51 protein-coding genes, 2 tRNA genes and 2 pseudogenes (1 of these 55 running past the window's edge) are annotated in these 56,973 nt (G+C 67.6%); 34 read left to right on the top strand and 21 right to left on the bottom strand.

Annotated elements, in window-relative coordinates:
* Nucleotides 1–23: 23 nt before the first annotated feature.
* The 9 genes from ON33_RS07380 (at nt 24) to ON33_RS07420 (ending at nt 10,239) form a co-directional block, all read left to right on the top strand.
* The gene (locus tag ON33_RS07380; RefSeq protein WP_083868682.1) at nt 24–1,589 is read left to right on the top strand and encodes an anthranilate synthase component I; all 1,566 of its coding nucleotides are present in this window, start codon (nt 24–26) and stop codon (nt 1,587–1,589) included.
* Nucleotides 1,586–2,482: a TIGR02234 family membrane protein gene (locus ON33_RS07385; RefSeq protein WP_063710954.1), complete on the top strand. Its 897-nt coding sequence runs from the start codon at nt 1,586–1,588 to the stop codon at nt 2,480–2,482. Before ON33_RS07380 ends, ON33_RS07385 begins: the two co-directional genes overlap by 4 nt.
* 149 nt (nt 2,483–2,631) lie before the next feature.
* Entirely contained in the window at nt 2,632–3,450 is an 819-nt protein-coding gene (trpC, locus tag ON33_RS07390) for an indole-3-glycerol phosphate synthase TrpC (RefSeq protein ID WP_040856843.1), read from the top strand.
* Nucleotides 3,451–3,458: 8 nt separating this feature from the next.
* Nucleotides 3,459–4,745, top strand: a complete 1,287-nt coding sequence (gene trpB / locus ON33_RS07395) for a tryptophan synthase subunit beta (RefSeq protein WP_051151750.1) — start codon at nt 3,459–3,461, stop codon at nt 4,743–4,745.
* Nucleotides 4,742–5,542 (top strand): tryptophan synthase subunit alpha, encoded by an 801-nt coding sequence (gene trpA / locus ON33_RS07400; protein ID WP_040856844.1) that lies wholly within the window; start codon nt 4,742–4,744, stop codon nt 5,540–5,542. Before trpB ends, trpA begins: the two co-directional genes overlap by 4 nt.
* Before the next feature lie 188 nt (nt 5,543–5,730).
* Nucleotides 5,731–6,912: a prolipoprotein diacylglyceryl transferase gene (gene lgt / locus ON33_RS07405; RefSeq protein ID WP_051151751.1), complete on the top strand. Its 1,182-nt coding sequence runs from the start codon at nt 5,731–5,733 to the stop codon at nt 6,910–6,912.
* Nucleotides 6,913–6,938: 26 nt separating this feature from the next.
* Complete coding sequence (locus tag ON33_RS07410) at nt 6,939–7,388, top strand: TM2 domain-containing protein (RefSeq protein ID WP_040856845.1); 450 nt, start codon at nt 6,939–6,941, stop codon at nt 7,386–7,388.
* A gap of 501 nt (nt 7,389–7,889) precedes the next feature.
* Nucleotides 7,890–9,314, top strand: coding sequence for a pyruvate kinase (gene pyk / locus ON33_RS07415; RefSeq protein WP_083868685.1), 1,425 nt, complete (start codon nt 7,890–7,892; stop codon nt 9,312–9,314).
* A 61-nt stretch (nt 9,315–9,375) separates the two neighbouring features.
* Nucleotides 9,376–10,239, top strand: a complete 864-nt coding sequence (locus ON33_RS07420; RefSeq protein WP_040857037.1) for an acyl-CoA thioesterase — start codon at nt 9,376–9,378, stop codon at nt 10,237–10,239.
* A 109-nt stretch (nt 10,240–10,348) separates the two neighbouring features.
* Here ON33_RS07420 and ON33_RS07425 read toward each other — a convergent pair whose 3' ends face one another.
* The 6 genes from ON33_RS07425 to ON33_RS07450 form a co-directional block, all read right to left on the bottom strand.
* Nucleotides 10,349–10,711 (bottom strand): hypothetical protein, encoded by a 363-nt coding sequence (locus tag ON33_RS07425; RefSeq protein WP_245550340.1) that lies wholly within the window; start codon nt 10,709–10,711, stop codon nt 10,349–10,351.
* 194 nt (nt 10,712–10,905) lie between these two features.
* Nucleotides 10,906–11,595 (bottom strand): arsenate reductase/protein-tyrosine-phosphatase family protein, encoded by a 690-nt coding sequence (locus tag ON33_RS07430; RefSeq protein WP_083868687.1) that lies wholly within the window; start codon nt 11,593–11,595, stop codon nt 10,906–10,908.
* Between the two features lie 51 nt (nt 11,596–11,646).
* On the bottom strand, nt 11,647–12,312 hold the full coding sequence (locus ON33_RS44250) for a monooxygenase family protein (protein ID WP_306307507.1): 666 nt from the start codon (nt 12,310–12,312) through the stop codon (nt 11,647–11,649).
* 160 nt (nt 12,313–12,472) lie between these two features.
* Nucleotides 12,473–12,952 carry a hypothetical protein gene (locus ON33_RS07440; RefSeq protein ID WP_157184444.1) on the bottom strand — a complete coding sequence of 160 codons (480 nt, stop codon included), beginning with the start codon at nt 12,950–12,952 and terminating at the stop codon, nt 12,473–12,475.
* 227 nt (nt 12,953–13,179) lie between these two features.
* Entirely contained in the window at nt 13,180–14,178 is a 999-nt protein-coding gene (locus tag ON33_RS07445; RefSeq protein WP_040856849.1) for a glycosyltransferase, read from the bottom strand.
* A 234-nt stretch (nt 14,179–14,412) separates the two neighbouring features.
* A tRNA-Leu gene (locus ON33_RS07450) sits at nt 14,413–14,499 on the bottom strand.
* Nucleotides 14,500–14,721: 222 nt separating this feature from the next.
* Here ON33_RS07450 and ON33_RS07455 point away from each other — a divergent pair.
* The 6 genes and pseudogenes from ON33_RS07455 (at nt 14,722) to ON33_RS43140 (ending at nt 20,918) form a co-directional block, all read left to right on the top strand.
* The gene (locus ON33_RS07455) at nt 14,722–15,345 is read left to right on the top strand and encodes an ANTAR domain-containing response regulator (RefSeq protein ID WP_040856851.1); all 624 of its coding nucleotides are present in this window, start codon (nt 14,722–14,724) and stop codon (nt 15,343–15,345) included.
* Between the two features lie 273 nt (nt 15,346–15,618).
* Nucleotides 15,619–16,803: a branched-chain amino acid ABC transporter substrate-binding protein gene (locus ON33_RS07460; protein WP_245550342.1), complete on the top strand. Its 1,185-nt coding sequence runs from the start codon at nt 15,619–15,621 to the stop codon at nt 16,801–16,803.
* Between the two features lie 76 nt (nt 16,804–16,879).
* Complete coding sequence (locus ON33_RS07465; RefSeq protein WP_040856853.1) at nt 16,880–17,920, top strand: branched-chain amino acid ABC transporter permease; 1,041 nt, start codon at nt 16,880–16,882, stop codon at nt 17,918–17,920.
* The gene (locus ON33_RS07470) at nt 17,917–19,146 is read left to right on the top strand and encodes a branched-chain amino acid ABC transporter permease (RefSeq protein WP_040856855.1); all 1,230 of its coding nucleotides are present in this window, start codon (nt 17,917–17,919) and stop codon (nt 19,144–19,146) included. The genes ON33_RS07465 and ON33_RS07470 overlap by 4 nt, the downstream gene beginning before the upstream one ends.
* Before the next feature lie 35 nt (nt 19,147–19,181).
* Nucleotides 19,182–20,084: pseudogene (locus ON33_RS43135) on the top strand (ABC transporter ATP-binding protein); the annotation flags it as partial.
* A gap of 138 nt (nt 20,085–20,222) precedes the next feature.
* Complete coding sequence (locus ON33_RS43140; RefSeq protein ID WP_245550375.1) at nt 20,223–20,918, top strand: ABC transporter ATP-binding protein; 696 nt, start codon at nt 20,223–20,225, stop codon at nt 20,916–20,918.
* Between the two features lie 59 nt (nt 20,919–20,977).
* On the opposite strand, the gene ON33_RS07480 is transcribed toward ON33_RS43140, so the two are convergent.
* Nucleotides 20,978–21,050: transfer RNA gene (locus tag ON33_RS07480), tRNA-Trp, on the bottom strand.
* A gap of 122 nt (nt 21,051–21,172) precedes the next feature.
* On the opposite strand from ON33_RS07480, the gene polA reads away from it, so the two are divergent.
* Together polA and ON33_RS07490 are read left to right on the top strand one after the other, a co-directional pair.
* The gene (polA, locus tag ON33_RS07485; protein ID WP_051151753.1) at nt 21,173–23,908 is read left to right on the top strand and encodes a DNA polymerase I; all 2,736 of its coding nucleotides are present in this window, start codon (nt 21,173–21,175) and stop codon (nt 23,906–23,908) included.
* Nucleotides 23,909–24,445: 537 nt separating this feature from the next.
* Complete coding sequence (locus ON33_RS07490; RefSeq protein WP_040856856.1) at nt 24,446–24,877, top strand: 2-isopropylmalate synthase; 432 nt, start codon at nt 24,446–24,448, stop codon at nt 24,875–24,877.
* Nucleotides 24,878–24,995: 118 nt separating this feature from the next.
* Here ON33_RS07490 and trxA read toward each other — a convergent pair whose 3' ends face one another.
* Nucleotides 24,996–25,361, bottom strand: a complete 366-nt coding sequence (gene trxA / locus ON33_RS07495; protein ID WP_040856857.1) for a thioredoxin — start codon at nt 25,359–25,361, stop codon at nt 24,996–24,998.
* A 73-nt stretch (nt 25,362–25,434) separates the two neighbouring features.
* The gene (locus tag ON33_RS07500) at nt 25,435–25,959 is read right to left on the bottom strand and encodes a 2'-5' RNA ligase family protein (RefSeq protein ID WP_040856858.1); all 525 of its coding nucleotides are present in this window, start codon (nt 25,957–25,959) and stop codon (nt 25,435–25,437) included.
* A 90-nt stretch (nt 25,960–26,049) separates the two neighbouring features.
* Between ON33_RS07500 and ON33_RS07505 the strand changes: the two genes are divergently transcribed.
* From ON33_RS07505 to ON33_RS07520, 4 genes are all read left to right on the top strand, one after another.
* Nucleotides 26,050–27,135, top strand: a complete 1,086-nt coding sequence (locus ON33_RS07505) for an isocitrate/isopropylmalate dehydrogenase family protein (protein WP_040857052.1) — start codon at nt 26,050–26,052, stop codon at nt 27,133–27,135.
* 153 nt (nt 27,136–27,288) lie between these two features.
* Nucleotides 27,289–28,197: an ABC transporter substrate-binding protein gene (locus ON33_RS07510; protein ID WP_051151754.1), complete on the top strand. Its 909-nt coding sequence runs from the start codon at nt 27,289–27,291 to the stop codon at nt 28,195–28,197.
* 6 nt (nt 28,198–28,203) lie between these two features.
* Nucleotides 28,204–29,142: an amino acid ABC transporter permease gene (locus ON33_RS07515; protein ID WP_040856859.1), complete on the top strand. Its 939-nt coding sequence runs from the start codon at nt 28,204–28,206 to the stop codon at nt 29,140–29,142.
* A gap of 86 nt (nt 29,143–29,228) precedes the next feature.
* On the top strand, nt 29,229–29,981 hold the full coding sequence (locus tag ON33_RS07520; RefSeq protein WP_040857056.1) for an amino acid ABC transporter ATP-binding protein: 753 nt from the start codon (nt 29,229–29,231) through the stop codon (nt 29,979–29,981).
* A 73-nt stretch (nt 29,982–30,054) separates the two neighbouring features.
* Here ON33_RS07520 and ON33_RS07525 read toward each other — a convergent pair whose 3' ends face one another.
* From ON33_RS07525 to ON33_RS07535, 3 genes are all read right to left on the bottom strand, one after another.
* A complete protein-coding gene (locus ON33_RS07525; RefSeq protein WP_040856860.1) occupies nt 30,055–30,894 on the bottom strand; it encodes an alpha/beta fold hydrolase in 840 nt (279 codons plus the stop codon).
* A complete protein-coding gene (locus tag ON33_RS07530) occupies nt 30,891–31,322 on the bottom strand; it encodes a helix-turn-helix domain-containing protein (RefSeq protein WP_040856861.1) in 432 nt (143 codons plus the stop codon). Before ON33_RS07530 ends, ON33_RS07525 begins: the two co-directional genes overlap by 4 nt.
* An 84-nt stretch (nt 31,323–31,406) precedes the next feature.
* On the bottom strand, nt 31,407–32,327 hold the full coding sequence (locus ON33_RS07535; RefSeq protein WP_040856863.1) for a LysR family transcriptional regulator: 921 nt from the start codon (nt 32,325–32,327) through the stop codon (nt 31,407–31,409).
* 71 nt (nt 32,328–32,398) lie between these two features.
* Here ON33_RS07535 and ON33_RS07540 point away from each other — a divergent pair, with 71 nt between their 5' ends.
* The 3 genes from ON33_RS07540 (at nt 32,399) to ON33_RS42220 (ending at nt 34,909) form a co-directional block, all read left to right on the top strand.
* On the top strand, nt 32,399–33,763 hold the full coding sequence (locus tag ON33_RS07540; protein WP_040856865.1) for an FAD-binding oxidoreductase: 1,365 nt from the start codon (nt 32,399–32,401) through the stop codon (nt 33,761–33,763).
* Between the two features lie 109 nt (nt 33,764–33,872).
* Nucleotides 33,873–34,751, top strand: coding sequence for an SPFH domain-containing protein (locus tag ON33_RS07545; protein ID WP_040856867.1), 879 nt, complete (start codon nt 33,873–33,875; stop codon nt 34,749–34,751).
* Nucleotides 34,751–34,909 carry a type II toxin-antitoxin system antitoxin gene (locus tag ON33_RS42220; RefSeq protein ID WP_169336786.1) on the top strand — a complete coding sequence of 53 codons (159 nt, stop codon included), beginning with the start codon at nt 34,751–34,753 and terminating at the stop codon, nt 34,907–34,909. Before ON33_RS07545 ends, ON33_RS42220 begins: the two co-directional genes overlap by 1 nt.
* A 489-nt stretch (nt 34,910–35,398) precedes the next feature.
* Here the strand turns inward: ON33_RS42220 and ON33_RS07550 are convergent, their stop codons facing one another.
* The gene (locus ON33_RS07550; RefSeq protein ID WP_040856869.1) at nt 35,399–36,271 is read right to left on the bottom strand and encodes a class I SAM-dependent methyltransferase; all 873 of its coding nucleotides are present in this window, start codon (nt 36,269–36,271) and stop codon (nt 35,399–35,401) included.
* Nucleotides 36,272–36,566: 295 nt separating this feature from the next.
* Here ON33_RS07550 and rpsA point away from each other — a divergent pair, with 295 nt between their 5' ends.
* Nucleotides 36,567–38,030, top strand: a complete 1,464-nt coding sequence (gene rpsA, locus ON33_RS07555) for a 30S ribosomal protein S1 (RefSeq protein ID WP_040856871.1) — start codon at nt 36,567–36,569, stop codon at nt 38,028–38,030.
* 242 nt (nt 38,031–38,272) lie between these two features.
* Entirely contained in the window at nt 38,273–39,796 is a 1,524-nt protein-coding gene (locus ON33_RS07560) for a phospholipase C (protein WP_040856872.1), read from the top strand.
* A 144-nt stretch (nt 39,797–39,940) separates the two neighbouring features.
* Here ON33_RS07560 and ON33_RS07565 read toward each other — a convergent pair whose 3' ends face one another.
* The gene (locus ON33_RS07565) at nt 39,941–40,159 is read right to left on the bottom strand and encodes a hypothetical protein (protein ID WP_040856874.1); all 219 of its coding nucleotides are present in this window, start codon (nt 40,157–40,159) and stop codon (nt 39,941–39,943) included.
* 268 nt (nt 40,160–40,427) lie between these two features.
* Here ON33_RS07565 and coaE point away from each other — a divergent pair.
* Nucleotides 40,428–41,378: pseudogene (coaE, locus tag ON33_RS07570) on the top strand (dephospho-CoA kinase); the annotation flags it as partial.
* Between the two features lie 93 nt (nt 41,379–41,471).
* On the opposite strand, the gene ON33_RS07575 reads toward coaE, so the two are convergent.
* Nucleotides 41,472–41,996 (bottom strand): ribonuclease FAU-1 family protein, encoded by a 525-nt coding sequence (locus tag ON33_RS07575; protein ID WP_040857061.1) that lies wholly within the window; start codon nt 41,994–41,996, stop codon nt 41,472–41,474.
* A gap of 212 nt (nt 41,997–42,208) precedes the next feature.
* On the opposite strand from ON33_RS07575, the gene ON33_RS07580 reads away from it, so the two are divergent.
* Nucleotides 42,209–42,634: an Ig-like domain repeat protein gene (locus tag ON33_RS07580; protein ID WP_040857063.1), complete on the top strand. Its 426-nt coding sequence runs from the start codon at nt 42,209–42,211 to the stop codon at nt 42,632–42,634.
* Between the two features lie 66 nt (nt 42,635–42,700).
* Here the strand turns inward: ON33_RS07580 and ON33_RS44700 are convergent, their stop codons facing one another.
* Nucleotides 42,701–43,285 carry a DUF402 domain-containing protein gene (locus ON33_RS44700; RefSeq protein WP_083868695.1) on the bottom strand — a complete coding sequence of 195 codons (585 nt, stop codon included), beginning with the start codon at nt 43,283–43,285 and terminating at the stop codon, nt 42,701–42,703.
* Between the two features lie 369 nt (nt 43,286–43,654).
* On the opposite strand from ON33_RS44700, the gene uvrB reads away from it, so the two are divergent.
* On the top strand, nt 43,655–45,820 hold the full coding sequence (gene uvrB / locus ON33_RS07590; protein ID WP_040856876.1) for an excinuclease ABC subunit UvrB: 2,166 nt from the start codon (nt 43,655–43,657) through the stop codon (nt 45,818–45,820).
* Between the two features lie 125 nt (nt 45,821–45,945).
* Here uvrB and ON33_RS07595 read toward each other — a convergent pair whose 3' ends face one another.
* Entirely contained in the window at nt 45,946–46,416 is a 471-nt protein-coding gene (locus ON33_RS07595) for a VOC family protein (RefSeq protein ID WP_040856878.1), read from the bottom strand.
* 56 nt (nt 46,417–46,472) lie between these two features.
* On the opposite strand from ON33_RS07595, the gene ON33_RS07600 reads away from it, so the two are divergent.
* From ON33_RS07600 to ON33_RS07610, 3 genes are all read left to right on the top strand, one after another.
* On the top strand, nt 46,473–47,369 hold the full coding sequence (locus ON33_RS07600; protein WP_083868696.1) for a helix-turn-helix domain-containing protein: 897 nt from the start codon (nt 46,473–46,475) through the stop codon (nt 47,367–47,369).
* An 87-nt stretch (nt 47,370–47,456) separates the two neighbouring features.
* Nucleotides 47,457–47,873, top strand: a complete 417-nt coding sequence (locus ON33_RS07605) for a DoxX family protein (RefSeq protein ID WP_040856880.1) — start codon at nt 47,457–47,459, stop codon at nt 47,871–47,873.
* A 354-nt stretch (nt 47,874–48,227) separates the two neighbouring features.
* Nucleotides 48,228–48,680 (top strand): universal stress protein, encoded by a 453-nt coding sequence (locus tag ON33_RS07610; protein WP_040856882.1) that lies wholly within the window; start codon nt 48,228–48,230, stop codon nt 48,678–48,680.
* 109 nt (nt 48,681–48,789) lie between these two features.
* On the opposite strand, the gene ON33_RS07615 is transcribed toward ON33_RS07610, so the two are convergent.
* Nucleotides 48,790–51,111 (bottom strand): HelD family protein, encoded by a 2,322-nt coding sequence (locus ON33_RS07615; protein WP_040857069.1) that lies wholly within the window; start codon nt 51,109–51,111, stop codon nt 48,790–48,792.
* A 161-nt stretch (nt 51,112–51,272) separates the two neighbouring features.
* Complete coding sequence (locus tag ON33_RS07620; RefSeq protein WP_306307508.1) at nt 51,273–52,607, bottom strand: diguanylate cyclase domain-containing protein; 1,335 nt, start codon at nt 52,605–52,607, stop codon at nt 51,273–51,275.
* A gap of 224 nt (nt 52,608–52,831) precedes the next feature.
* On the opposite strand from ON33_RS07620, the gene ON33_RS07625 reads away from it, so the two are divergent.
* Entirely contained in the window at nt 52,832–53,977 is a 1,146-nt protein-coding gene (locus tag ON33_RS07625) for a beta-ketoacyl synthase N-terminal-like domain-containing protein (RefSeq protein ID WP_040856884.1), read from the top strand.
* A 10-nt stretch (nt 53,978–53,987) separates the two neighbouring features.
* Here ON33_RS07625 and ON33_RS07630 read toward each other — a convergent pair whose 3' ends face one another.
* Nucleotides 53,988–55,718 (bottom strand): sensor histidine kinase, encoded by a 1,731-nt coding sequence (locus ON33_RS07630; RefSeq protein ID WP_040856886.1) that lies wholly within the window; start codon nt 55,716–55,718, stop codon nt 53,988–53,990.
* Nucleotides 55,719–55,790: 72 nt separating this feature from the next.
* Nucleotides 55,791–56,438, bottom strand: coding sequence for a response regulator transcription factor (locus tag ON33_RS07635; RefSeq protein WP_040857073.1), 648 nt, complete (start codon nt 56,436–56,438; stop codon nt 55,791–55,793).
* A 244-nt stretch (nt 56,439–56,682) separates the two neighbouring features.
* Here ON33_RS07635 and ON33_RS07640 point away from each other — a divergent pair, with 244 nt between their 5' ends.
* On the top strand, nt 56,683–56,973 hold the start of the coding sequence (locus ON33_RS07640; RefSeq protein ID WP_063710955.1) for a sigma 54 modulation/S30EA ribosomal C-terminal domain-containing protein. 537 nt of this gene lie beyond the right edge of the window; only the first 291 of its 828 coding nucleotides appear in the window; its start codon is at nt 56,683–56,685; its stop codon lies beyond the right edge, outside the window.

Consider the following 56,973-nt stretch of genomic DNA (forward strand, 5'->3'; position numbering starts at 1 on the left):
GACGGGCCTGGAATGATGGGCGAATGCACGGCGCGCATGGTTTGCCTCTGAACGCGGCTATCGATACCACCACCTCCCGGGAGCAGTTCCGGGCGCTCGCGGCCGACCACCGGGTGGTCCCGGTGGTCCGAAAGGTGTTGGCGGACTCCGAGACTCCGCTCTCGGCCTACCGCAAACTGGCCGCGGACCGCCCCGGTACGTTCCTGCTGGAATCGGCGGAGAACGGCCGCTCGTGGTCGCGATGGTCGTTCATCGGCGCGGGCAGCCCCAGCGCGCTGACCGTGATCGACGGCGAGGCGGCCTGGCTCGGCCAGACCCCGGCCGACGCGCCGGTGGGCGGCGACCCGCTCGCCGCGCTGCGCGAGTCCCTGCAGGTGCTGCGCACCGAGCGGCTGCCCGGTCTGCCGCCGCTGACCGGCGGCCTGGTCGGCTACCTCGGCTACGACACCGTCCGCCGCCTCGAACGCCTGCCCAGCCTGGCCATCGACGACCTGCAGGTCCCCGAGCTGGTCCTGATGCTGGCCACCGACCTGGCCGCCTTCGACCACCACGAGGGCGCGATCACCCTCATCGCCAATGCCGTCAACTGGAACGGCACCGACGAGCATGTGGACGCCGCCTACAGCGACGCGGTGGCCCGACTGGACCGCATGACCGAGGCCCTGGCCGCCCCCGCCGACTCCACCGTCTCGGTGTTCGACCGCCCCGAGCCGAACTACCGCCGGCAGCGCACCTCCGACGAGTTCGGCGCGGGCGTACGCCGGCTCGTGAAGGAGATCGAGGCGGGCGAGGCGTTCCAGGTGGTGCTGTCGCAGCGCTTCGAGATGGACTACCAGGGCACCCCGCTGGACCTCTACCGCATGCTGCGGGCCTCCAACCCGAGCCCGTACATGTACCTCATGCACATTCCGGACGGGTCCGGCGGCACCGCGTTCTCCATCGTCGGTTCCAGCCCCGAATCGCTGGTGACGGTGAAGGACGGCGTGGCCACCACCCACCCGATCGCGGGCACCCGGTGGCGCGGCGTCACCGAGGAGGACGACCTCCTGCTCGAGAAGGGCCTGCTGGCGGACGAGAAGGAGAACGCCGAGCACCTCATGCTCGTCGATCTCGGCCGCAACGACCTGGGCCGGGTCTGCGAGCCCGGCACCGTGAAGGTCACCGAATACCGCCATGTCGAGCGCTACTCGCACGTCATGCACCTGGTGTCCACGGTGTCCGGCCGGCTGCGCGCCGGCAAGGTCGCCCTCGACGCGGTCCAGGCCTGCTTCCCCGCAGGCACTCTGTCGGGCGCGCCCAAGGTCCGCGCCATGGAGCTGATCGAAGAGCTCGAGCCCACCCGCCGCGGCGTCTACGCGGGCGTGGTCGGCTACCTGGACTTCGCCGGTGACGCCGACACCGCCATCGCCATCCGCACCGCCCTGCTCAAGGGCGGCACCGCCTACGTCCAGGCCGGCGCCGGCATCGTCGCCGACTCCGACCCGGACTACGAGGACGTCGAGTCCCGCAACAAGGCCATGGCCGTCCTCAAGGCCATCGCCGCCGCCGAGACCGTACGCGCCTACCGCCCGAACGGCGCGGATCAATGAGCGATCCGGATCCGGACGCCACGGAAGCCGCAGGGGCGCAGCCCGACTCGCGCCCGCCGGACGCGGATTCCGTGAGATCCGGTGCGGCGGCGCCCGACTCGGAGCCGGCGACCCCGAGCATCGCCGAGCAGGCGCAGGCGGCGGATCTGGCCGAGGCGGAAGCCGCGGCGAAGACCGCGAGTACCGCGAAGCGGCCGCGGCCGATCGTGGCGGTGGCCCTGCTGGCGGTCGCGGCGGCCCTGCTCTGGGGCTCGTCGCGGATGAACTGGGCCCGGATCGAGATCACCAGCGACTATGGCCTGCCGCGTCACCGGGAGCTCAACGGCGGTGTCTGGTTCGGGGCGTTGACCCCGCTGGCGCTGGTCTTCCTGGCCACCATTGCGGCGGTGTTCGCCACCCACGGCTGGTGGCGGCGCGGGGTCGGCGTGGTGGTCGCGGTGCTGGCGGCGGTGTCCGCGGTGCCCGGGTACGCCCTGCTCATGCACAAGGGGACCACCGATCGCGCGACGCGCCTGGCCGAACTGCACGGGGGTGATCACGCGGGCGCGGTGACGACCTCGACGCTGCCCGCCGTGGTGGCGCTGGCGGGCGCGGTGGCCGCGTTCGTGGCCGGACTGCTCCTCGTCCGGCAGTCGTCCGGGACGACCCGCATGTCCGGCAAGTACGACAGCCCCGCCGCGCGGAAGCTGTCGGCGGCCGAGCAGGTTGCCGCACATCACGCCCGGGTTCGGGACCCGGAATCCGGGTCACATCCGGCCGCCGATACGCAGTTGTCGGGCCGCGTGCTGTGGGACGCCCTCGACGAGGGTGTGGACCCGACCGACGATGAAACCAATCGCCCTGCCGCGCACGATGATCCGGGTAACGGGACAGCGCGCGACAACCGCCCCTGAGCTGGGTGGGGGACCGGCAGCGTCGCCGGTACCCGCCCCGCTGTCAAGCACGGGAACATAGCCATTTACTCTTTATCAGCATCGGTGAGACAGCGCCTGGGGGGATTCTCAGGCAGCAAGTCCGTCTCCCCAGAAAGGATTCGAGCCAGATGACGGTACTCGACTCGATTCTCGACGGGGTCCGCGCGGATGTGGCCGCTCGGGAAGCCCTTCTGGATTTCCAGGCCGTGAAGGCAGCCGCCGCGCAGGCCAAGTCCCCGCGTGACGCCAAGGCCGCGTTGCACGCGGAGGGCATCGGCGTGATCGCCGAGGTGAAGCGCTCCAGCCCGTCCAAGGGCGCGATCGCCGACATCCCGAACCCCGCCGACCTGGCCCGGGCCTACGAGGACGGTGGCGCGCGCATCATCAGCGTGCTGACCGAGCAGCGCCGTTTCGGTGGTTCCCTGGCGGATCTCGACGCGGTCCGCACGGCGGTCGACATCCCGATCCTGCGCAAGGACTTCATCGTCGGGCCGTACCAGATTCACGAGGCCCGCGCCCACGGCGCGGACGTGATCCTGCTGATCGTCGCCGCCCTGGAACAGGACGTGCTGTCCTCCCTCATCGACCGCACCGAATCGCTCGGAATGACCGCGCTGGTCGAGGTGCACACCGAGGAGGAGGCCGACCGCGCCCTCGAGGCCGGCGCCAGCGTGATCGGCGTGAACGCCCGCAACCTCAAGACCCTCGAGGTGGACCGGGATGTGTTCGCGCGCATCGCCCCCGGCCTGCCCAGCGAAGTGATCCGGGTGGCCGAGTCCGGCATCCGCGGCACCGCCGACCTGCTGGCCTACGCGGGCGCGGGCGCGGACGCCGTGCTCGTCGGCGAGGGCCTGGTGACCAGCGGCGACCCGCGCGCCGCGGTGGCCGAACTGGTGACCGCCGGAACCCACCCGTCCTGCCCGAAACCGGTGCGCCGGGGACGGTGAAAGAGCCGATGACACAGACTGAAAAACTCTCGGGCAAGAACACTCTCGGCCTGCCGCAGGCCAGCGACGGCGTCGCGCACAAGAGCCATGAACCCGATCTGGGCGGGCACTTCGGCGTGTACGGCGGACGCCACGTGCCCGAAGCGCTGATGGCCGTGATCGAAGAGGTCACCGCCGAATACGACAAGTGCCGGGTGGATCCGAGCTTCCTCGACGAGCTGGACCGCCTGCAGCGCGACTACACCGGCCGCCCGTCGCCGGTGTTCGAGTGCAAGAACCTGGCCCAGCACGCGGGCGGCGCGCGCATCTTCCTGAAGCGGGAAGACCTGAACCACACCGGTTCTCACAAAATCAACAACGTGCTCGGCCAGGTGCTGCTGGCCAAGCGCATGAACAAGACCCGGGTCATCGCCGAGACCGGCGCGGGCCAGCACGGCGTCGCCACCGCCACCGCGTGCGCGCTGCTCGGCCTGCAGTGCGTCATCTACATGGGCGCGGTCGACACCGTGCGCCAGCAGCTGAACGTGGCCCGCATGCGCCTGCTCGGCGCCGAAGTCATCAGTGTGACAACGGGTTCGCAGACGCTGAAGGACGCCATCAATGAGGCGCTGCGCGACTGGGTCACCAATGCCGACGAGACCTACTACTGCTTCGGCACCGCCGCGGGCCCGCACCCGTTCCCGCTCATGGTGCGCGACTTCCAGCGCATCATCGGACTGGAGGCGCGCAAGCAGATCCAGGACCACACCGGGCGCCTGCCCGACGCGGTGACCGCCTGTGTCGGTGGCGGTTCCAATGCCATCGGCATCTTCCACGCTTTCATCGACGATCCGGACGTGCGCCTGATCGGCTACGAGGCCGCCGGTGACGGCGTCGAAACCGGCCGTCACGCAGCCACTTTCACCGGTGGCACCCCCGGCGCCTTCCAGGGCGCGTACTCGTACCTGCTGCAGGACGAGGATGGGCAGACCGTCGAATCCCATTCCATCTCAGCGGGTCTGGACTACCCGGGCGTCGGCCCGGAGCACGCCTACCTCAAGGACATCGGCCGGGCGGAGTACTACCCGATCACCGACACCGAGGCGATGGACGCGCTGCTGCTGCTGAGCCGCGCCGAGGGCATCATCCCGGCCATCGAGTCCGCGCACGCCGTGGCGGGCGCGGTGCAGCTGGGCCGGGAACTGGGTGCGGGCAAGATCATTCTGGTGAATCTGTCCGGCCGCGGTGACAAGGACATGGACACGGCTGCCCAGTGGTTCGGGCTGTTCGACAAGCCCGAGGGGGAAGCCCAGTGAGCCAGCAGTCCCGTCTCGCCAATACCTTCGCGGCCTGCCGCGAGGAGAACCGCGCCGCGCTCATCGGCTACCTGCCCGCCGGCTACCCGGATGTGCAGGGTTCCATCGACGCGTGCCGCGCCATGGTCGAATCCGGTTGCGACATCATCGAAGTCGGCATCGCCTATTCCGATCCGGTGATGGACGGCCCGACCATCCAGCACGCCACCGAGCAGGCGCTCGCCGGCGGTGTCCGGGTGCGCGACGTGTTCAAGGTCGTGGAGGCCATCTCGCAGGCGGGCGGCAAGGCCGTCGTCATGACCTACTGGAATCCGGTGCTGAAGTACGGCGTGGACACCTTCTCCCGTGACCTCGCGGCGGCCGGCGGCCTGGGCCTGATCACCCCCAACCTGATTCCGGAGGAGGCCGACGACTGGTTCGTGGCGTCCGCCACCCACAACCTGGACCGTATCTTCCTGGTCGCGCCGTCCTCCACCGAGGAGCGGCTGGTCAAGACCCTGGAGGCGACAAAGGGTTTCGTGTACGCGGCCTCGACCATGGGCGTCACCGGCGCCCGCGACGCGGTCTCGTCCATGGCGCCCGCGCTGTGCGCCCGCATCCGCGCCCACTCCGACATTCCGATCGGCGTCGGCCTGGGTGTGCGCAATGGCGCGCAGGCGGCCGAAATCGCCTCCTACGCCGACGGTGTCATCGTGGGCTCGGCCCTGGTGTCGGCGGCCGCGCAGGGCCTGGACGCGGTCCGGGCGCTGACCGAGGAACTGGCGCAGGGCGTCCGCTCGGCGGCGGTCACCTCCTAGACCGCCACAGCTCGAAGGGTGCGTGCCGAATGCGGTACGCACCCTTTCGCATGGGCGGGACCGTGCCGGGCGCGCTCGGATATCCGTTGTGTTGCCGAATGTTCGCTGGGAGGCTCGCGCATGAATTCGACACAGCGCGCCGCCCTGAGGCGGCGCACCAGCTGCCTGTTGGGCTACGGTGGGGACCCGTGACCTTACGAGCCCTTGCCGAGAGCACCGGCGCCGATGTCCTGGCCTACATTCCCAGCCCGCCGCGCGGCGTGTGGAACCTCGGGCCGTTCCCGCTGCGGGCGTACGCCATCTGCATCATCCTCGGCATCATCGCGGCCATCTGGCTGGGTGAGAAGCGCTGGGTGGCGCGCGGCGGCCAGACCGGCATGGTGCTCGACGTGGCCATGTTCGCGGTGCCCTTCGGCCTGATCGGCGGGCGGCTCTACCACGTCGCCACCGACTGGCAGAAGTACTTCGGCGCCGGCGGTCACCCCATCAACGCGCTCAAGATCTGGGAGGGCGGCCTCGGCATCTGGGGCGCGGTGCTGCTCGGCGGCATCGGCGCCTGGATCGGCTGCCGGGTGTACCGGATTCCATTGCCCGCCTTCGGCGACGCCATCGCGCCCGGCATCCTGCTGGCCCAGGCCATCGGCCGGCTCGGCAACTACTTCAACCAGGAGCTCTACGGCCGCGAGACCAAGGTGCCGTGGGGCCTGGAGATCTACCTGCGCTACGACCACAGCGGCCAGCTGGACATGATGAACGGCACCGCCGCGGGCGCGGCCGAGAAGATCGTGCAGCCGACCTTCCTCTACGAGCTGATCTGGAACCTGATCGGCGTGGGGATCCTGCTCTACGCGGACCGCAAGTTCCGCATCGGCCACGGCCGCCTGTTCGCGCTCTATGTGGCGGTCTACTGCTTCGGCCGCTTCTTCGTGGAGCTGCTGCGCGACGACGAGGCCACCCACGTCCTCGGTCTCCGCATCAACACCTTCACCTCGGCGATCGTATTCGTCTGCGCCGTGGCCTATTTCCTCTTCGCCACCAAGGGGCGCGAGACCGCCGAGCAGATCCGCGCCGGAGCGGATCGCCCCTGGCCGTGGCAGTTCGGCGCGCTGCGGGCCTACGGGGCGACCGGTACGCCGGCGGAAACCACTACGGCCGCAGCAGATTCGGCGGCCGAGGCAACCGCCGAGGAAAGCGAGCCCGAGGCGGGGGAGCCCGCCGAGCAGGCCGAGTCCGAATCGCCCGACTCCGGCAACGAATCCGAGACCAAGAACGATAACTCCTCCGAAACCGGTGATTCCGAGCCGGACGATGAGGAATCCGCAGCGGCCGACCAGGCGAAGCCGGTCGAGTCCGGCAAGAATGGCTCCTGACCGCCATTCAGGAGGGGGACACCACAGTGACCGACCCATTCAACCCGCAGCAGCCGCAGGACGGGCCGCAGTACGGCGTCCCCGGCACCGGCCCGCAGTACGGGCAGCCCTACGGCCAGCAGCCGTACCCGGGCCAGCCCTTCGCGCACCCGGATCAGCCGTACGGCCAGCCCTTGGGCCAGCCCGCGCCGTACCCGATCCCGGGTTCGGCCGGGCCGTACGGCGGTGACCCGGAAGCCCCGTTCGGCCGCGATCCGTTCGGAGTTCCGTTCTCGGACAAGAGCAAGCTCACCGCGGGCCTGCTGCAGATCTTCGTCGGCCACTTCGGAGTCGGCCGGTTCTACCTGGGCTACACCACGATCGGCGTGCTGCAGCTGATCACCTGCGGCGGCTGCGGGATCTGGTCGTTGATCGACGGCATCCTCATGCTCACCGGCAAGGTTCCGGACCTGCAGGGGCGTCCGCTGCGCGACTGACGACGACACCTCCGTGTCCACGGCCGCCACTCGATCGAGTGGCGGCCGTTCCCGCTTATCGCCGGGCGCGAGTTCACACCAGATTTCCGCGCAACGTGAGGATTGGCGTCCCAGCCTCCGCCATCCTGGTCGCCGAATTGTTGCGCATCGCCCAGATGGCCGCCGCCCCACCTTCGACTTCTTCGCCCTCTACGGAATTGTGGCCGTCTACTGCTGGGTAATCCGCCCCATCTTCGGCGTCGGCCGGACCCGTCTCGAAACTCGGTTGGCGAGACATGCGGCGCTGAAAGTTCGCGGCCCGCCTCGCCCTGGACCGGCGGAGCGGTGGAGCGCAGCGGCGGAGCGGAGCGGGGAAGACCGAGGTGACAGGGCCGCGAACAGCCGCGGCTGAACTGCGGCCATGGGCCGGGGCCAGCAATTAGCTGAACGGCCGCTTACGAGAACCGTATATGTGTGTGCCGGGCTCGGCATGAGGGTTGTCACAGGTCTAGGGTTTAACCCGTGATGCGACGAACGAAGATTGTGTGCACCCTCGGACCAGCAGTGTCATCCGAGGACCGGATTCGTGAGCTCGTCGAAAGTGGCATGGACGTTGCGCGCCTGAACTTCAGCCACGGCGAGCACTCCGATCATGCCGAGAACTACAAGAAGGTGCGCGCTGCCAGCGATACGGCCGGCCGCGCTGTCGGCATCCTCGCCGACCTGCAAGGCCCGAAGATCCGGCTGGGCCGGTTCGGGGGCGACGGCAAGACCGTCTGGAACACCGGCGAGGAAGTCCGTATCACCGTCGACGACATCGTAGGAACTCACGACCGGGTTTCCACCACCTACAAACACCTCGCCAAGGACGCCAAGCCCGGCGACCGGCTGCTCGTGGACGACGGCAAGGTCGGGCTGACCGTGCTGCGCGTCGAGGACAACGACGTCATCTGCCGGGTCACCGAGGGCGGCCCCGTCTCCAACAACAAGGGCGTCTCGCTGCCCGGCATGGACGTGTCCGTGCCCGCGCTGTCCGAGAAGGACATCGACGACCTGGAATTCGCCCTGAACCTGGGCGTGGACTTCATCGCGCTGTCCTTCGTGCGTTCGCCCTCCGACGTGGAGCTGGTGCACGACATCATGGATCGCGTGGGCCGCCGGGTGCCGGTCATCGGCAAGCTCGAAAAGCCCGAAGCCATCGACAATCTGGAGGCCATCGTGCTGGCCTTCGACGCCATCATGGTCGCCCGCGGCGACCTCGGCGTCGAGCTGCCGCTCGAGCAGGTGCCGCTGGTGCAGAAGCGCGCGGTCCAGATGGCGCGCGAGAACGCCAAGCCGGTCATCGTGGCCACCCAGATGCTGGAGTCCATGATCACCAACTCCCGCCCGACCCGCGCCGAGGCCTCCGACGTGGCCAACGCGGTGCTCGACGGCGCCGACGCGGTCATGCTCTCCGGTGAGACCTCGGTCGGCGACTACCCGATCGAGGCCGTGCGCACCATGGCCCGCATCGTGCACGCCGTGGAATCCGAGTCCTCGACCCGGGTGCCGCCGCTGACCCACGTGCCGCGGACCAAGCGCGGTGTCATCTCCTACGCCGCCCGCGACATCGGCGAGCGGTTGAATGCCAAAGCGCTGGTTGCGTTCACGCAGTCCGGTGACACGGTGCGCCGTCTGGCCCGCCTGCACACCCCGCTGCCGCTGCTGGCCTTCACCCCGCAGGCCGCGATTCGCAGTCAGCTGGCCTTGACGTGGGGCGTGGAAACGTTCATCGTTCCTCCGGTGGGCACGACCGACGAGATGATCCACCAGGTGGACAACGCGTTGCTCTCGATCGGCCGGTACAAGAAGGGTGACCTGGTGGTCATCGTGGCCGGCTCGCCGCCGGGTACTGTCGGGTCCACCAACCTGATCCACGTGCATCGCATCGGCGAGGAGGACCACTAGTTTGAGTGCGTCGCTGGACGAGACGTCTCCGGACGTCGTCGCGGACCCCGAGGGGGCCGGTCTGTCCGATGATCTGCGGGAGCTGCTGCGCCTGCTGGATCTCGAGGAGAACGGACCCGACATCTTCATCGGTCAGCATCCGGAGAAGGTATGGAGCCGCACGTTCGGCGGCCAGCTGGTCTCGCAGGCGATCATCGCCGCGGGGCGCACGGTGGGCCCGGAGCGTCCGATCCACGCGGTCAACGCGCACTTCGTGCGCGGCGGGGACCCGAAGCAGCCGATCGAATATCACGTCGATCGGCATCGGGACGGCCGCTCCATCGCCAACCGCACGGTCACGGCGTACCAGGACGGGCAGGAGCTGTTCGTCATGCTCGCCGCCTTCCAGGACTGGGGCAAGGGGCTCGAGCACGGGGCGCCCCTGCCCGACGTGCCCGGGCCGGATGACCTTCCCCGCGTGGAGGATTCGTTCGCGGGCATGGAGGACAAGCTCCAGATGTTCGTGAACGCACCGCATCCCATCGAGATGCGCTACACGAACGACCCGGCCTGGATCCTCAAGGGCAAGGGCGAGAGCCTCGGTCACAACCGGGTGTGGATGCGCACCGACGGCGCGCTGCCCGACGATCCGCTGATTCACGTTGCGGCGCTGGCGTATTCGTCGGACACCACCGTGCTGGACTCCATCATCACCACGCACGGGCTGTCCTGGGGCTGGGACCGCATCATCGCGGCCACGGTGAACCACTCCATCTGGTTCCACCGGCCCTTCCGCTTCGACGACTGGTCGCTGTACGCGACCGAGTCCCCGGTGGCGGCGGGTTCGCGCGGCCTGGCCCGTGGGCATTTCTACGCGCAGAACGGCGACCTGCTCGCGACGACCGTGCAGGAAGGCGTGATTCGCCACTTCCCGGCGCGGCGCTGAGCCGACACACATGCTGGAACGGGCCGTACCCCTCGGGTGCGGCCCGATGTGTCCTCGGGGTCCGGGGCGGAGCCCCGAAATCTTCCGGGGACCCCTGAGAGCCTGAGAGTCAGATCAGCTCGCGGTTCTCTTCGAGGTCGAAGTTCTCCCGCTGCAGCGCGTGCACGATGTAGGGGATCGGCTCATCGGCGGACAGTTCGAGCACCAGCCGCTGTTCCAGCTTGGCGATGCCCGCCTTGGTCAGTTGACGGGCCTCGCCCACGAGACTCAGCGCGATCTCGAAGGTGCGGCGGTCGCCCGGTTCGGCACCGGGATGATCCAGCCGCCATTGGGTTTCGAGCACGGTGTGGGTGGGATCGTCGCACTCCACCGGCAGGGTGAAGCGCCACGCGAAGATATCTCGATCGGCGACGTATTCATCGACCACGCGGCACACCGTCTCGGTGACGCGGTGCAGGGTCTGAGGTGTCACGTAAACATGGAGCGAAACATCCGAAATTCGCTTCGGCATGTCCTTGGTCCTGTTCTTGTGTCGAACCACCGACAGTGGTGTTCGGCGGAACGGATAGGTGTTCCGCGCGAGAGTGTAATCCCTTACTGGACCAACCAGGCAGCAAGGTGTATTGACACGCGGGGGTTCGACGCCAAGAATACCGGATTTGCCTGCTATCCGGCGGATTCCGCCGCGCGCCGGGCCGGTTCGACTGCCGGCCCGGAGTATTCGGCCGGCCGCTGGTATTCGGGCCGCCGGCTCTGCTCGCCGCGTCCGCCGTCGATAACCAGCAACGCCGGCTGCCCGTCCGCGGCGCTGCGCGGGCGCAGGGTGGCCTGCGGATGCTGATGGGCGTGCAGGGCCAGCAGCAGCGGGACCAGGGCCTCGGCGATGCGGTCGCCGACATCGCAGAACTGCTGCGCTGACAGACCGACCGGATCGGCGATGTTCTCCCGGCCGACATACGCCAGATCGTTACGCGCGGCGTGCAGTCCGACCACGGTGCGCGCACCGCTGACCTTGGCGATCCGGTACGCCTCGAGCAGGGTGAAGGTGCGGGGCAGCGCCTCGGGCACGAGATCGCGCACCTGGTCGCGGATCGTCTCGGTCATGGTCAGCACCAGGTCGGCGCGGTGCACCATTTCCGCCTTGAGGCGGCGGGCCTTGAAATTGTCGGCGTTGCCGCCGAGCCCCACAATCGTCTGTGCGGCAAGGGGTTCCACCGGGAATCCGACCAGTGCGCGTACGCCGGCACTCTCGGCGGTCAGTTCCTGTAGTCGGTTGTCAGCGGCCACCGCCAGTGTGAGGCGTTCGGCAATGACGGATCGGCAAACATTTCCGCTGCACACGAACAGCACATGCATGCGGATAACTTATGCCCGCCGTTGTCGCTTCGAAACAGTTCCGTGACCGAATCACACGTTTCGACCGCGATGTTCATCGCGTAGCCGAATGTCGCTCACCTGCTGTTGGTTCTCGTTTACCGGAGTGTCCGACTGGCAACAGGTCAATGCCCCTGGAATGTGAGCATGCCCGTTCGTGTGCGGCAAATCAATAGCCGGACGGCTATTGATATCCGCGGTGTCGTACAACGCGGATTCCGTTATCACGGGCGCGATTTCGGGTGCCTCGTGGGCATTGGCCGTGTCGCCCACCCGCCCTCGCGTGGAGAACAACCGCCCTCGTGCCGGCACGGTCGGGGCGAACCGGGCCAGCCCGGCGGGCGCGGACATGTCGTCGTACACGGAATCGATTCCGCCCCTGGCGAAGTAGGCCTCGTGCCAGAATCCGGTGCCGCCGGAATCCCGCAGGAACTGCTGCCACCACAGCCGATGCGGTTCCGACCGGGTCCACCGCTCGAGGCTCTCCAGATCCCGCCAGTACTGCCGGGCGCCCCAGTGCGGCGGCCACAGCGACCACACCACGTCCTCGTGCGACAGCAGCCCGTCCGGCAGGTCGTGATGGGACCGATACAGCTTGGGGCCGACACCCAGCAGCCGCAGGATTCCGCGTGGCGTGCGCACCCGCATACCCAGCAGGATCACGACCAGATCCGGATAGTCGGAAAGGTCCGCGGTCATTCTCTCCACCCGCATTCGTGACCTCCGCACGTTTCGCTGACCTGTGCGGGACTACGGTGCCGCTGTGTCGGCGGTTCGAAAACGCTGGTTCATCGTGCTGACCGCAGTCTAGTCCGCCGGGCGGGGAATGCCGGGACCCGCGCCCGGCCGGGCGCGCTCGTCAGGTGCTCAGTCGCAGCACGGCCGAGTTGCCGTGAACAGCAACGATCTTCACGGTCAGGCCGTTGAGGAAGATGGTCCCGCCGACCCCGGTCGAGCCGGAAACGGGCAAACCGAACACGGTCGTCGACGCCGTGACCGCCCCCGGGCTGATCTGTCCGATCTTGACACTGCTGATCCGGGAGAATCCCGGAACCGGAATGGTGGTCGGCCCATCGACCCGGACCTCGCAATTGCCGTTCGAACAGGCGCCGAGATCGGTCCCGTTCGCGGCGGCGGGCAGCCCGTCCGACGGCTGCTGCGATTCCTTCGAAGACGTCGTCTTGGCCACGGTGGTCTCTCCTGCCGTCGATCCCGCTCCGGCCGGTACCGCGGACCCGCCCGTTTCCGTCCCGCACCCCGCGCACAACGCCACTACCGCCACCGCGAGGCCGATGCCGGCCGGCCCCGCTTTCATCCACGCGGATTTCAGGATTCGCATGCGACCTCCACCATGCTCATCGGAACAACAGCACCCAGATCATGCGCGACACATCGCGCCACCGGGGCGAAATGCCCGAATCAAAGATTTTCGGCACGGGGATCTGCTCTGCAATAGCGGATTGATATTGTACTGCACCCCGGTATTGATCGGTTAATCGACCTGCTGACCGGATGAACTCGGCTGCGCATCGATTTCGAACGGGGTATTCGAGCCGCGGTCAAGCTCTAACAATCGCGCAGCCGATCGACGACCTCTTCGGGCGCCGGCATGCGGGCGATCTCCGCGGCGAGCGCCTCGGCCGCCGCGCGATGGGGATTGCCGCGCCTGGGCAGCAACTGCGCTGCTCTGTCCATGATCACCGCCGCGTCGAGGTCGTCCGTCCGGACCTGGAGCGCCGCCCCCGCCGCCTCGACCGCGTCCGCATTGGCGAACTGGTCGGCCCCCTGCGGCAGGAGTAGTTGGGGTACTCCGTAATTCAGCGCCCCGAGTGTGGTGCCGCTACCGCCGTGATGCACGACGAGATCGACGTAGGGGAGCAGCCGTGTCTGCGACACCCAGCCGTGCACGGTGACATTGTCGGGCAGTGCGCCGAGTTCGTCCGGGTCCAGCCGTCCCGCGGCGACGACGATCCGGGCGTCGAGCCGCGAGAGCCCGGACACGGCCCGCGTGAGCAGTTCCGGTGTCCCGAACGCGGTTCCCAGCGTGAGGTAGATCAGCGGCCGGTCCGCGGGAATGCCCGGCACCGCGTCGATTTCTCCCGCCCCCGGATACGGCACCGGCCGCAACTCGATCCGATCCGCGCGCAGAAATTCCTTGTCCTGCAGCGCAGGCGGACAGATATCGATATGCGGTACTTCCTCCACCCCGGCGACCCGCGTCGGCATCTCGAGCCCGATCCCCTCCGGAAACATCCGCCCGAACCCGTGCCACAGCCCCGGAATCCCCGCAAGCCGCGCCGCGATCGCCACTCCCGGCACGCCCCACTCGTGAATCACCAGATCCGGCCGCAACCGCTCGAGATCCCCCGCAATATCCTCCGCGTATATCTCGGAGAAACAGTCCCCCGGCCGAAACGGCCGCAACCCGTGCCGCCCGATCGCCCCGTGCATTCCCTCGCCGACCGCGAAATGCACCTCGCACCCGGCTTTCCGAGCCGCCACCGCCAGCGGCACCAGCGGATACGCGTGCCCCACGGTCGCAAGGCTGGCGAACACAAGGCGCATCCCGCCACCCTAGCCCGTCAACCCGAGGTTGACCATGTCCGAACACTCTGCCGGACACCACTTCTCGCTACCCCAACTCGGAACCCCTTGAGCACAAACCGAATTCCCCGGAGCAACCGCGTCTTCGCCGCGGAATTCAACGGACTTCCCCAGGCGTCGCGCAACGGCCGACCATCATCGGGACTGTCCCCGAAGTGGGGATGAGTGACTGTTCTCCGGACCCGGAATCGAGAGTGGTGCCGAGTGTGGGACTCGAACCCACACGTCCTTTCGGACAACGGTTTTTGAGACCGTCGCGTCTGCCAGTTCCGCCAACCCGGCGCACCGGGAAGAAATGATAGCGGGTGAAGGGGGGAAGAGACTAATCGAGGGGGTTCAGGGCGGGTTCGGTTGTGATACTGGTCAGTTTGCGCTGGGTACGTGGGTTATGTGGGCGGGGCGACGGTACTCTTTGGAGTGACTCGATGCGTGCCGGTCCTGCGAGGGTGGCGCAAGACGAGGTGGTATCGGGTATCGGTATTCGGAAGCGACAGGGGTTCATCTATGGGAACGACAGCAGGGGGCGGTTCGAAGAAGGACGCTGCGGCGTCCGCCCCCAAGCGGGTGGTGGTTGCCGAGGACGAGGCGCTCATCCGGATGGACCTGGTGGAGATGCTCTCGGAGGAGGGCTATCACGTGGTGGGTGAGGCGGGAGACGGTCAGCAGGCTGTGGATCTCGCCGAGGAGCTGCGGCCCGATCTGGTGATCATGGACGTGAAGATGCCGCGTCGGGACGGCATCGACGCGGCGGCCGAGATCGCGTCGAAACGCGTTGCGCCGGTGGTCATCCTGACTGCCTTCAGCCAGCGTGACCTGGTGGAGCGGGCGCGGGACGCGGGGGCGATGGCGTACCTGGTGAAGCCGTTCACCAAGTCGGATCTGGTGCCGGCCATCGAATTGGCCGCATCGCGATTCCATGAGATCACGGCGCTCGAGAGCGAGGTCGCGAATCTGACCGACCGGCTCGAGACGCGCAAGCTGGTCGAGCGTGCCAAGGGTGTGCTGATGCAGACCCAGGGGCTATCCGAGCCGCAGGCCTTCAAGTGGATTCAGCGCACGGCCATGGATCGTCGCACCACCATGAAGGCGGTCGCGGAAGTGGTGCTGGAGAACCTCGCGCCGAAGTAACGCGCATTTGCCGCGTCGTCGCCCTGTTGTTGCCTTGAATGCACTGGAGAAATTAACAGTGCGGTAACAGCAGGGCGTTCCGCTTTTGTTGCGATGTCACATGGATGATTCGAATGTGATGCGGAGCTAACGTGGCAGGGCTATGTTCTGGACGGGCCGATCGATGGGGCGGCCCTCCTCGGTCACCCCGGGGTAGCACAGAACATGAGGTGAATCGTGCTTGGTTCATTGACGCGGAGGTCGTCCCTGCGACACAGTCGCACGGCGCGAGCGGTGGTGATCGGTGCGGCAGCGGTACTCGCGCTGTCATCGGCGGCATGCAGCAGCAAATCGACGGACAATTCGGGCGGCGGGTCGAATCTGACCATTCAGCCGCTCGTCCAGGTAGATGGTCAGGGCAAGGAAGTTCCCGCCAAGGACACCAGCTCGGCCGCGGATCCGGCCGGCGACGGCAAGGGGAAATGCGCGCCCCAGACGATCGCTATGGCAGGTCCGCTCACCGGTGACAACGCCAACCTCGGCCTGAACATCATCCGCGGCGTGAAACTGGCGCTGGACCAGCACAACAAGGCCAATCCGGGCTGTCAGGTGACGGTCAAGGAATTCGACACCGAGGGCGACCCGCAGAAGGCCACCCAGGTCATCCCGACCATCGTCAGCGATCCGTCGATCGTGGCCCTGATCGGCCCGACCTTCTCCGGCGAGACCAAGGCGACCGGCGCGATCCTCAACCAGGCCAATCTGCTGTCGCTGACGCCCTCGGCCACCAACGTCACCCTCACCACCAATGGCTGGAGCAACTTCTTCCGCGGCCTGGGCAACGACGGCATCCAGGGTCCGGCCGTGGGCGGATACCTGAAGGGCACCGGCAAGTTCAAGAAGATCTGCGTCATCGCCGACGACTCGGACTACGGCACCGGCCTGGCCAAGACCGTCACCGAGGGCCTGGGCTCGATCGCCGACCCGAGCTGCGCGGCCAACGTGAAGCAGAAGGACAAGGACTTCTCCGCGACGGTCTCCAAGATGGCGTCGGCCAAGCCGGACGGCATCTTCTACGCCGGCTACTACGCCGAGGCGTCCCCACTGGTCAGCCAGCTGCGCAATGGCGGCGTGACCGCGACCTTCATCTCCGACGACGGCACCAAGGACGTGGAGTTCGTCAAGCAGGCGGGCAATGCCTCCAAGGACGCGCTGCTGTCGTGCCCGTGTGGTCCGGCCTCGGACAAGTTCACCACCGCCTACAAGGCGTTCAACAACTACGACCCGGGCACCTATTCGACCGAGGGTTACGACCTGACCACGATCGTGCTCAAGGGCATCGAGGCCGGTAAGGTCACCCGTCCCGACCTGGTGGAATACGTCCGCAACTACGACGGGCAGGGTCTGGCCCGCGAGTACAAGTGGGGCCCCACCGGTGAATTGGCGAACGCGTTGATCTGGATGTACCAGGTCAAGTAGCACCCTCTATTCGGAACAGCGTGTGCCGGATCGTTCTGCGGCACACGCTGTTTTCCTCGGACGGCGAAAGTAACGAATGTCTACACCTGCTCTGGCCGATGTGACACTCCTCGCGAGCAGTTCCATCGAATTCAACGTCTCCGGCGTAGTCGACCAGTTCTGGCGGCTCACCGTCGAAGGTTTGACCTACGGTTCGATCTACGCCCTGGTCGCGGTCGGATACACACTGGTCTACGGTGTGTTGCGCCTGATCAATTTCGCCCATTCGGAAGTTTTCATGCTGGGCATGTTCGGCCAGCTGGTCGGGCTGATGGTTTTCGGATTCGCCGCCAGTGGCGATGTGTATTCTCAGGGCGTCGCCTTGACCGTCATTTATCTCGGTGCGGCCATGGTATTCGGAATGCTCGTGTCCGGCGCCGCCGCGGTGGGTCTGGAACGGGTCGCGTATCGCCCGCTACGCAAACGCGGCGCGAAACCGCTGATCTTCCTCATCACCGCGATCGGCATGTCCTTCGTATTGCAGGAATTCGTGCACTACGTGCTGCCGAAATTGACCGGCAATAAACTCGGTGGCACCAATGCGCAGCAGCCGATCGTATTGGTGAAACCCACCGAGCAGTTCCAGATCTTCGGCGCCTCGGTCACCAATGTCTCGCTGGTGATCGTGCTCGCGGCGATCGCTCTGGCGCTCGTCACGGAATTGCTCATCAACAAGACGAAATTCGGCCGCAGCATTCGCGCGGTCGCCCAGGATCCCGATACCGCCACGCTGATGGGCGTCTCACGGGAACGGGTCATCATGCTGACGTTCCTCATCGGCGGTGTGCTCGCCGGTGCGGCCGCGCTGCTGTACACGCTGAAGATCCCCAACGGCATCATCTACAACGGCGGATTCATCCTGGGCATCAAGGCGTTCAGCGCCGCGGTGCTCGGCGGCATCGGCAACCTGCGCGGGGCGCTGCTGGGCGGCCTGCTGCTGGGCCTGGCCGAGGATTACGGGCAGATCTTGTTCGGCACCCAGTGGCGTGACGTGGTGGCCTTCGTCGTGCTGGTCGGCGTGCTGATGATTCGCCCGACCGGCATTCTGGGCGAGAGCCTGGGGAGGGCGCGGGCATGACGACGACGAAACCGGCCCCCGCGCCGCAGAATTCGCCCGCCGGACGGGGTGTCGGCGACGCCATCCGCAACTGGTGGGGCGGGCTGTCCCGCCCGGCGCAGTGGGGGTTCGGCGTGCCGGCGGTCCTGGTGCTGGCCGTGCTGCCGCTGTTCAAGCTGCCGCTGCTGGACACCCCGGGCACCAGTTTCGGCGGGGTGATGGCGCAGTTCGCCATGTACGCGCTCATCGCCATCGGCCTGAATGTGGTTGTGGGACAGGCGGGTCTGCTCGACCTGGGGTATGTCGGCTTCTACGCGGTCGGCGCGTATTCGGTCGGCCTGCTCACCAGTCCGAACAGTCCGTGGAACCAGACCAATGGCGGCTGGCTCGATCCCAAGTGGGCGTGGCTGGCCTGTGTGCCGATCGCGATCCTGCTGACGGCCATCTCCGGCCTCATCCTCGGCACGCCCACCCTGCGCCTGCGCGGCGACTACCTCGCCATCGTGACCCTCGGCTTCGGTGAGATCGTGCGGCTGCTGGCCGACAATCTGCCCGAGATCACCAACGGCAGCCTGGGCCTGTCGCGGATCCAGTATCCGAAGCTCGGCGAGTCGGACAGTCACCCCGGCGGCTATTTCTCCTCCGGCAACCTCGGTGACACGACCAGCTGGAATCCCTTGGACCGGGCCAACTCCGGCACCTGGTGGTACTGGCTGGGCATCGTGCTGGTGGTCGGCGTGCTGATGCTGGTCGGCAATCTCGAGCGCAGCCGCGTGGGCCGCGCCTGGGTGGCCATTCGCGAGGACGAGGACGCCGCCGAGATCATGGGCGTGCCGACCTTCAAGTTCAAGCTGTGGGCGTTCACCATTGGCGCGGCCATCGGCGGCCTGTCCGGCGCCCTGTACGCGGGCCAGGTGCAGTTCATCAACCCGGCCGGATTCAATGTCATCAACTCGATGCTGTTCCTGTGCGCGGTGGTGCTGGGCGGCCAGGGCAACAAGCTCGGCGTGATCGTGGGCGCGTTCCTGATCGTGTACCTGCCCAACCGGTTCATGTCGGTGAATGTGGGCGGGCAGTCGCTGGGCGACTACAAGTATCTGTTCTTCGGACTCACGCTGGTGGTGGTGATGATCTTCCGGCCGCAGGGTCTGTTCCCGGCTCGGCAGAAACTGCTCGCCTATGGGCGGCAGGTGTATCGGGCGGTGCGACGGCCGGTGGCCGCGCCGGCGACGGGAGCGGGACAGTGACGGGGCCGGGCGACGCGCTCTTCGACAACGAGGACATGGCGGCCGGGTACGCGGCGCCGGAGGCCGAGCCCAGCGCGGGCACGCTGGACGTCACCGAAGTACTTCCGGTACTGGGGGATTCGGAGGCGGTCGCGGAAGTCGTCGCTCCGCACCGGGACATCGAGACCGAGGTCGGCGCGCCGCTGCTGCGCACCGACGGGCTGACGGTGAAGTTCGGCGGTCTCACCGCCCTCGACGCGGTCAGCTTCGAGATCCGCCGCGGCGAGATCCTCGGGCTCATCGGACCCAATGGCGCGGGCAAGACGACCTGCTTCAACGCCATCTCCGGCGTGTACCGGCCCTCGGGCGGCACCGTCTACTTCGACGGCAAGCCGCTCACCAAGACCAAGCGCAACGAGATCACCCGCCTGGGTATCGCGCGCACCTTTCAGAACATCCGGCTCTTCGGCGAGATGACCGCGCTGGAGAACGTGGTGGTGGGAGCGGACGCCCGGCACCGGACCTCGGTCCCCGGCGCCATCTTCCGTACCGCCCGGCACCGCAGCGAGGAACGCGACTCGCTCGAAAGAGGCATGGCGCTACTGGAATTCGTCGGCATCGCCCCGCACGCGGTGGAGAAGGCGCGCAATCTCTCCTACGGCGATCAGCGCCGCCTGGAGATCGCCCGCGCGCTGGCGACGGAACCGAAGCTGCTGTGCCTGGACGAGCCGGCCGCCGGCTTCAACCCGAGCGAGAAGTCGGCGCTCATGGATCTGATCCGCAAGATCCGCGACGACGGCTACACCGTGCTGCTCATCGAGCACGACATGCGGCTGGTCATGGGCGTGACCGACCGCATCGTGGTGCTCGAGTTCGGCCGCAAGATCGCCGACGGGCTGCCGGACCAGATCCGCCAGGACCCGGCGGTGATCAACGCGTATCTGGGTGTGCCCGACGAGGCCGACGCCGAGACCGCCGACGATGTCGCGGAAGCGGAAAGCATCGGGGCCGAACCGGTTCCGGATCTCGCCGAGCGGGCTTCCGTGCCCGACGTCCCCGCCACGGCGGCCGATCAGCCGCTGCTGACGGTCGAGGACATGGTGGTCAACTACGGCAGAATCCAAGCCCTGCACGGCATCTCGCTGTCAGTGGGCCAGGGCGAGCTGGTGACCCTGCTGGGCGCCAATGGCGCGGGCAAGACGACCACCATGCGCGCCCTGTCCGGCCTGCTGCCGCTCACCCGCGGCCGCATCATGTTCCAGGGCCGCGACATCACCCGCATGAAGGCCCACGAACGCGTGGTGGCGGGTCTGATCCAGGCCCCCGAGGGCCGCGGCGTCTTCCCTGGGATGACGGTTCAGGAAAACCTCGACATGGGTTGCCACGCACGACCGTTCAAGGCCAAGGCCGACTACGTCCACACCCTGGACTGGGTCTACGAGCTGTTCCCGCGCCTGCTGGAACGCCGTCGCCAGGTGGGCGGCACCCTGTCCGGCGGTGAGCAACAGATGCTGGCCATCGGCCGCGCTCTCATGGCCCGCCCGCAGCTGCTGCTGCTGGATGAGCCGTCAATGGGCTTGGCCCCCATGGTGATCCAGCAGATCTTCCGCATCATCGCCGACATCAACGCCCAGGGCACCACGGTCCTGCTGGTCGAGCAGAACGCCCAGCAGGCCCTGACCCGCAGCGACCGCGCCTACATCCTGGAAACTGGCGAGGTCACCAAAACCGGCGGCGGCCGGGCGCTGCTGCACGACCCCGCGGTCAAGTCCGCCTACCTCGGCGTCGGCTGACATCCACCCGAAAAGCATTCGGGCCGGTCATCTTCCGATGACCGGCCCGAAGCCTTCAGCAGGGGCGACAGGAATCGAACCTGCAACCTGCCGCTTTGGAGACGGCTGCTCTGCCAATTGAGCTACACCCCTTGGCGGGGCCCTACGCTACCAGGTAGCGCGGCCGCGATGAAATCGGTTTTGCTGACCTGGGCCGACGGGCCGAGTATGCCCGCTGCCCACGGATGTCGGAGGGGATACCTAGACTCTGTCGGGTGACCCCTGCCTCTACTGATCAGCGTCCTGGTGTTGTGCCCGCATCTGCGTCCGGGGAGCAGCCGACCCTGCTGTTGCTGGATGGGCATTCGCTGGCCTACCGCGCGTTCTACGCGCTGCCGGCGGAGAACTTCAAGACGCACAGTGGGCAGACCACCAACGCGGTGTACGGATTCACCGCGATGCTGATCAACCTGCTGCGGGACGAGAAGCCCACGCATGTGGCGGCGGCCTTCGACGTGAGCCGGAAGACGTTCCGGACCGAGGCGTTCCCGGAGTACAAGGCGAACCGGATCAGCACGCCCGACGAGTTCAGGGGGCAGGTGGAGACCACCCAGGAAGTGCTGGGGGCGCTGGGGATTCCGGTGCTGGCCATCGAGGGCTACGAGGCGGACGATCTGATCGCCACCCTCACCACGCAGGCCGTGCCGGAGGGTTTCCGGGTCCTCATCGTCAGCGGTGACCGCGATTCGCTGCAGCTGGTCAACGACAACGTCACCGTGCTCTACCCGAAGAAGGGCGTCTCCGAGCTGACCCGGTTCACCCCGGCGGTGGTGGAGGAGAAGTACGGGCTCACCCCGCAGCAGTATGCGGACTTCGCGGCGCTGCGCGGCGACCCGAGCGACAACCTGCCGGGCATCCCGGGCGTGGGGGAGAAGACCGCCGCCAAGTGGGTGCGCGAATACGGTGACCTGGCCACGCTGGTCGACCAGGTGGACAAGGTCAAGGGCAAGGTCGGAGACGCGTTGCGCGCCAACCTGTCCAGTGTCGTGCTCAACCGGCAGCTCACCGAGATGGTGAAGGACGTGCCGCTGCCCTACACGCCGGAGCAGCTGGCGGTGCAGCCGTGGAATCGGGAGAAGATCCACCAGCTCTTCGACGAGCTGGAGTTCCGCGTCCTGCGCGATCGCCTCTTCGACACCCTGGCCCCGGTGGAGCCGGAGGCCGAGGCCGGTTTCGAGATCAGCGGCAGCACGCTCGCCGCGGGCACGGTCACGGACTGGCTGGCCGAGCATGCCGGAACCGGTGTGCGGCACGGTGTTTCCGTGGTCGGCACCGGCTCGCCGATCCACGGCGACACCCAGGCCATCGCGCTGGCCGCCGCCGACGGCGAGGGCGCCTACATCGATGTGCACACCCTCACCCCGGAGGACGAGAAGGCGCTGGGCGCCTGGCTCGCCGACCCGGAGGTCCCGAAGGCGTTGCACGAGGCCAAGACCGCCATGCACGCTCTGCGCGGCCGCGGCTGGCAGCTGGGCGGGTTGACCAGCGACACCGCGCTCGCCGCCTACCTGATCCTGCCGGGCCAGCGCACCTTCAACCTCGAGGACCTGTCGCTGCGCTACCTGAGTCGGGAACTGCGCGTCGACAATGCCGGCGAGACCCAGCTGTCGCTGCTCGACGACGAGGAGCAGGTCGACGCCGAGGTCGCCAATGCCCAGATGCTGCGCGCCCGTGCGGTTTCCGACCTCGCCGACGCCTTCGACGCCGAACTCGAGCGCATCGAGTCCACCGCCCTGCTGCGGGATATGGAACTGCCGCTGCTGAGCGTGCTGGCCGATCTGGAGGCCGCGGGCATCGCCGTCGACTCCGCTCAGCTGGGGCAACTACAGCGCGAGTTCGCCGACCGCGTCGCCGAGGCGGCCAACAATGCCTACGGCGTGATCGGGGAGCAGATCAACCTCGGCTCGCCCAAGCAGTTGCAGGTGGTGCTGTTCGAGAAGCTCGACATGCCGAAGACCAAGCGCACCAAGACCGGCTACACCACCGACGCCGATGCGCTCGAAGGTCTCTACGAGAAGACCGAGCACCCGTTCCTGCGGTACCTGCTCGAGCACCGCGACGCCACCCGCCTGAAGGTGACGGTGGACGGCCTGCTCAAGTCGGTCGCCGACGACGGCCGGATCCACACCACCTTCAATCAGACGGTGGCGGCGACGGGCCGGCTCTCCTCGACCGAGCCCAACCTGCAGAACATTCCGATCCGCACCGATATGGGCCGCCGCATCCGCGATACCTTCGTCGTCGGTTCCACCTACGAGTCGCTGATGACCGCCGACTACAGCCAGATCGAAATGCGGATCATGGCCCACCTCTCCAAGGACGAGGGCCTGATCGAGGCCTTCAACTCCGGCGAGGACCTGCACAACTTCGTCGCCTCCAAGGCCTTCGACATCCCCATTTCCGAGGTGGATCCGGAACTGCGCCGCCGCATCAAGGCCATGTCCTACGGCCTGGCCTACGGTCTGTCCGCCTACGGCCTGTCCCAGCAGTTGAAGATCAGCGCCGACGAGGCGAAGGTCCAGATGGAGATCTACTTCAACCGTTTCGGCGCCATCCGCGACTATCTGCGCGACGCTGTCGAGCAGGCCCGCAAGATCGGCTACACCGAAACCCTCTTCGGCCGCCGCCGCTATCTGCCGGACCTGGATTCCAGCAACCGGCAGCGCCGCGAGGCCGCCGAGCGAATGGCCCTCAACGCCCCCATCCAGGGCACGGCCGCCGACATCATCAAGGTCGCCATGATCGACACCCAGCAGGCGATCCGGGCGGCCGGGCTGAAGTCCCGGATGCTGCTGCAGATCCACGACGAACTCGTCTTCGAGGTCGCCCCGGGCGAGCGTGAGCAACTGGAATCGCTTGCGCGCGAGCACATGTCCAACGCCATCGAACTCTCGGTGCCGCTCGAGGTGTCGGTGGGCGTGGGCCGCAGCTGGGATTCGGCCGCACACTAGCGACTCGACACGCGCCCGCGACTCGTGCGACACGCTGACTGCCCGCATCGAACTTCGATGCGGGCAGTTCTCGTCTCCGCGCCCGATCCGATCCCAGGATTTCCGCGCGCGCCACCGCGTGTACGCCTTGTCGGAATTGCCGTGAGCTGGGCATGTTCACGAATCGGATGTTTGCGGGTCCCATGGTGTTTGCTCGGACTCGTTCGGGGGCCGGTGTGGCGCCCGTCGCATATCCGGTGACCTGCGACGAAGTTACTCGTGGGTCGAAGACGAATATGGTTGCCATTGCGTGGGTGTCCCCCTATGCTCGACCCCGTGCCGAATCCCGCCTACAGCCGCAGCGCAGCGCTCGAAGTCGCCGACCGCGACCGCGCCGCGCTCATTTCGCTCACCGCGAGTGTGGCTGACGCAGGCGTACTCGTAGTTCTCCGCCGTAGCGGGGTCTGATTCGGACCGGCCCCTCGCTGCGGCCGAACGAACTTTTTTGCTGGTCCCCTCTGTCACTTTCTTCGGAAGAAGTCGGGAAGACCTAGTTCAATGACCATCACCCTTGATTCCGCCACGTTCATCGCCGCTGCCCCCGCGAACCTGCGGACCGAGTGCACCGGCCTGACCCCCGCCGAGTTCCATGACCGGTACTGCGCCCAGACGGGCCCGGTCAAGCTCAGCGACTGGACCCCGATCGGCCACCGGGCCGGCACGGCCACCCTCGAAATCGCCGATCACCTGCGCACCGTCGTGGCGACCGGCAGCCCGGTGGCGGCGTTGACCTCGGCGCTCTACGACGAGGGCTATCCGGTGGAGATCCTCCAGTTCCACCAGCGCCGCACCCAGGACGGCATGGCCACCTTCGTGCAGTGTGAGTTCAACGGCCGCCGCGGCTGGGGCGCCGCCCTCGCCGACGACCCGGCCGAATCCACCATCCGCGCCATGATCGCCGGCATCAACCGCCTCGGTTCGCACTTCTGACAAAGTCCCGGCACCGCCGCGGTTGCGGCGGGGCCGGGAACTGAGCGCTGTCGGCGTCGAAAAGTAAAGCGCCGCAACTCTTCTGGGAGCTGCGGCGCTGAAGCTGCCGGGGGAGTGTTTACTGCGCCTGCTGCTCGGCGATCTGCTTGCGAACCTCGTCCATGTCGAGGGCCTTCACCTGGGTGACCAGATCCTCGAGGGCGGCCGGGGGCAGGGCGCCGGGCTGCGCGAAGACGAGCACGCCCTCGCGGAAGGCCATGATCGTCGGGATGGAGCGGATGTTCGCGGCGGCGGCCAGGCCCTGCTGGTCCTCGGTGTCGACCTTGCCGTGCACCACGTCGGGATGCGTCTCGGACGAGGCCTCGAAGGTCGGGGCGAAGCTGCGGCAGGGGCCGCACCACGATGCCCAGAAGTCGACGAGAACGACGTCGTTGCCGGTGACTACCTCGTCGAAGTTCTGCTCGGTCAGGGTCTGGGTGGCCATGGTTTCCTCTCGTATCGATGTCCCCGGTCCAACACCGGGCCCTACGGTTATCTTCCCTGGGCGATCGGGGGTGCTAGTAATCCGCCGATTCGTGCCGACCGGCCACCGACCATTCGACCCGCCGATCTCCGTCCCAACGCCGGATACCCTCCACGGTAGCCCGGAAATCCTTGTCCCAGGCCACCGCGTCCAGCGCGGCGTCGAACTGGCCGGGCCGCAGCCGCCGGGCCATGGTGACATGCGGCGTCCAGACGTCGGGCCGGACATTGCCGGGAATTCCCGGGCACTCCTCGATCACCCGGAACAGCCTGTGCTGCAACGTGATCAGCGGTTCGGAGGGCACCACGGCCCGCACCAGGATGGGCGCGCGCGCCCCGAACACCAGTAGTCCGCCGAGCCGGACGGGGAAGGGCTGGAAGTCCTGGTGCGCCAGCGCCTTGTTCAGTCGCGGCCAGATCATGGACGCCACCACCAGGGTGATGTGCGGCCGGTGCTCGGGCTCGGGCGTGTGCAGGCCGAGCTCGCGCAGCAGCGCCCACTGGCGGCGCACCTCGGCCTCGGCCGTCGTATCCAGCACCAGTTCCACCGATTGCACCATGGTGTCCCGAACTTACGCCCAGGTCTCGAAACATGCGCGGGAAGTGTGCCGGAGCATCGGCTCCAGCGGGGCTGCGCGAGGATGACCCTCATGAACGACCGCGACACTCGACTACGCCTGGGCCTGCTGGAGGGTGATGGCATCGGCCCGGAAATCGTGCGCGCCACCCGGGACGTGGTCGACGACGCGTTCCAGGCGACGGGGTTGCCGCCGGTGGAATGGGTGACGCTGCCCCTGGGCCACCTGGCGATCGAGCAGTACGGCGACCCGGTGCCCGAGCAGACCCTGAACGGTCTGGCCGAACTCGACGCCTGGATCATGGGCCCGCACGACAGCGCCTCCTACCCGCCCGAGCACCGCACCGGTCTGCCGCCGGCGGGCGCGGTGCGGAAACGGTTCGGGCTCTACGCCAATATCCGTCCGGCCCGCACCCTCGAGGGCGTGCGCTCGGTCGCGCCGGACATGGATCTGCTGATCCTGCGCGAGAACTCCGAGGGCCTCTACGCGGACCGGAATATGGTCGCGGGCTCCGGCGAATTCCAGCCGTCGCCGGATGTGGCGCTGGCCGTCGGCGTGTTCACCCGCGCGGCGATCGAACGCATCGCACACCTCGGTTTCGAGATCGCGGGAGAGCGTGCCAAGAAGGTGACCATCGTGCACAAGGCCAATGTGCTGCCCATGACGATGGGCATGTTCCGCGACGTCTGCTACGAGGTGGCTGCGCAGTATCCCGACATCGAGGCGAACGACGAGCACGTGGACGCGGCGGCCGCGCATCTGGTCCGCGCGCCACAGGATTACGACGTGATCGTCACCGAAAACCTGTTCGGCGACATCCTTTCCGATCTCGCGGGCGAGTTGAGCGGTTCGCTCGGCATGGCGGCGTCGGTGAACTGCTCGGAGACGCAGGTCATGGCGCAGGCCGTGCACGGCGCGGCCCCCACGCTGGCGGGGCGCAATCGCGCGAATCCGGTGGCGTTGTTCACCTCCGCCGCGGGCATGTTGCGGTGGATGAGCCGCACCCAGCACTACAGCGCCCTGCGGCGGGTCGGCGAGCGCATGGAACATGCGGTTGCGGAGACGTTGCGGGCCGGTGTTGCGACGTCCGATTTGGGTGGGCTAGCCTCTACCTCCGAATTCACCGAGCAGGTGCGCGCACGGCTGCACCGCTGGTGAGCGCGCACTTCCGGGACCGGGCGTGTTCGGCCACGCGATGGCGTGCCGCCGATTAATGTTCGATTACCGACCGACGCGGACGGTGTCACTCGCTTACATTTCAAACGGCGGGCGACGCCCGGTTGTCGCGCACCCGAACTGTGGAGGACTGCTGTGTCTGTTCGTAACTCTTTTCGCGGGCGTGCCCTGCGGGCCGCTGTCGTCGTCGCCGGTGGCGCCCTCGCACTGACCGCCTGTACCAGCAATTCGGAGTCCAACGGTCCCGAGGTGGCCAAGGTCGACGTGGCGAAGGTCGACACCATCGCCGCCAAGGTGCCCGCCGACATCAAGTCCTCCGGCAAGCTGGTCGTCGGTGTGAACGTGCCCTACCAGCCCAACGAGTACCGGGATCCGAGCAGCGGCAAGATCGTCGGCTTCGACGTCGACCTGATGGACGCGGTGGCCAAGGTGCTCGGCCTGTCGGCCGACTACAAGGAAGCCGACTTCGAGAAGATCATCCCCTCCATCGAGGCGGGCACCTTCAATCTCGGCATGTCCTCCTTCACCGACAACAAGGAGCGCGAGGCCACCGCCGACTTCGTCGACTACTTCTCCGCGGGCAGCCAGTGGGCCCAGCAGAAGGGCAAGGCGGTCGATCCGAACAATGCCTGCGGCAAGCGAGTCGCGGTGCAGCGCACCACCGTTCAGGACACCGACGAGATCCCGGCCAAGTCCAAGGCGTGCGTCGCCGCGGGCAAGCCGGAGATCCAGAAGGTCGCCTACGACGAGCAGTCCGCCGCCGCCAACGCGCTGGTGCAGGGTCAGGTCGACGCCATGTCCGCCGACTCCCCGGTGACCGCGTACGCCATCAAGCAGGCCAGCGACAAGATCGAATCCGCCGGTCCCATCTTCGATTCCGCGCCTTACGGCTGGCCGGTCAAGAAGAGCTCGCCGCTCGCGCCGGTGCTGCAGGAAGCCGTGCAGTACCTGATGGACAACGGCCAGTACAAGAAGATCGCCGAGAACTGGGGCGTCCAGGAGGGCGCGATCACCAAGTCCGGCATCAACGGGGCGACGAGCTGAGTCGTTATGTCGCAGGACGAAATCAATTCCGCGGCGGCGGTCGCGACCGCCGAACCCGAGCCGATCAAAGCGATTCCGCTGCGTCGGCCGGGCCGGTGGATCGCCGCCGCCATCATTCTGATCGCCCTCGGCCTGTTCGTCTGGGGCGCCAAGACCAACGACGCGTACCACTGGGACACCTACTTCAAGTACCTCGGTGACAAGCGAATCGCCAAGGGCGCGTTGGTCACTCTGGAACTGACCGTGCTGGCCATGCTCATCGGCGTGGTGCTGGGCGTGGTGCTGGCCGTCATGCGGCTGTCGCCGAACCCGGTGCTGCGGTCGGTGGCGTGGGTGTATCTGTGGATCTTCCGCGGCACCCCGGTTTACGTGCAGCTGGTGTTCTGGGGCCTGTTCCCGTCGCTGTACAAGACCATCACGGTGGGGGTGCCGTTCGGTCCGTCGCTGACGCACTTCGATGTGCAGCACTGGTCCGCGCCGTTCTTCTTCGCCATGATCGGCCTGGGTCTCAACGAGGCCGCCTACATGGCCGAAATCGTCCGCGCCGGAATCAATTCCGTGGGCGAGGGACAGCGCGAGGCATCGGTGGCGCTGGGCATGTCGTGGTCGCAGACCATGACCCGCACGGTGCTGCCGCAGGCCATGCGGGTGATCATCCCGCCCACCGGCAACGAGCTCATCTCCATGCTGAAGACCACCTCGCTGGTGACGGCCATCCCGCTCACCACCGACCTCTACGGCCGGGCCCGCGACATCTACAGCGTGAACTTCCAGCCCATCCCGCTGCTCCTGGTGGCCGCCACCTGGTACCTGCTCATCACCAGCGTGCTCATGATCGGCCAGTACTACCTGGAGCGCTACTACTCGCGGGGCAGCTCGCGGCAGTTGACCGCAAAGCAGTTGCGCGCCCTGGCCGCAGCGCAGGGCCCCGGAGGGGTGAGGTGACCGCGGAAATGCCCGAGGACTCTTTGTCGTTCTCGAAGGAACCGAAGCCGCTCTTCGAGGACGCGCTGCCGTCGTCGGCGGTGCCCATGGTGCGGGCCGACCGGGTGTGCAAGAACTTCGGCGCCCTGCAGGTGCTCAAGGGCATCACCCTGGAGGTGAAACGCGGTGAGGTGCTGTGCCTGATCGGGCCGTCCGGCTCCGGCAAGTCCACCTTTCTGCGCTGCATCAACCACCTCGAGCGGGTGAACGCCGGCCGCCTCTACGTAGACGGCGATCTGGTCGGCTATCGGGAGAAGAACGGCAAACTCTACGAGCTGTATCCACGCGAGGCCGCCCGGCAGCGCCGCGATATCGGCATGGTGTTCCAGCACTTCAACCTCTTCCCGCACCGCACCGCGCTGGAGAACATCATCGAAGCGCCGACCCAGGTCAAGAAGCTGCGGCGGGCCGACGCGGTGGCGCGGGCCCGGGAGCTGCTGAACCGAGTCGGGTTGGCGGACAAGGCCGATGCCTATCCGGCTCAGCTGTCGGGCGGTCAGCAGCAGCGGGTGGCGATCGCGCGGGCGCTGGCCATGGATCCCAAGCTCATGCTCTTCGACGAGCCCACCTCGGCGCTCGACCCGGAGCTGGTGGGCGAGGTGCTGGGCGTCATGCGCGAGCTCGCGGCGTCGGGCATGACCATGATCGTGGTGACCCACGAGATGGGCTTCGCCCGTGAGGTGGCCGATCAACTGGTCTTCATGGACGGCGGGGTCGTCGTGGAGGCGGGTAACCCGCGTGAGATGCTGGCCAATCCGCAGCACGACCGGACCAAGGCGTTCCTGTCGCGCATCCTGTAGGCGCACAACGGATCAGGGAGCCGTTCCGGGGGAATTCCGCCGAATTCCCCGCGATGACGGCTCCCTGACCTCGTTACTTCCGGAGGAACTCCTGGATGCGGGCGGTCTGGCCGAGGATGGCGTGGCCGACGCCCGGCAGGATCTCCGTGGTCACGTCCGGGATGGATTGCGTCGCGCGGCGGACGGTGTCGGCGGATTTGAACATGACGTCATCGGCGCCGACGATCACCAGTACCGGCATGGTCAGGCTGCTCAGCTGGGCGTCGGTGAAGAGCGGCAGCTTGCCCCGGCGCGGATTGAAGTGCGTGAACGTGAGGGTCACGTCGTCCAGGATCTCGGCGTGGTCGGTCAGGTTCAGGCCGGTGACGATGGCCGCGGAGCGGCGCAGGTCGTAGTTGCTGAACAGATGGTCGAGCAGATTCTTGAAGATCCAGCCGAAGCGCTGCTTGCCGATGCCGCCGGGGCACAGCAGCGCCAGTTTCGTCACGTGGCCGGGGCGGCGGACGGCGTAGTCCAGCGCCGTCCAGCCGCCCAGCGACATGCCGACGAAGCTCGCGGCCGAAAGCTGAAGGCCCGCAAGGACATCATCGAGCCACAGCGCGAGCGCCCCGGAGTCGAGGGCCGGGCGCGATTCGGTGCTGCCGCCGGGCTCACCGGGCATGTCGACCGCGTACACCCGGAAATCCTGTGTCCAGGCGGCGACATCGCCGCGCCAGGCCGAGTTGTTGGAGCCGGAGCCGTGCAGCAGGATCACCGGCGGCGCGTCCCGCGGGCCGGAGGCGAGCACGAAGGTGTCACCCTCGCGGGTCGGCAGGTGCAGCTGTTCGGCGGGAACCGGCCACTGCCGCAGGATGTCCCGGTAGCGGGCCTGGATGGCGGCGCGGCCGGCCTCGGACTTGTAGATCGCGTTCACGACGCGAGGACTCCTTCCATGTATTCGAGCAGCCGGGCGGTATCGCCCAGGCCGCCGACGAGAATGACCTTCAGCCGGGCGCGTTCCCGGTCGTAGAAGGTCTGGACCCGCAGGGCCTGTCCGTCCGGTCCGCGGGTGGCCGCCGCGCCGGTCAGCAGCGTGCTGACGCGATCGGCGGTGCCGGGATCCACGGCGTCCACCTCGATGATGCTGGATGCCTCCGAATGCCGTTGCCGGGCAACCGATTCGCGTGGTCCGCCGGGTGCGGGCAGGCCGGTGAAGGTCTCCAGATCGGCGGCGGCGATGCGGTATTGCTTGCCGATGCGGGTGGCGGGGAGCTTCCCGTCGCGCACGTAGCCGCGGACGGTGCGGACGTGCAGGCCGAGGCGGTCGGCTACCTCGTCGACGGAGTACAGACGTTCTGTCACGAAAACTACCCTAAACATCCCTATTGGTGACCGCAATAGGGATGTTTAGATACTTTTGTGATGGGCCTTACGCTGCCTGTCCCACTAGGGTCCGGTGAACATCGGCGCCGGATCCTTCCAGCGCGCCAGCGCGAGGCGGAGCTGGCCGAGCAGGACCTTCGCTGCCGGGCTCATGGGCCGTTCGGCATTCCAGGCCAGCACCAGCCGGCCCCGCATCGGCGGATCGATCTCCAGGGTGCGCACCCCGAGCCGGGCCGCGTCCGCCGGGGGAATCCGGGGCACGATCGCGACACCCAGCTCATGCGCGGCCAGCCGGATCAGCAGCGGGGGAGCCGCCGCCTCGAACGACACCTTCGGGACGAGACCTGCTGTGGCGCAGGAATTTTCGAGCAGGCTGCGGAGGCCGGTTCCGGAGGGCAGGCAGATCAGCGGGTGTTCGCACAACTCCGGCAGCGTGATCCGCTCGCCGAAACCCTCGGCCGACAACGGCACCGCCGCGACAATGGCGCTGTCGTAGATGTTCTCGACGCTGATGCCCGGATCCAGATCGGCGGAGATACTGAGCAGGCCGATGTCCAGGTCGCCGCGGCGGACCGCGTTGTACATCGCGTCGGAGGTGTCCTCGGTCAGGGAGATGCCGATCTGCGGATGATCGCGATGGAAGGCGGACAGCACCGCGGCGATGTCGATCTCCTCGCCGGCCGCGCCGGAGATCAGTCCGACCCGCACGTGCCCCCGCAGCAGACCGGTGAATTCGTCCACCGTGTGGGTGATGCGCTCGACCTCGTCGAGGGCCGCCCGGGCCAGCGGCAGCACCGCCGCGCCGACCGGGGTGAGCGTGACCGACCGCCCGGAACGATCCAGCAGCGGCTGGCCCAGTTCGCGTTCCAGCTGCCGGATCTGCGCACTGAGCCCGGGCTGCGCCAGATGCAGCCGAGCCGCCGCCCGGGTGAAGTTGGCCTCCTCGGCGACCGTCACGAAGTATCGCAGCTGGCGCAGTTCCATAACTAGTGATTCTAGTTGCGAGAAAAACTATCTGTTGGAGTTATCGAACTGCGCCGAGCAGAGTTGGGGACATGACGAAGACAGCGATCACCGAACTGCCGGCCACCACCGGCCCCGTCTTCCAGCCCGGCGACACCGGCTACGACGCCGAAATCGCCGGATTCCAAACCTCTTACACCCACCGTCCCGCCGTCGTTGTCGGCGCGGCCCACGCCGAGGACGTGCGTGCCGCCGTGGAATACGCGGCGCGCCGACGCCTTCCGATCGCGGTCCAGGCCACCGGTCACGGCCTGTCCGTCGCCACCGACGGCGGCGTGCTCATCACCACCCGCCGCCTGACCGACATTCGCGTCGACGCGCAGGCCCGCACCGCCCGCATCGGCGCGGGCGTCCAGGCCGGAGCCCTGATCGAGGCGGCCGCCCCGCACGGGCTGGCGCCATTGCACGGCTCCTCGCTGTCGGTCGGCGTGGTCGGCTACATCCTGGGCGGCGGCGTCGGCATCCTGGCCCGCGAATACGGATACGCGGCGGAGTATGTGAGCGCCATCGAGATCGTGACCGCAGACGGGCGCCTGCGTCATCTCGCCCCCGGCGACGAGCTGTTCGGCGCGGTGCTGGGCACCGGCGGCAACTTCGGCGTGGTCACCGCGCTGGAGCTCGAACTGCTCTCCGTCGCGGAGGTCTACGGTGGCCAGCTGCAGTTCGACACCCCGCTGGTGGCCCCCGCGCTGGAGGCCTGGCGGCTGTGGACCCAGGATGTGCCCGACACCGTCACCTCGGCCATCACCATGCTGACCTTCCCGGACATCCCGCAGCTGCCCGAGCGCCTGCGCGGGCGTTACGCGGCGACCATCAACATCGCCTTCACCGGGTCCGCGGAAGAGGGGGACCGGCTGGTCGCGCCGCTGCGCGCGGTCGGTGCGCGGATGGTCGACGACCTGCGGGTCATGTCGTACCCGGAAAGCCATGCCATCTACCGGGATCCGGACCACCCGCACGCCTACATCGCCACCAACGCGCTGCTGTCCGAACTGCCCGCCGACGCCGCCGACGCCTTCCTGGACGTCACCGGCCCGGACGCGGTGTTGCCGACGGTGGCCGGGTTCCGGCACCTGGGCGGCGCGCTGGGAAGGCCCGGCCCGCACGGCATCTCGATGGATCACCGCGACGCCGAATACATCGCCCGCGTGCTGGCCATGCCGCAGCCCGGCAATGCCGAGCAGGTGCGCGATCAGCTGGATCTCGTGCGAAAGACGTTGGCGCCGTGGACCGTCGGGCAGAACCTGAACTTCCTGTACGGCGGTGGCGATCAGGCCGGCGAGGCGCAGACCCGGGCCGGCTACCGCCCGGCCACCTACGCGCGGCTGGCGGCGCTGAAGACCGAGTACGACCCGGCCAACCTGTTCCGCAACAACCGCAATATCCGGCCGCGCTGACCCGGCCCCGCCCCGGTCCCCATCGCGAATCATCGCGGCGGGGACCTCTTGCCGGCGTCCTCGCTCCGCGCTATCGTCGTGATATCACTTCGATACTAGGGAGAGTGTCATGGAGTTGCGTCGAGCCTTCCGGCTGAACGGATTCCCCATGCTGGGGGTGCTGATCCTGCTGGTCATCGCGATCGCCGTCGAGGCGCACGCACTGAACACCCGGGGCGACGGCGGCGGATCGCAGACCTTCCTGGGGGTGGCGCTGGCCGTGACGATCCTGGCCGCGGTGCTGGCCGCGAGCGGGTTTGTCGTGGTGAATCCCAACCAGGCCAAGGTGATCCAGTTCTTCGGCCGGTACATCGGCTCGGTCAGCGAATCCGGGTTCCACTGGGTCACCCCGCTGTCCAGCCGCCGCGGCATCTCGCTGCGGGTCCGGAACTTCGAGACCCAGAAGCTGAAGGTCAACGACCTCGACGGCAACCCGGTCGAGATCGCGGCCGTGGTCGTGTACCAGGTGGTGGACAGCTACAAGGCCGCCTTCGCCGTCGACGACTACGAGGACTTCGTCCGCACCCAGTCCGAGACCGCGGTCCGGCACCTGGCCACCACGCACCCCTACCAGACCGACGACGCCGGCACCGCCAGCCTGCGCGACGGCACCGAGGTCGCCGGGGAGCTCACCACCGAACTGCGCGCCCGCACCGAACTGGCCGGCATCGAGATCATCGAGGCCCGCATCACCCACCTCGCCTACGCACCGGAGATCGCCCAGGCCATGCTGGTCCGCCAGCAGGCCGCCCAGGTGGTCGCCGCCCGCAGCCGCATCGTCGAGGGCGCGGTCGGTATGGTCGGCATGGCCCTGGACCGACTGGCCGACCAGGGCGTGGTCGAACTCGATGAGGAGCGCAAGGCGGCGATGGTGTCAAACCTGCTGGTGGTCCTGTGCGGCGACCGCTCCGCCTCACCCGTCGTCAACGCCGGCACCCTCTACGCGTAATGGTCAAGCGCGAGCCGAAAAAGGTGCTGCTCCGGCTCGATCCGGCGGTCCATGAAGCCATCGCCAAGTGGGCCGCCGACGACCTCCGCAGCATCAACGCGCAGATCGAATTCGCCCTCCGTCTCGCCCTCAAACAGGCCGGGCGCGAACCGAAATAGTCACGACACGGTGTCCACGCCGTCGATGCGGCGGTCGTCGTCGGATCAGGGCTGAGAATGGCGGCGGTCGGTGACGTCGCACCTGCGCTCGACGGGGCCGAACCCGAACTCGCCGAACGATTCCCGCCCTCCCGGACCAGGCCGACCGCCGGCGTCACCGTCACGACCATCGCCACCGCCGCCGAAGCCGCCCACACCAGCGCACTCAGCGACCGTCGCGCGGGATCGGCGGGCCGGAACTCCACGGGTGCCGGGGCGGGCGGGGATCGTTCGGTGAGTTCCGCGGTGGCCGATGAGTTCGATTGCGCCGCAGCACTTCTCGGATATGTCGGGACCGTCGGCGGCTCCGCGCCGTCGAGCGCGGCGCGGGCCGCGCTCGACAGGCTGCCCCATCCCGCCCGCGCCGAGTGCCCGGAGCAGCCCGTAGCGCCCGAAACGGCTCTCCTCCACGCCATACCCCCAATCACCACGAGGGTGCGGATGTCGCTCTCAGTTCGCCTTTTCGGTGACGAAAATGGCTGTACCGGGAAAGATCTCGCCGCGCAGGGGGCTCCACTGACCCCACTCGCGGTCGAGCCATTCGGGCCAGTCCGGTTCGATGATGTCCTTCAGGACGAGGCCTGCGGCGACGATCTCGCGGACGCGGTCCCCGATGGTGCGGTGGTGTTCGACGTAGGTGGGTTCGCCCTCGGAGTCCAGTTCGACGTACGGGGTGCGGTCGAAATAAGGGATGGTGGCGCGCAGGCCCTCGGGGCCCGGGTCGTCGGGGAAGATCCAGCGCATCGGATGGTTCACCGAGAAGACCCAGCGGCCACCCGGTTTGAGGACGCGGTGCACCTCCCGCATCACCTGAGCGGAGTCCGCGACGAACGGCACCGCGCCGAACGCGGAGCAGGCCAGATCGAAAGACGCGTCGGCGAAGGGCAATTCCTCGGCACCCGACTGGACGAGCGGAACCCGGGGCCCGCCCGCGGCCATCGCGGCCAGACCCCGGTCGAGCATGGCACGGGAGATGTCGAGCCCGACCGGGTGCGCGCCGTGTGAGGCGAGCCAGCGCGAGCAGGGCGCCGAGCCGCAGCCGATCTCCAGGATCCGCTTGCCGGCGATGTCTCCCAATAGATGCCAGTCACCCTCGTGCAATCCCTCCGGGCACCACACGAATTCGCCGGCGGGGGAGTCCACGCCGAGGAAGTCGGCGTGGGTCTCGTGGTAGGCCGCGGCGTCCGCGTCCCACCACCTGCGGCTGGCGCGCTGACTGGACCGTGAGTCGACCTTGGCGCGGGTCACTCCCACCGTCCCGAGCAGGGTGTTGGCTTCGGCGTGCCGGGTATCGTCGGTGGTGACGGAGTGATCTTCGGACATGGGCTCACCCTATCCAGCCGCGCGCCGGGACCCATGTTTGCTTGGTACAACACCCGTCGCGTACGCTGTTTTCCGCGAGTGTCTTCTGTACCCGGTTTCTCGAGACCGAGTAGAGCAGATAATCGTGCTGTGAGTCCGCATGCTGTCTTTGGAAGTTACAGCAGGGCAGCGTTGTGCAGCGTCGCAGCGCTGTGCTGTGCATGACCAACGTTAGTTCCAACGCCTGCTGTTCGCAGCAATACCGAAAGTCCACATGTCCACTACCGACCACAATCCGTCCGGAGCCTCCCAACACATGCCCACCACTGTCACCTCGCCGCAGGTTGCCGTCAACGACATCGGCACTGCCGAGGACTTCCTCGCCGCCATCGACAAGACCATCAAGTACTTCAACGACGGAGATATCGTCGAAGGAACCATCGTCAAGGTCGATCGTGACGAGGTCCTTCTCGACATCGGTTACAAGACCGAAGGCGTGATCCCGTCTCGCGAACTGTCCATCAAGCACGATGTCGACCCGGCCGAGGTCGTTTCCGTGGGCGATGAGGTCGAGGCCCTCGTTCTCACCAAGGAGGACAAGGAAGGCCGCCTGATCCTGTCGAAGAAGCGCGCTCAGTACGAGCGGGCTTGGGGCACGATCGAGGAGCTCAAGGAGAAGGACGAGGCCGTCAAGGGCACCGTCATCGAGGTCGTCAAGGGCGGCCTGATCCTGGACATCGGTCTGCGTGGCTTCCTCCCGGCGTCGCTGGTCGAGATGCGCCGTGTCCGCGACCTCCAGCCGTACGTCGGCAAGGAGATCGAGGCCAAGATCATCGAGCTCGACAAGAACCGCAACAACGTGGTCCTGTCGCGTCGCGCCTGGCTCGAGCAGACCCAGTCCGAGGTCCGCAGCGAGTTCCTGCACCAGCTGCAGAAGGGCCAGGTCCGCAAGGGTGTGGTCTCCTCCATCGTCAACTTCGGTGCCTTCGTGGACCTGGGTGGCGTGGACGGTCTGGTGCACGTCTCCGAGCTGTCCTGGAAGCACATCGACCACCCGTCCGAGGTTGTCGAGGTCGGCAACGAGGTCACCGTCGAGGTTCTCGACGTCGACCTGGACCGCGAGCGTGTCTCCCTGTCGCTCAAGGCGACCCAGGAAGACCCGTGGCGTCAGTTCGCCCGCACCCACGCGATCGGTCAGATCGTGCCGGGCAAGGTCACCAAGCTGGTTCCGTTCGGTGCGTTCGTGCGCGTCGAAGAGGGCATCGAGGGCCTGGTGCACATCTCCGAGCTGGCCGAGCGCCACGTCGAGGTCCCGGACCAGGTTGTCGCCGTCGGCGACGACGCCATGGTCAAGGTCATCGACATCGACCTCGAGCGTCGCCGGATCTCGCTGTCGCTGAAGCAGGCCAACGAGGACTACACGGCCGAGTTCGACCCGTCGAAGTACGGCATGGCCGACAGCTACGACGACCAGGGCAACTACATCTTCCCCGAGGGCTTCGACTCCGAGACCAACGAATGGCTCGAGGGCTTCGAGAAGCAGCGTGAGGAGTGGGAGACCCGGTACGCCGAGGCCGAGCGTCGCCACAAGATGCACACCGCTCAGATGGAGAAGATGGCCGCCGACGCCGCCGCCGAGGCTGCCAACGGTGGTCCGTCGAACTACTCCTCGGAGTCGGGTTCGCAGGCCGCTGCTTCGTCCTCCGAGCCGGCCGGTGGCTCGCTCGCGAGCGACGCGCAGCTGGCTGCCCTGCGCGAGAAGCTGTCGGGCAACGCCTGATTCGCTGTTCCGCGGTAAGCGATAACGAAAGTCCCCTGGCCCCAATGGGTCAGGGGACTTTCGTTTTTGTCGTTCTTTCTGAGGCGCACGTCACTGGCCGAGTCTCCGATTGGACCCGCTACGGTTACGAATGGTTCGCTGGGCCGTCACCATTCGAGGGTTGGATGCGAGCTGGACGTTTGACCGAATATGGTCTCGGCGTTCAATTCCTCTCACTCCTAGCGGGAAGGCACTACCGGGGCATGGGCGTGTTCGCCGGAATCAACAGACGCGATTTTCTGGCGAAAGCCATGGCCGCCGGCGGTGCGGCCTCGCTCGCCTCATTGGCCGGGCCGATCATCGAGCGGGCCTACGCCGCCGATCCCGCCGGGATGGGTGGGCTCGGCGACATCGAGCACATCGTGCTGCTCATGCAGGAGAACCGGTCCTTCGACCACTACTTCGGCACCATGTCCGGCGTGCGCGGCTTCGACGACCCGTCCCCGGCCTGGAACCAGTACGGGTACGCGCCCGGCGTCGGCCCGACCGCGGACGGCTTCCTCAACCCCTTCCGCCTCGACACCACCCGCGGCGCCACCCTCGACGGTGAATGCATCAACGACCCCGACCACGGCTGGGTCGGCACGCACAAGGCGTGGAACAACGGCCGCAACGACGGCTGGATGCCCATGTCCATCGCCTCGGTCGGCGCCGGAAACGGGCCTGCCGCAATGGGTTACTACACCCAGGCCGACGTCCCCGTGCACTGGGACCTGGCCAATGCCTTCACCCTCTGCGACGGCTACCACTGCTCGGTGCTCGGCCCGACCGACCCCAACCGCCTGTACTGGGTCTCGGCGACCATCGACCCGGACGGCCGCAATGGCGGCCCGCTGCTCGAGACGCCGACGCTGATCCCGCAGAACGCCTACAGCTGGCGGACCATGCCGGAGAACCTCTCCGACGCCGGAGTCAGCTGGAAGATCTACAACAACCGCGACATCGGCCCGCTGTCCTCGGTCATCCTGGACGGCATGATGGGCTGCTTCAAGCAGGCCGCCGACCCGAATTCCGAACTGGCGCGCCGCGGTAAGGCCCCGGCCTACCCGCTGGACTTCGCCGCCGACGTGGCGGCCAACCAGCTGCCCGCCGTGTCCTGGGTGATCCCGCCGCTGCTCAACTGCGAGCACCCGGCCCTGCCGCCGGCCTTCGGCGCCGTCGGCATCATGCAGGTGCTCGACATCCTCACCTCGAATCCGGCGGTGTGGGAGAAGACCGCGCTGATCATCAGCTACGACGAGAACGGCGGCTTCTTCGACCACGTCACTCCGCCGACCCCGCCCGTGGGCACGCCGGGCGAGTACATCACCGTGCCGACCGACAAGAAGTTCGAGGGCATCACCGGTCCCATCGGGCTCGGCTATCGCGTTCCATGCCTGGTGGTTTCGCCCTACAGCCGCGGCGGCCTGGTGGCCTCGGAGACCTTCGACCACACCTCGCAGCTGCGCCTGATCGAGCGCCGCTTCGGCGTAGACGTGCCCAACCTGACCGCGTGGCGGCGCGGTGTCACCGGGGACATGACCTCGGCCTTCGACTTCGCCTCGGCCCCGGACGCCACGAAACCCGCGTTCGCCCCGGCGAATCGGAAGGTCGATGCCGCGCTGGCGCAGTGCGGGCCGAACATCGCCCTGGGTACCGCGACCGTCGGCACGCCCTACCCGGTGCCGCCGAACGCCATGCCCACGCAGGACCCCGGCACGCGTCGTCGCCCCAGCGGAATCGTGTAGGAGTTCCGGTGACGCGGGGTGATCGCCTGAGCGGCATCACGTAACACGCACACGAAAACGGTGGCTCGGTCCGAATCGGACCGGGCCACTGGGCGTTTCGAGGAAGCGGATCGACGGCGGCGGCGGATTGACCGGCCTGCCGGATCAGCCGGCGGTGGCCGGAATCCAGCGCCGCACGACCGGGATCTCGGGCGACCGTTTTCGCGTGGCCGCGACGCTGTGCCGGGCCGGGCTTAGCAGTGCGGTCAGCCAGGAACGACGGTGCTCGACGAGAGCGGCTGCGACGGCGGGGATCTCGATGCAATGCACGGTGCCCGCCAGGCCCAGACGGTGGCGACCCGTCTGGAGTTTTTTGGTGCCCACTGATGTTCCTTCTCTTGCGTGTTACCGGCCTAAGATCGCCTGCGGCGAACAGTAGCCGAACAAAAGTGTGCGTCACCGAATTTTGCGCGACATTCACCCCGGCGTGTCGGAATCTTGCCGACAAATGGTCCGTATTCTCCGAAAAAGTTGCGAAACGGTCTCACGGGCATCACGGAATGGCCAAGTACTGCACTTGCAGGTGAAACCGCAGTCCGGAGAGGGTAACCCTGAGGGGCGCGAAGACCGGCGTTGATGCGAGACTGAACCAATGTTGCGAATCGGTCTCACCGGAGGCATGGGCGCGGGCAAGTCCACCGTCGCCCGCATTCTCACCGAGCGCGGAGCCGTGCTGGTGGACAGTGACGTCATCGCCCGCGAGGTGGTGGCGCCCGGCACCGAGGGACTCGCCGCCCTGGTCGCGGCCTTCGGCGACGACATCCTCGCCGCCGACGGCAGCCTCGACCGACCGGCTCTGGCCGCCAAGGCCTTCGCCTCCGACGAGGCCCGCGCCACCCTCAACGGCATCACGCACCCGCTGGTCGGCAAGCGCACCGCCGAGCTCATCGCCGCCGCCCCCGCGGACGGCATTGTGGTGCAGGACATTCCGCTGCTGGTGGAGAACGGCCTCGCGCCCTTCATGAACCTGGTCGTCATCGTGGACGCCGCCGAGGAGACCCGGCTGCGCCGCCTGGTCGAGTTCCGCGGCATCGACGAGGCCGATGCCCGCGCCCGGATCGCCGCCCAGGCCACCGATGCTCAGCGCCGGGCCGTGGCCGACGTGCTGCTCGACAACAATGGCGCGAACGGCGTGATCGACGCCCAGGTGCACCGGCTGTGGGACGAGCGCCTGGTGCCCTTCGAACGCAACCTGCGCACCCGTACCCCTGCCGCCCGGCCGGAACTGCCGGTGGTGGAGGCGAATCCGGAATGGCCGGCGCAGGCGCAACGGGTCATCGCGCGGCTCGCGGTGGCCTGTGGCGCGGACGCGCGGAGCATCGAACACGTGGGGCCGACCTCGGTGCCGGGCAAGCCCGCCGCCGACGTTCTCGACATCCGGATCGCGGTCGCCGACGGCGTCGACGTGGCGGGTCTGCGGGATCGACTGGCGGACATCGGTTTCCCGCCGGTCGCCGACGGGGATGCGCTGCTCGCCGCGTCGGGTGTGGATGTCGCGGCGGGGGAGCGGTTGCACGCGAACACCGACCCGGGCCGCCCGGTCGATCTCATCCTCGGCGTCTGACCGCCGGACACGCTTCGACAGTGAAAGGGGCCGTCTGCACCCTTCGGTGCGGACGGCCCCTTTGTGCGTGATCTACATCCAGGTCAGTGTGATGCCCTTGGCCGCCAGCCAGTCCTCGAAACTGTGGCCGTGCGCGGCGATGCCGTCGATGGTGGCGGTGGCCGTCTCGATGGCCTGCTGGGCCTCGGTCAGGGTCAGGTAGCCGGCGGCGTGCGCGGCGAGCAACTCGTCCACGTCGAGCAGCTCGACCTCGCGGCCCTGGCGGACCACCAGATCCAGGTAGTGGTCGACCGACTTCCACTGCTTCGGGCCGACCTGCGCGAACTCGCCGATGTCGATGTAGTAGTCCTGGTCGCGCAGGTGTGCGGGGGTGAAGTGGAAGACGGTGGCGCGGATGGACACCGTTGGCAGCAGCCAGGATTCGATGTAGTGGAACTCGGGATGGTCGGACGTGCGGGCCATGTACATGCCCCACGGCTCGATCTGGTACCGCTCCACCTGCCGCACGAAACCCTTGGGGTCGATATTGGTGAGCTCGTCGATATTGAAGTACTCCACCTTGGGTCGGTGCAGATCTACCGCGGGTGCCCGAGTCATGTCATTCAGCATCGCGTGTCGGGCGGCGGTCGTCCAGCGGAGCGGCTGTCGCGTCGCCGGCAGATTGCTGGAATCCGGTGCCGCGAGGGGCGAATTTTCCGAAAACGCAATCTGAAGCGTTCTTGTTTCGCTACTGTGCGGCTGCGCTCTCTTTCGCGCGCTTTCGACCCGCCGCGCCTGGGCGGGTGCCTCAACCCAAGGGATATACCTGCATGAACGCACATACAGCCCGCGCTCGCCGGGTCGGCGTGGGAGTCACGACCTTCGGCGCGGTAGCCGGTGCCATCGTCCTGGCCGCGCCGCAGGCCGGCGCGTGGCCGTCCGATCTGCAAGTCTCGGGCGGATCCTCCCACAATGTCGGCTGCTCCTACACCCTCACCGCGACCCTGGACGTCGACCGTCTGCTGTCGGTGAGTTTCCGGGACAACGGCACCGAACTGACCGGCAGTCCGGTCACCCCGTCGATCCTGACCGGGAAGGCCACGCTCAGCTGGACGCCCACCACCGCCGGTTCACACACGCTGACCGTCACCCAGGATCTGTTCTCGAAATCGATCACCGTCCAGGTGGATCCGGCCAGCAGCTTCGGTAGCTTCGGCTGCGGTCTCAATGGACTGCTCCCGAGCCTGTCCGGCTAGTCGGAGGGCGGACAGACCCGTTCCAGCCCGCCCGGTCAGTGCTGCACGGACCGGGCGGTGTTGTCTCTACAGCCAGCTGAGCGTGATGCCCTGCCCCGCGAGCCAGCGGTCGACATCATGACCGCAGCCGGCGATGCCGTCCACCACCGCGGCCGCCCGCTCGATGGCGAGATGCGTGCGCGCGGTGTCGAAATGCCCTGCGGCATGGGCGGTCAGCAGCTCGTCGATGCCGACCAGCTCGGGCATCTGGCCCGGGCGCGCCACCACGTGCAGGTAGTGACTCTCGGCCCGCCACTTCTTGGCCTCGCACGGACCGTACTCGCCGATGTCGAGGTAATAGGTCTGGCCGCGGTCGTGTCCGGGCCGGGTGTGATAGACCGTGGCGCGGAGTGTGAGTTCGGGCAGCAGCCAGGACTCGATGTAGTGGAATCGCGGATTGTCCACGGTCCGTTCGACATACAGACCGTACGGTTCTGCATGTAATCGCTCCACGGGATGTAGAAAACCGCGATAATCGGTCCACGACAGATCCGCGAGATTGAAAAATTCGAGTCTGGGGCGATGCGGGGACACCGGAGGGGTGTTGCCGATCGTTCGGTGCGGGTGTGCGCCATTGGTGGAATTCCGCTGTGGCGTATGCAGACCGGTCATCGCCCTGCCTCTTCTCGAATCGTGCGACCAGCGAGCTCAGAGTACACCCGGAAACCGGGATTCAAACCGTCGTACACGGACTGAGATCCATGCGACACCGCAACACGCGTACGACCTGAAATCCCTTGGGGTAACGGTCAATTCGGACATTAGAAGTCCTTTACCGAATTGTTTGCGGGACTAGAGACTTCGCGCTGCGGGCGGAAATCGAGAATGCGGTGCGGCGGTGCGAGCCATCGCTCCGCGAAGCCGGTGCCGGGCGGGGGTGAAACTCGGCGGAGTGCCGGGACCCACGCGGTGAACTCCGCCCACGGCGAACGTGGCGCCGCCTCCCGGGTTCTTGTCGGTGGGTCGTCCTAGGCTGGGGACATGGCCTTCGCTACCGAGATCCCGGACGACCTGCCGCTGGCTCACTCCGAGCACCGGCCCATCGGCGACGTCGAACGCGTCGACGGGCGGTTCCAGGTCGTCAGCGAGCATCGGCCGGCCGGTGACCAGCCCGCCGCTATCGAGGAGCTCGAGCGCCGCATCCGGGCCGGCGAGAAGGATGTGGTGCTACTGGGCGCCACCGGTACCGGCAAGTCCGCAACCACGGCCTGGCTGATCGAGCGGCTGCAGCGGCCCACGCTGGTGATGGCGCCGAACAAGACGCTGGCCGCGCAGCTGGCCAACGAGCTGCGCGAGATGCTGCCCAACAACGCGGTCGAGTACTTCGTCTCGTATTACGACTACTACCAGCCCGAGGCCTACATCGCGCAGACCGATACCTATATCGAGAAGGACAGCTCGATCAACGACGATGTCGAGCGGCTGCGGCACTCGGCCACGTCGAGCCTGCTCTCGCGGCGGGATGTGGTGGTGGTGGCGTCGGTGTCGTGCATCTACGGCCTCGGCACCCCGCAGTCGTACCTGGACCGGTCGGTGGAGCTGCAGGTCGGCACCGAGATCGATCGCGATCGGCTGCTGCGCCTGCTGGTGGATGTGCAATACACCCGCAATGACATGTCGTTCACCCGCGGCAGTTTCCGGGTGCGCGGCGACACCGTCGAAATCATTCCCTCCTACGAGGAATTGGCGGTGCGCATCGAATTCTTCGGCGACGAGATCGAGGCGCTGTACTACCTGCACCCGCTGACCGGTGATGTGGTGCGCCAGGTGGATATGGTCCGGATTTTCCCGGCCACCCACTATGTAGCCGGCCCGGAACGCATGGAACGCGCCGTGCGGGATATCGAAGCCGAACTCGAGACGCGGCTCGCGGAATTGGAGAAGCAGGGCAAATTGCTGGAGGCGCAACGCCTTCGGATGCGCACCCAATACGACCTGGAGATGATCAAGCAGGTCGGTTTCTGCTCCGGTATCGAGAATTACTCGCGGCATATCGACGGCCGCGCCGCCGGTACCGCGCCGGCCACCCTGCTGGATTACTTCCCCGAGGATTTCCTGCTCGTCATCGACGAATCGCATGTCACCGTGCCGCAGATCGGCGGCATGTACGAAGGCGATATGTCGCGCAAGCGGAACCTGGTGGAGTACGGCTTCCGGCTGCCGTCGGCGGTGGACAACCGGCCGCTCACCTGGGAGGAGTTCGCCGACCGGATCGGGCAGGCAGTGTACCTGTCGGCCACGCCCGGCCCGTACGAACTGGGCCAGACCGGAGGTGAATTCGTCGAGCAGGTCATTCGCCCGACCGGTCTGGTGGATCCGCACGTGGTGGTGAAACCGACCAAGGGGCAGATAGACGATCTGGTGCACGAGATCCGGTTGCGCACCGAGCGCGACGAACGCGTGCTGGTCACCACACTGACCAAGAAGATGGCCGAGGATCTCACCGACTACCTGCTGGGACTCGGCGTGCGCGTGCGCTATCTGCACTCGGAGATCGACACTCTGCGCCGCGTGGAATTGCTGCGGCAGCTGCGTCTGGGTGAATACGACGTACTGGTCGGCATCAACCTGCTGCGTGAGGGTCTGGACCTGCCCGAGGTCTCGCTGGTCGCGATTCTGGACGCCGACAAGGAGGGCTTCCTGCGTTCGGCTACCAGCCTCATCCAGACCATCGGCCGTGCGGCGCGCAATGTCTCGGGCGAGGTCCACATGTACGCGGACAAGATCACCGACTCCATGCGCCACGCCATCGACGAGACCGAACGCCGCCGCGCCAAGCAGATCGCCTACAACGAAGAGCGCGGTATCGACCCGAAACCGTTGCGCAAGAAGATCGCCGACATTCTCGACCAGGTGTATCGCGAGGCCGAGGAGACCGAGGTCGAGGTGGGCGGCTCGGGCCGCAATGTCAGCCGCGGCCGCCGCGCCCAGGGCGAGCCCGGGCGGGCGGTGAGCGCCGGTGTCTACGAGGGGCGCGATGTGAAGAACATGCCGCGCGCCGAACTCGCCGACCTGATCAAGGACATGACCGCGCAGATGATGAACGCGGCGCGCGAGCTGCAGTTCGAGCTGGCCGGCCGCCTCCGCGACGAGATCGCCGATCTCAAGAAGGAACTACGCGGCATGGATGCCGCCGGCCTCTCGTGAGAGAAGACTTGCGGCCCAAGCACCTTCGGCAAGCAGCGGGGTGCCGGCGCGGCGAGGGGACGGGCGCAACGCCTGGGAGCGTTCCCCGCGCGCCGGATGATCCGCCGGGCGGGGAAGCGCCACGGTCAGCCCTGCTGGGCCATCCATTCGTTGACGCGACGTTCGGCCTCTTCGCGGGAGACATCCTCGACTCGTGTCATGACGATCCAGCGGTGGCCGAACGGATCCATGACCCGGCCGAAGCGGTCGCCGGTGACGAAGGTCGCGGGTTCGGCGACGAAGCGGGCGCCGTTCTCGGAGGCCAGCTTCGAGACGGCGTCCACATCCGGGCAGTAGTGGACGACGCTGGTGTGGACCCAGTCGTCGGCGGGGGCGCGCAGGCCCTCGTCGGGAATGGGCATGCCGACCTGGATGGTGGAGTCGCCGATGAGGAGTTCGGCGTGCGCGGCCTGGCCGTCGGGAAGATCGTTGCGGCTCAGCACCTTCGCGCCGAACACGGCGGAATAGAACTCGATCGCCGCATTGGCGTCCGGGACGGCCAGGAAGCAGGTGATGGAGTGGTAGCCCTCGGGAATCGGATTCACTGCGTTGCTCATGGGCTCTACTCTCGCCGCCGCGGCGAAGATGGTCTTGTAAGAAAGCGACAGCGACGATGACCACCGGAAATACCGCCGAAGGGGGCGGCGGAAGCGCTGCCGCGGGCCGGTTCTCGCCACGGCCGGTGCCGCCGCCGGAGACCGCCAAGGGCATCCTGCGGCCCCGCCAGCAGAACGAGGCCAACAATCACTCCCGGCTGCCTGCCGGCCCACGGGTGTCGCGCTATGTCGAGTGGTATTGGGCGGTGCGCTGGGATCGCCGGGGCCAGCCGCCTTTCCGGGCCGAGGTGCTGTCGTATCCCTGCGTGAATCTGACCTTCGAGCGCACCCACGAACGCACCGGCGCCTTCGTCACCGGCGTCTGGACCACCAAGTACGTGCGGGAATTGGCCGGGGAGGGTGAGACTTTCGGCGTCAAGTTCCGGGCCGGCGGCTTCGGTGCGTTCACAGGACTGGACGTCGGGGCGCTCAGTGACACCTCGGTACCGGCAACCGATATCTTCCCCGCGGCAGACGCCCTGGCCGAGGCCGTGCTCGCGACCGCCGACGCCGAGCGCCGCCGGGATCTGATCGAGGATTTCCTGGTCGGGGTTCAGCGCGAGGAGGCCGGCGGGGGAGACGACACCGCCTACCGCCAGGTGCTGACGATCATCGAGGCCATGGAAAATGATCGCGATCTGACCCGGGTCGACCAGGTCACCGAGCGATTCGGCATTCCCGTGCGCACTCTGCAGCGGTTGTTCCGCCGCTATGTCGGGGCGGGTCCGAAGTGGGTGCTGCGCCGCTATCGCCTCCAGGACGGCGCGCATCTGCTGGCCGAGGGTCGCTCCTCGGACCTGGCAGCGCTGGCTCTGGAACTGGGCTACTTCGATCAGGCGCACTTCTCCAACGAGTTCGCCAAGGAGATCGGGATGCCTCCGCTGGAATACGCCCGCATCTCGATAGCGTCCTGATTACTGCTGATCCGGGAATAATCCGGGCGCCTGTGAAGTTGGTTGCCGTGTCACCCAATGGAATATCGATCATTCAAGGAGCGGGCCATGGACGTGCTGGTATTGATCGGACGGATCCTGTTCGTGCTGCTGTTCCTCAGCTCGGGTTTCGGGCATTTCGCCCAGCGTGCCGCGATGGTGCAGTACGCGCAGTTCAAACGGGTGCCCATGGCGAACCTGGCGGTGCCCGCGTCGGGCCTCCTGCTGATCGCCGGTTCGCTGAGCGTGCTGCTGGGCGTCTGGGCCGACCTGGGCGCCTTGCTGCTACTGGTCTTCCTGGTGCCGACCGCCTTCCTCATGCACGCCTTCTGGAAGGAGACCGACGCGGAGGCCAAGCAGACCGAGATGGTGCACTTCAACAAGGACATCGCGCTCGCGGGCGCGGCGCTCATGCTGTTCGCCTTCTTCGCCCACACCGGCGGGGATCTCGGATTGACACTCACCGGACCGCTTTTCAGCCTCTGATCCGATCCGGGGCTCGTTAGTATTGCGCGTCATTGATCGGCCCGATTGTGACATCACACAACGAACGGCCCTTGCGCGGTCCGAGGCGATATCGGCTTGTGACGAATCTCCCAGGGCCGCAACAGTGTTGACATATTGTGGGCTACGTCGCGGTGCTACGGAAATTCGCTGGTAGCCGAGGTCGTTTCGCGGCGGGAACCGGAATGTGCCCGGACGGTTCGCGCCACGGAAGTGTGATGTGTTGCGATATCGAATATTTCCGCCGGTTATGCCGCTATTGTCAGGCGAAGTTGCCGCGGTGAAAAACCCACTGTCGAGGATTCCGCGGCCCCGACCCTTGTACTTGGAGGAGAAATGACCGCCTACCGGACGATCGTCGTCGGTACCGATGGCTCGGACTCGTCGTACGTCGCCGTCGAGCGGGCCGCGGCTCTGGCCGGCGACGAGGGCGCCACGCTGTACATCGCCTGCGCGTATTTCCCGACCGACGACCGTGATGTGGCCGCCGCCGCGGACGTGCTGAAGGACGAGGCCTACCAGGTGCGCGGCTCCGCGCCGACCAGCGAGATCCTGCGCGTCGCGCGGGACAAGGCCATCGCCGTCGGCGCGGTGAACGTGGTGGAGAAGGCCGTCGTCGGCGAGCCCGTCGAATCCCTGCTGGACCTGGTCAAGGAGGTGGAGGCCGACCTGCTCGTGGTGGGTAACCGCGGCCTCAACACCTTTGCCGGTCGCCTGCTCGGTTCGGTGCCGTCGGACGTGGCCCGCAAGAGCCGCTGCGACGTGCTGATCGTGCACACCGTGCGCTGAGCGGGGCTCTGCCCCGCACCCGGGAATCCCGGGGCCTCAGGCCCCGAACCCGCGTTCATACGAAGCGGCCGGGCCCAATCGGGCTCGGCCGCTTCGCTGTTCGCAGGGGTCAGCGCAGCCGGTGCAGGACCTCCGGAAGGTCCTCGGAGTGCACGACCGCCAGCCGCTGGGTGGCGCGGGTCAGCGCCACGTACAGGTCGTTCAGGCCGCGCGGCGACTCGGCCAGGATCCGGTGCGGTTCGGCGAGGATGACCGCGTCGAACTCCAGGCCCTTCACGTCGTGGACGGTGAGCACGCGCACCGAATCATCGGTCAGGTGAGCCAGTTCCGGGGCGAGGTCGTGCGGCACGATGACCGCGGCGGTGCCGGGATGCTCGGCCTCCGCCGCGATCAGGCGCTTGATCTCGTCGGCCAGCTCGGGGGCCGCGACCCGGGTCGCGGCCGGCGCGAAGCCGGAGTCGCGGACCGAGCGCGGCGCGGGCGCGGCCGGGTCGATGGCGGTCAGTACGTCGCCCGCCACCGCCATGATCTCCGACGGGGTGCGGTAGTTGACCGTCAGCTCGGTGAGCTTCCAGCGTTTGGCCACATAGGGTTCCAGCACCTGCTGCCAGGACGAGGCGCCCGCCGGGTCACCGGTCTGGGCCACATCGCCGACTGCGGTGATCCAGCGATTCGGGATGCGGCGCATGACCATTCGCCAGGCCATGGCCGAAAGCTCCTGCGCCTCATCCACGATGACGTGGCCGTAGGTCCAGGTGCGGTCGCCGGCGGCGCGCTCGGCGGTGGTCTGCCGGGTGCGCACCTGCTGGCGCTCGGCCAGCTGGGAGGCGTCGATGAGGTCGTAGGCCATGAGCAGTTCGGGGTCCAGGTCGTCCTCGAGGTCCTGGGGCGCGGAGCCGGTCAGGATGTCCAGGGCGTCCTGGGCCTCGGCCAATTGAGCGCGCCAGCGGCGGCGGGCGCGTTCGCGCTCCTCACTGTCGTCGATGCCGAGCAGTTCGGCCAGCTCGTCCAGCAGCGGGGCGTCCGCGTCGCTGAATTCGCCGCTGTCGGACCGGTGCAACTCGGCCCGGTCGGCGTGGCTCAGCTGCGGGGCGGCATTGGCCAGGCGCTTGGGGTCGGCCCACAGGCCGCCCAGCACCTCCTGCGGGGTGAGGATGGGCCACAGTCCGGCGATGGCGCGCTGGATCTCCGGATCCGCCCGCATCTCGTCGCGGATCTCGGTGAGATCGGTCTGGCTCAACAGGTTTCGCCCGCCCAGCGGATTCGAGCCGATGGCGGCGGCCAGCTGATCGGTGAGCGCGTCGACGACGGCGGCCGCGAAGATGGGCCGGGCCAGGTTGTGCGGGCGGCGTGAGGAGCGGGCGCGGCCGCGGGCCTTGGTGGCGATCTTGCGGTCCAGTTCCAGCTGATGCCCGTCGAAGTAGAGCCGGATCGGCTCCCGGGGCACCTCCTGCCAATCCCGCACGCCCTTCTTGAGCACTTCGAGCATGTCCAGCGAGCCCTTGAGCTCTCCGGCGCGCAGCGAATCCTCCAGCGTCGCCTGCACTCCCGGATACAGGTTGCCGACGGTGGACAGCAGCACGCCGGTCTCACCCAGCGAGGGCAGCACCTGCCCGATGTAGTCGAGGAAGGTGGAGTTCGGGCCGATGATGAGCACGCCGGCCTTGTCCAACTGCTGCCGGTAGGTGTACAGCAGGTAGGCCGCGCGATGCAGCGCCACCGCGGTCTTGCCGGTACCGGGCCCGCCCTGCACCACCAGCACGCTCTTGTGCTCGGAGCGGATGATGGCGTCCTGCTCGCTCTGGATGGTCTCGACGATGTCGTTCATGTGCCCGGTTCGGGCGGCATTGAGCGCGGCGAGCAGCGCGCTCTCGCTGCCCACGCCGCCGTCGCCGCCGACCACCCCGGCGCGCTGGGCGGCATCCAGGTCCAGGTACTCGTCGTTGATTCCGGTGACCTTGCGATTGCGCGAGCGGATGTGCCGCCGCCGGGTCACGCCGTCGGGCGCCGCGGTGGTGGCGAGGTAGAAGGGGCGGGCCATGGGGGCGCGCCAGTCCAGCAGCAGCGTCTCGTAATCGGCGCTCTCGTCGAGGATGCCGATGCGGCCGATGTAGCGATGCTCGCTGTCACCGTTCGTCGCGGGATCGCCGGCGTGAGTCCCGGGCTCGCCGGCATGGTCCGGGGCGATGTCGATGCGGCCGAAGCATAGGCCGTGTTCCGCGGCGTCGTACTTGGCGAGGTCCTCGGAGTACAGCTGGGTGAACGACTCGCGTTCACTGCGGGCCTGCGGCGTGCCGCCGGTCTCCAGCAGCACGGTGCGCAGCCGCCGCTGGGCGTAGGCGCGCATGCCGTCGAGCTGTTCGTAGAGCTTCGTGAGGTACTGCTGCTCGCGTTCCAGGTCCGGGGAAGCCGCGTTAGCGGAATCGGACACGGAACGCTCCTCGGTGAGGTCGGGCAAAACGGAACTCCTTGTTCACCACGTCCGCCGTGTTGGGTACGGCGCGCGAAGCATCGAGAACAGAGTTGTCGAGTCTAGTTCCCGATTCCCTCCCGCGCCGTACCGCCAGGTAACAACACCCGAAACTGCCGGATTCAGGAGGCGTGGGTGCTGTCGCTGCGCCGGCTCAGGGTTCCGTTCTGGTGGTTGGGCGGCTTGGCCCGGTACATGGCCAGGTCGGCATCGTGCAGGACGGCCTCCGGGGTGCGGGTGTCGTTCGTGTGCAGGTGCGTCACGCCGATGGAGGCGTCGACCTGGATGCGATGCCCGCGGGCGATGATCGGCTCGGCCATGGTGTGGCGCAGCCGCGTGATGAGCGAGTCGAGGTCGCCGCCGAGGGTGCGCCCGGACAGCAGCACCAGGAATTCGTCCCCGCCGATCCGGCCCACGATGTCGTCGGACCGCAGCCCGCGCTGCAGCCGCTGCGCCACGATCTGCAGCACGGTGTCGCCGATCGCGTGCCCGAGGGTGTCGTTGATGGACTTGAACCCGTCCAGGTCGATGAACAGCACGCTCGACACCGGCAGGGTCTCGACCGTGCCCAGCGCCGCCGACAGCCGCGACAGCACCAGCGCCCGATTGGCCAGCCCGGTGAGCGGATCGTGGGTGGCCTGGTACTCCAATTGCCTTCGGCTGGCCCGGAATTCGGTGATGTCGTTGAACGACGACACGGCCGGCGAGCCCGGATCGCTGGGATTGAGCAGCCGGCTGTTGGCCGAGAGCCAGCGCCGCTGCCCGTCGGGCCGGTCGAGGCCGAACACGAAGCGGGTCACCGTCTCCCCGGTGGCGAGGGTGCGGATCACCGGATACCAGGACGAGGGCATGGGCTGGGCATTCGCGTCCAGTAGGGACAGCGGGATGTCGTAGATGTGGCTGCCGACGAGATCGTCGGTGTCGTAGCCGAAGATGCGGCGCGCGGCCGGATTGGCGGATTCGATGCGCCCCGTCTGATCGATGACCACCACCCCCTCCTCGAGCTGCGACACCACCTCGGTGAAGAACTGTTCGGCGCGCTGTTGGGCGGCCTCGGCGCGGCGCTGCGGGGTGAGGTCGTGCACCACCACCTGATAGGCGAGATGTTCGTGCCAGGCGGTGAGCACCGACACGGTCTCCACGTCGACGCTGCCGCCGTCGCAGCGCACCAGGGTCATCTCGGTGGGGTCGGAGGCGGTGCCCGCGATGGTGAGACGCCGGATGCGGTCGAGCATGGGGGAGACGGAACTCGGTTCGACGAAATTGGTGACCGGCTGCCCGATCACCTCGTCCGGATTTCCGGCCGCCAGGAGCCGCAGCATCGCCGGGTTGGCGTAGACGACGGTGCCGCGCTCGTGGACCACGACCCCGTCGGGGCTGTAATCCACCAGGGACCGATACCGCTGGGCCAGTTGTTCGGCCTCGCCCGGGTTGTTTGCCCGATCGTTACCCATCATTACACGCACCCCCTGATCGTCGTTCCGATACGTCATTGGAGCACGGCACCATTCTGTTATCTGAAAATTTGCTGGTGCCCCTTGCCGACCGTATTGAATCAATCACAGTTCGCCACAGCATCGGCCCGCGAGTGGTGATCATTACGGGCAACGGCCCGAGAGGAGCGATGCAAATGCCTGGCACCATCCCCGTCCCGATGGCCGCAGGTCGGCATCAAGATCATATGACCCTTGCCGGCATCGGCGCTGTCACCGGGTACGGCTGGGGCCGCGAAACCCTCTGGGAGGGTTTGCTGACCGGCAAACCGGCGGCCCGGCTCTATCCAGGGTACGGCCCGGAACGGGATCGGCAGGGGTGGGTTGCCCGCGTGCCGGACGGTGGCGATCCGGATTTACCGCCCAGCCGCTACCTGCGCGCGGTCCTGGGCTCGGCGCGCGAGGCGGTGGCCGACGCCCGCGCGCGCGGCTGGCGACCCGGCCGGACGGTCGGCCTGCTGCACGCCATCGTGCTCGGGAACGCCTACGAGTGGCGGGACTTCTACACCGTCGACGGCGGGCAGCGCCGCTCGCGCGACTACCTGCGATTACTCCCCTCGACCCCGGTGTCGATGCTGATGAGCGAGTTCGGATTTCACGGCCCGGCCATGAATGTGACCGCCGCCTGCTCCTCGGCGAATGCGGCTCTGATCACCGCGCAGTTGTGGCTGGCCCAGGGCATCGCCGACGACGTGCTGGTGGTGGCGACCGACATATCAGGGATTCCGGAGATGGTGCAGCCGTTCGTGGCGCTGGGCGCGGCGATCGACGACACCGACCCCCTCGACGCCTGCCGCCCCTTCCAGGAGGGCAGCCGCGGCTTCGGTTTCGGCGAGGCATCGGTGGCGTTCCTGGCGACCCGGGACGCTGCGCACCCGTACGCGGCGATGCTCGGCGGGGCCATGTCCAACGACGGCCACCACGTGATCTCCGTGGAGCCGACCTACGAGCAGATCTTCGATTGCGTGGGCCGCGCCCTGGCCGACGCCGGCGTGCGGCCCGACGAGGTCGCCTGCCTCAACTCGCACGGGTCCGGCACCGCCCAGTGCGATGCCGCCGAAACCGCGCTGCTGACCGAGCTTTTCGACGATCGCCCCGCGGTGGTGGCGCTCAAGCCGCTGGCCGGGCACTGCCAGGCCGCCTCGGCCGGGGTCGAAGTGGCCGCCGCCGCACTGGGTTACGAGCGCGGGCTGCTGGTGTCGGCCCCGATTGTCGCGCCCGCGCATCCCCGCCTGGTCGACGGCGTCCTGCCCGGCATCGACGGCATCACGGTCAAGACGGCGCTCGGCATGGGCGGCAACAACTCCGCGGTGGTGCTCGGCCCGGTCGGCTGACCGGAACGGGTCAGTGCAGCGGAACCGACCAGTGCAGTTTGGTGCCGGACCCGTCGCCGCTGGGATCGCGGCGGGGATATACGGCCAGGCTGCCGCCCGACTGTTCCGCGCGCCGCGCCAGATCTGTCAATCCGCTGGGGGTGACGTCGTCGGGAATGCCGCGGCCGTTGTCGGACACCATGATGGTGAGATCGTCGGCCACGCCGATCTCGATGGTGATGGTGTCGGCGCCGGAATGCCGGACGGCGTTCGAGACCGCTTCGCGGACCACGGCTTCCGCGTGATCGGCGAGGGCGGGCTCCACCACCGACAGCGGGCCGGTGATGTGCATGAGCGCCCGGATATCGGTGGCGGTGGTCTGCTGCTTGACCGCGCGCTCGATGCGCTGGCGCAGCCGGGTGCTGTGCCCGTCGTCCCCGTGCAGGTCGAAGATGGAGGTGCGGATCTCCTCCACCACGTCCTGCAGATTGTTGATGGCGTCGGCGAGTCGCTTCTGCACCTCGGGAACCCGGGCCCGCGGCACCGTGCCCTGCAGGGAGAGTCCGATGGCGAACAGCCGCTGGATGACATGGTCGTGCAGGTCGCGGGCGATGCGGTCGCGGTCGGTGAGGATGTCGAGTTCGTGCATGCGCCGCTGTGCCACCGCCAGTTGCATGGCCAGTGCGGCCTGGTCGGTGAAGGCGGCGATCAACTCCACCAATTCGTCGGTGTAGGGCGCGGATTCGGCGGTGCGCAGCGTGATCAGCACGCCGAGCGTGGAATCGGGGGTGTGCAGCGGCAGCACCAGGGCCGGGCCGATATCGGTGAACGGGGCGCCGAGGTCCGTGTGGCGGGCGTCATCGAAACGCAGCGGGGTGCGGGTGGCGAGGGCCTGCCCGACGGCGGTGCCGACCGCGCGCACGGCGTGTCCGGCCGACGGCTCGCCGGGGCCGGACCAGTGCGCCACCACGAGTTCGGTGACGTCCTCGGGCGCTTCGTCCGGGTCGGCGACCACGGCCAGCACCGCTTGCTGAGAGGCGGTGAGTTCGCGCGCGTGCTCGACCACGTGGGCCAGCACCTTGCTGGGTTCGGTGTCGGCGAGGAATTCGGTGGCGATGTCGCGGGTGGCCTCGATCCAGGCCTGGCGGGTGCGCGCCTGTTCGTAGAGACGGGCATTGTCGACGGCGATACCGGCTGCGGCGGCCAGCGCCTGCAGCAGCACCTCGTCGTCCTCGGTGAACGAGTGCCCGCCGGATTTCTCGGTGAGATACAGGTTCCCGAAGATCTCGCCGCGGATCCGCACCGGCATGCCGAGGAAGGTGTGCATGACCGGATGGTGTTCGGGGAATCCGCTCGCGGCGGGGTGGCACGCGAGATCGTCCAGGCGCAGCGGTTCGGGTTTGTCGAGCATGAGGCCGAGCACGCCGTGGCCCTCGGGTAGCGCGCCGATCAGCACCCGGGCCGGCTCGTCGATGCCGTGGAAGATGAACTGCCTGGGCTGTTGTTCGCGCCCGCGCACGGCGAGCGCCCCGAAGCGGGCGTCGACCAGGATGGTGGCGGCGCGCACGATGGTGCTCAGGGTCTGGTCCAGATCGAGCCCGGAGGTGACCGTGAGCATGGCCTCGACCAGCCCGTCGATGCGGTCCCGGGCGTCGATGATCTGCTCGACGCGGTCCTTGACCTCGGTGAGCAATTCGCGTAATCGCAGCTGCGACAGCGTTTCACGCACCGAGTAAGGGCCGGTGCGGGGTGTGTCGTGCATGGTTGTCCTGCGGTCCGGCGGATACGACACGGCAAGCGAAATTCTATTCGGGCCGCGGTTGCCGGATGGCTGTCATGCCGAACGTGGCTGTCCCGTACGCAATTTCGAGGCGAGGACGGCGGCCTGGGTGCGGCGTTCCATACCGAGCTTGGCCAGCAGCCGGGACACGTAGTTCTTGACGGTCTTCTCGGCCAGGAACATCCGTTCCGCGATCTGCCGGTTGGTGAGGCCGTCGCCGAGCAGGTCCAGCAGCTTGCGTTCCTGATCGGTCAAACCGGCCAGGGGCCCGTCGAATTCGGTGCTGCGCCGCAGCCGGGCCATCAGCGCGGCGGCCGCGCGGTTGTCCAGCAGCGAGCGGCCCGCGCCGACCTCCTTGATGGCCTTGGCCAGTTCCATGCCCTTGATGTCCTTGACCACGTAGCCGCTGGCGCCGGCCAGGATGGCGTCCATCATGGCCTGCTCGTCGGTGTAGGAGGTGAGGATCAGGCAGCGCAGGTCGTCGATGTCGGCGAGCAGGTCGCGGCAGAGTTCGATGCCGTTGCCGTCGGGCAGGCGCACGTCGAGCACCGCGACGTCGGGATGCAGTGCAGGGATCCGGGCCAGCGCCTGGGCGACATCGCCGGCCTCGCCGACTACGGTCAGTTCCGGATCCTCCTCCAGGAGGTCGGTGAGACCGCGGCGGACGATCTCGTGATCGTCGACCAGGAACACTTTGATCACGACGGCCTCCAGTCTCGGGTCGCGGACGCGCGGAACGGTACCGGGCAAACGTATCGCCTGGCAGGAGAGGCCGATACCGCCGAAGGTCCCTAGTTTCCGGCGGCCGGACGACCTGGTGATCTTTTGTCGGAGGACTTTCCCTGAAAGTCGTCTGGTTCGGGACCTTCGGCACTGTCGGGGTCGGTCGGGGTGTGTTGCCATGGAGGCGGGTTGCCGGGTCGGAGCAGGGAGAACGGGGTCGGCTATGGGCGCATTCGATGTGTGGTCGAGTGGAATCGATCCGGATTTCGTAGTGACCACGCACGGGTCCGTCCCGTCGGGGGAGGTGACCCGGGTAGTGCGCGGATTGGGCCGGATTCTGCGGCGCCACGGGGTGGAAGGGCCGGTACGGGCCCGCCTGCACCGCCCTGAGTCCGAGGACGAGACCACCCTGGTGCAGGCGAGTGTGCTGACGCTGGGAAGGGCGTTCCGAGTTCAGGTCGCCGGGCCGGGACGGTTCGCGGTCACCTTCGCGCTCGAGCGGCTGGATCTGCGG

It is taken from the genome of Nocardia niigatensis NBRC 100131, assembly GCF_000308655.1.
Lineage (GTDB): Bacteria > Actinomycetota > Actinomycetes > Mycobacteriales > Mycobacteriaceae > Nocardia > Nocardia niigatensis.

Bases quoted from the DNA above. Each gene is read 5' to 3' on its own strand.
- ON33_RS07430 (WP_083868687.1), bottom strand. From the start codon at position 11,595: ATGCATGTGCTGTTCGTGTGCAGCGGAAATGTTTGCCGATCCGTCATT.
- ON33_RS07445 (WP_040856849.1), bottom strand. From the start codon at position 14,178: ATGCGCCTTGTGTTCGCCAGCCTTGCGACCGTGGGGCACGCGTATCCG.
- ON33_RS07575 (WP_040857061.1), bottom strand. From the start codon at position 41,996: ATGACTCGGGCACCCGCGGTAGATCTGCACCGACCCAAGGTGGAGTAC.
- ON33_RS07465 (WP_040856853.1), top strand. From the start codon at position 16,880: ATGTCTACACCTGCTCTGGCCGATGTGACACTCCTCGCGAGCAGTTCC.
- ON33_RS07490 (WP_040856856.1), top strand. From the start codon at position 24,446: ATGACCATCACCCTTGATTCCGCCACGTTCATCGCCGCTGCCCCCGCG.
- ON33_RS07610 (WP_040856882.1), top strand. From the start codon at position 48,228: ATGACCGCCTACCGGACGATCGTCGTCGGTACCGATGGCTCGGACTCG.
- ON33_RS07470 (WP_040856855.1), top strand. From the start codon at position 17,917: ATGACGACGACGAAACCGGCCCCCGCGCCGCAGAATTCGCCCGCCGGA.
- ON33_RS07595 (WP_040856878.1), bottom strand. From the start codon at position 46,416: ATGAGCAACGCAGTGAATCCGATTCCCGAGGGCTACCACTCCATCACC.
- rpsA (WP_040856871.1), top strand. From the start codon at position 36,567: ATGCCCACCACTGTCACCTCGCCGCAGGTTGCCGTCAACGACATCGGC.
- ON33_RS07505 (WP_040857052.1), top strand. From the start codon at position 26,050: ATGAACGACCGCGACACTCGACTACGCCTGGGCCTGCTGGAGGGTGAT.
- trpC (WP_040856843.1), top strand. From the start codon at position 2,632: ATGACGGTACTCGACTCGATTCTCGACGGGGTCCGCGCGGATGTGGCC.
- ON33_RS07440 (WP_157184444.1), bottom strand. From the start codon at position 12,952: ATGCGAATCCTGAAATCCGCGTGGATGAAAGCGGGGCCGGCCGGCATC.
- ON33_RS07550 (WP_040856869.1), bottom strand. From the start codon at position 36,271: ATGTCCGAAGATCACTCCGTCACCACCGACGATACCCGGCACGCCGAA.
- trpB (WP_051151750.1), top strand. From the start codon at position 3,459: ATGACACAGACTGAAAAACTCTCGGGCAAGAACACTCTCGGCCTGCCG.
- ON33_RS07605 (WP_040856880.1), top strand. From the start codon at position 47,457: ATGGACGTGCTGGTATTGATCGGACGGATCCTGTTCGTGCTGCTGTTC.
- ON33_RS07515 (WP_040856859.1), top strand. From the start codon at position 28,204: ATGTCGCAGGACGAAATCAATTCCGCGGCGGCGGTCGCGACCGCCGAA.
- ON33_RS07545 (WP_040856867.1), top strand. From the start codon at position 33,873: ATGGAGTTGCGTCGAGCCTTCCGGCTGAACGGATTCCCCATGCTGGGG.
- ON33_RS07385 (WP_063710954.1), top strand. From the start codon at position 1,586: ATGAGCGATCCGGATCCGGACGCCACGGAAGCCGCAGGGGCGCAGCCC.
- ON33_RS07630 (WP_040856886.1), bottom strand. From the start codon at position 55,718: ATGCACGACACACCCCGCACCGGCCCTTACTCGGTGCGTGAAACGCTG.
- ON33_RS07500 (WP_040856858.1), bottom strand. From the start codon at position 25,959: ATGGTGCAATCGGTGGAACTGGTGCTGGATACGACGGCCGAGGCCGAG.
- ON33_RS07580 (WP_040857063.1), top strand. From the start codon at position 42,209: ATGAACGCACATACAGCCCGCGCTCGCCGGGTCGGCGTGGGAGTCACG.
- ON33_RS07620 (WP_306307508.1), bottom strand. From the start codon at position 52,607: ATGATGGGTAACGATCGGGCAAACAACCCGGGCGAGGCCGAACAACTG.
- ON33_RS07625 (WP_040856884.1), top strand. From the start codon at position 52,832: ATGACCCTTGCCGGCATCGGCGCTGTCACCGGGTACGGCTGGGGCCGC.
- trxA (WP_040856857.1), bottom strand. From the start codon at position 25,361: ATGGCCACCCAGACCCTGACCGAGCAGAACTTCGACGAGGTAGTCACC.
- ON33_RS07380 (WP_083868682.1), top strand. From the start codon at position 24: ATGCACGGCGCGCATGGTTTGCCTCTGAACGCGGCTATCGATACCACC.
- ON33_RS44700 (WP_083868695.1), bottom strand. From the start codon at position 43,285: ATGACCGGTCTGCATACGCCACAGCGGAATTCCACCAATGGCGCACAC.
- ON33_RS07520 (WP_040857056.1), top strand. From the start codon at position 29,229: ATGGTGCGGGCCGACCGGGTGTGCAAGAACTTCGGCGCCCTGCAGGTG.
- ON33_RS07560 (WP_040856872.1), top strand. From the start codon at position 38,273: ATGGGCGTGTTCGCCGGAATCAACAGACGCGATTTTCTGGCGAAAGCC.
- ON33_RS43140 (WP_245550375.1), top strand. From the start codon at position 20,223: ATGGTGGTCAACTACGGCAGAATCCAAGCCCTGCACGGCATCTCGCTG.
- ON33_RS07540 (WP_040856865.1), top strand. From the start codon at position 32,399: ATGACGAAGACAGCGATCACCGAACTGCCGGCCACCACCGGCCCCGTC.
- ON33_RS07535 (WP_040856863.1), bottom strand. From the start codon at position 32,327: ATGGAACTGCGCCAGCTGCGATACTTCGTGACGGTCGCCGAGGAGGCC.
- ON33_RS44250 (WP_306307507.1), bottom strand. From the start codon at position 12,312: ATGACCGCGGACCTTTCCGACTATCCGGATCTGGTCGTGATCCTGCTG.
- ON33_RS42220 (WP_169336786.1), top strand. From the start codon at position 34,751: ATGGTCAAGCGCGAGCCGAAAAAGGTGCTGCTCCGGCTCGATCCGGCG.
- uvrB (WP_040856876.1), top strand. From the start codon at position 43,655: ATGGCCTTCGCTACCGAGATCCCGGACGACCTGCCGCTGGCTCACTCC.
- ON33_RS07455 (WP_040856851.1), top strand. From the start codon at position 14,722: ATGGGAACGACAGCAGGGGGCGGTTCGAAGAAGGACGCTGCGGCGTCC.
- ON33_RS07600 (WP_083868696.1), top strand. From the start codon at position 46,473: ATGACCACCGGAAATACCGCCGAAGGGGGCGGCGGAAGCGCTGCCGCG.